Source organism: Geobacillus sp. DSP4a, assembly GCF_013096875.1.
GTDB lineage: Bacteria > Bacillota > Bacilli > Bacillales > Anoxybacillaceae > Geobacillus > Geobacillus thermophilus.
This window is the reverse complement of record NZ_SDLD01000019.1, coordinates 1-55,937: the sequence shown is the minus strand read 5'-3', so window position 1 is coordinate 55,937 and position 55,937 is coordinate 1. Positions and strand designations below refer to the sequence as shown.

57 protein-coding genes, 2 pseudogenes and 1 riboswitch (1 of these 60 running past the window's edge) are annotated in these 55,937 nt (G+C 53.8%); of the genes and pseudogenes, 31 read left to right on the top strand and 28 right to left on the bottom strand.

Annotated elements, in window-relative coordinates; all coding sequences use genetic code 11:
• Window positions 1-440, top strand: partial view of a precorrin-2 dehydrogenase/sirohydrochlorin ferrochelatase family protein gene (locus ETC02_RS08570; protein WP_033009570.1) — the 3' portion only. The gene continues 202 nt to the left of window position 1, outside the view; the window shows 440 of its 642 coding nt (coding positions 203-642); its start codon lies off the left edge, out of view; the stop codon is at window positions 438-440.
• 155 nt (window positions 441-595) lie between these two features.
• Here ETC02_RS08570 and bshB2 read toward each other — a convergent pair whose 3' ends face one another.
• Window positions 596-1,249, bottom strand: a complete 654-nt coding sequence (gene bshB2 / locus ETC02_RS08565) for a bacillithiol biosynthesis deacetylase BshB2 (RefSeq protein ID WP_033009572.1) — start codon at window positions 1,247-1,249, stop codon at window positions 596-598.
• A 13-nt stretch (window positions 1,250-1,262) separates the two neighbouring features.
• Window positions 1,263-1,610, bottom strand: coding sequence for a YojF family protein (locus tag ETC02_RS08560; RefSeq protein ID WP_025949074.1), 348 nt, complete (start codon window positions 1,608-1,610; stop codon window positions 1,263-1,265).
• A gap of 163 nt (window positions 1,611-1,773) precedes the next feature.
• Here ETC02_RS08560 and ETC02_RS08555 point away from each other — a divergent pair, with 163 nt between their 5' ends.
• Entirely contained in the window at window positions 1,774-2,544 is a 771-nt protein-coding gene (locus tag ETC02_RS08555; RefSeq protein WP_044743039.1) for an arginase family protein, read from the top strand.
• Between the two features lie 99 nt (window positions 2,545-2,643).
• Here the strand turns inward: ETC02_RS08555 and ETC02_RS08550 are convergent, their stop codons facing one another.
• From ETC02_RS08550 to ETC02_RS08515, 8 genes are all read right to left on the bottom strand, one after another.
• Window positions 2,644-2,928 carry an acylphosphatase gene (locus tag ETC02_RS08550; RefSeq protein WP_033009595.1) on the bottom strand — a complete coding sequence of 95 codons (285 nt, stop codon included), beginning with the start codon at window positions 2,926-2,928 and terminating at the stop codon, window positions 2,644-2,646.
• Window positions 2,929-2,992: 64 nt separating this feature from the next.
• Window positions 2,993-3,739, bottom strand: a complete 747-nt coding sequence (locus tag ETC02_RS08545) for a sirohydrochlorin chelatase (RefSeq protein ID WP_171698213.1) — start codon at window positions 3,737-3,739, stop codon at window positions 2,993-2,995.
• A 10-nt stretch (window positions 3,740-3,749) separates the two neighbouring features.
• The gene (gene cobA, locus ETC02_RS08540; RefSeq protein ID WP_171698212.1) at window positions 3,750-4,526 is read right to left on the bottom strand and encodes a uroporphyrinogen-III C-methyltransferase; all 777 of its coding nucleotides are present in this window, start codon (window positions 4,524-4,526) and stop codon (window positions 3,750-3,752) included.
• 416 nt (window positions 4,527-4,942) lie between these two features.
• Window positions 4,943-5,554: an adenylyl-sulfate kinase gene (cysC, locus tag ETC02_RS08535; protein WP_033009577.1), complete on the bottom strand. Its 612-nt coding sequence runs from the start codon at window positions 5,552-5,554 to the stop codon at window positions 4,943-4,945.
• Window positions 5,555-5,566: 12 nt separating this feature from the next.
• Complete coding sequence (sat, locus tag ETC02_RS08530) at window positions 5,567-6,727, bottom strand: sulfate adenylyltransferase (RefSeq protein WP_033009578.1); 1,161 nt, start codon at window positions 6,725-6,727, stop codon at window positions 5,567-5,569.
• Window positions 6,728-6,758: 31 nt separating this feature from the next.
• Window positions 6,759-7,832 carry a sulfate permease gene (locus ETC02_RS08525; RefSeq protein ID WP_050368202.1) on the bottom strand — a complete coding sequence of 358 codons (1,074 nt, stop codon included), beginning with the start codon at window positions 7,830-7,832 and terminating at the stop codon, window positions 6,759-6,761.
• A gap of 15 nt (window positions 7,833-7,847) precedes the next feature.
• Window positions 7,848-8,555: a phosphoadenylyl-sulfate reductase gene (locus ETC02_RS08520; protein WP_050368756.1), complete on the bottom strand. Its 708-nt coding sequence runs from the start codon at window positions 8,553-8,555 to the stop codon at window positions 7,848-7,850.
• A gap of 121 nt (window positions 8,556-8,676) precedes the next feature.
• Window positions 8,677-8,783: riboswitch (SAM riboswitch) on the bottom strand.
• Window positions 8,784-8,910: 127 nt separating this feature from the next.
• Window positions 8,911-9,135 carry a DUF1128 domain-containing protein gene (locus tag ETC02_RS08515; RefSeq protein ID WP_033013939.1) on the bottom strand — a complete coding sequence of 75 codons (225 nt, stop codon included), beginning with the start codon at window positions 9,133-9,135 and terminating at the stop codon, window positions 8,911-8,913.
• A 203-nt stretch (window positions 9,136-9,338) separates the two neighbouring features.
• On the opposite strand from ETC02_RS08515, the gene ETC02_RS08510 reads away from it, so the two are divergent.
• Complete coding sequence (locus ETC02_RS08510; protein ID WP_033009583.1) at window positions 9,339-9,827, top strand: low molecular weight protein-tyrosine-phosphatase; 489 nt, start codon at window positions 9,339-9,341, stop codon at window positions 9,825-9,827.
• Window positions 9,828-9,866: 39 nt separating this feature from the next.
• Window positions 9,867-10,688 (top strand): YihY/virulence factor BrkB family protein, encoded by an 822-nt coding sequence (locus tag ETC02_RS08505; RefSeq protein WP_216367760.1) that lies wholly within the window; start codon window positions 9,867-9,869, stop codon window positions 10,686-10,688.
• A 229-nt stretch (window positions 10,689-10,917) separates the two neighbouring features.
• Here ETC02_RS08505 and ETC02_RS08500 read toward each other — a convergent pair whose 3' ends face one another.
• A complete protein-coding gene (locus ETC02_RS08500; RefSeq protein ID WP_033008327.1) occupies window positions 10,918-11,064 on the bottom strand; it encodes a BH0509 family protein in 147 nt (48 codons plus the stop codon).
• Between the two features lie 119 nt (window positions 11,065-11,183).
• Entirely contained in the window at window positions 11,184-12,317 is a 1,134-nt protein-coding gene (locus ETC02_RS08495) for an MFS transporter (RefSeq protein ID WP_033008300.1), read from the bottom strand.
• Between the two features lie 150 nt (window positions 12,318-12,467).
• Between ETC02_RS08495 and cax the strand changes: the two genes are divergently transcribed.
• Together cax and ETC02_RS08485 are read left to right on the top strand one after the other, a co-directional pair.
• Window positions 12,468-13,520 carry a calcium/proton exchanger gene (gene cax, locus ETC02_RS08490; RefSeq protein ID WP_033013951.1) on the top strand — a complete coding sequence of 351 codons (1,053 nt, stop codon included), beginning with the start codon at window positions 12,468-12,470 and terminating at the stop codon, window positions 13,518-13,520.
• Between the two features lie 140 nt (window positions 13,521-13,660).
• Window positions 13,661-14,449: a YfkD famly protein gene (locus ETC02_RS08485; RefSeq protein WP_047817777.1), complete on the top strand. Its 789-nt coding sequence runs from the start codon at window positions 13,661-13,663 to the stop codon at window positions 14,447-14,449.
• 90 nt (window positions 14,450-14,539) lie between these two features.
• Here the strand turns inward: ETC02_RS08485 and yfkAB are convergent, their stop codons facing one another.
• Window positions 14,540-15,664 (bottom strand): radical SAM/CxCxxxxC motif protein YfkAB, encoded by a 1,125-nt coding sequence (gene yfkAB, locus ETC02_RS08480; protein WP_033008306.1) that lies wholly within the window; start codon window positions 15,662-15,664, stop codon window positions 14,540-14,542.
• A gap of 231 nt (window positions 15,665-15,895) precedes the next feature.
• Here yfkAB and ETC02_RS08475 point away from each other — a divergent pair, with 231 nt between their 5' ends.
• The 7 genes and pseudogenes from ETC02_RS08475 to ETC02_RS08445 all read left to right on the top strand — a co-directional run.
• Entirely contained in the window at window positions 15,896-17,443 is a 1,548-nt protein-coding gene (locus ETC02_RS08475) for a fumarate hydratase (protein ID WP_050368203.1), read from the top strand.
• Between the two features lie 142 nt (window positions 17,444-17,585).
• Window positions 17,586-18,377: a delta-lactam-biosynthetic de-N-acetylase gene (pdaA, locus tag ETC02_RS08470; RefSeq protein ID WP_050368757.1), complete on the top strand. Its 792-nt coding sequence runs from the start codon at window positions 17,586-17,588 to the stop codon at window positions 18,375-18,377.
• A gap of 178 nt (window positions 18,378-18,555) precedes the next feature.
• Window positions 18,556-19,422 carry a DNA-3-methyladenine glycosylase family protein gene (locus ETC02_RS08465; protein ID WP_171698214.1) on the top strand — a complete coding sequence of 289 codons (867 nt, stop codon included), beginning with the start codon at window positions 18,556-18,558 and terminating at the stop codon, window positions 19,420-19,422.
• Window positions 19,419-20,822, top strand: coding sequence for a 23S rRNA (uracil(1939)-C(5))-methyltransferase RlmD (gene rlmD / locus ETC02_RS08460; protein ID WP_171698211.1), 1,404 nt, complete (start codon window positions 19,419-19,421; stop codon window positions 20,820-20,822). The genes ETC02_RS08465 and rlmD overlap by 4 nt, the downstream gene beginning before the upstream one ends.
• 435 nt (window positions 20,823-21,257) lie before the next feature.
• The gene (locus ETC02_RS08455; protein ID WP_371810162.1) at window positions 21,258-22,298 is read left to right on the top strand and encodes a M14 family zinc carboxypeptidase; all 1,041 of its coding nucleotides are present in this window, start codon (window positions 21,258-21,260) and stop codon (window positions 22,296-22,298) included.
• Window positions 22,299-22,791: 493 nt separating this feature from the next.
• Window positions 22,792-23,148, top strand: coding sequence for a lmo0954 family membrane protein (locus ETC02_RS08450; protein ID WP_171698209.1), 357 nt, complete (start codon window positions 22,792-22,794; stop codon window positions 23,146-23,148).
• A 28-nt stretch (window positions 23,149-23,176) separates the two neighbouring features.
• Window positions 23,177-23,437: pseudogene (locus ETC02_RS08445) on the top strand (PspA/IM30 family protein); the annotation flags it as partial.
• Window positions 23,438-23,607: 170 nt separating this feature from the next.
• On the opposite strand, the gene ETC02_RS08440 reads toward ETC02_RS08445, so the two are convergent.
• Window positions 23,608-24,075, bottom strand: coding sequence for a hypothetical protein (locus ETC02_RS08440; protein WP_050368217.1), 468 nt, complete (start codon window positions 24,073-24,075; stop codon window positions 23,608-23,610).
• Between the two features lie 187 nt (window positions 24,076-24,262).
• On the opposite strand from ETC02_RS08440, the gene ETC02_RS08435 reads away from it, so the two are divergent.
• The 7 genes from ETC02_RS08435 to ETC02_RS08405 all read left to right on the top strand — a co-directional run bounded on the left by ETC02_RS08435 (window position 24,263) and on the right by ETC02_RS08405 (window position 35,197).
• A complete protein-coding gene (locus ETC02_RS08435; RefSeq protein ID WP_050368218.1) occupies window positions 24,263-25,720 on the top strand; it encodes a protein adenylyltransferase SelO in 1,458 nt (485 codons plus the stop codon).
• A gap of 519 nt (window positions 25,721-26,239) precedes the next feature.
• Window positions 26,240-27,955: a putative bifunctional diguanylate cyclase/phosphodiesterase gene (locus ETC02_RS08430; RefSeq protein WP_063211288.1), complete on the top strand. Its 1,716-nt coding sequence runs from the start codon at window positions 26,240-26,242 to the stop codon at window positions 27,953-27,955.
• Between the two features lie 83 nt (window positions 27,956-28,038).
• Window positions 28,039-29,745 (top strand): ABC-ATPase domain-containing protein, encoded by a 1,707-nt coding sequence (locus tag ETC02_RS08425; protein ID WP_171698208.1) that lies wholly within the window; start codon window positions 28,039-28,041, stop codon window positions 29,743-29,745.
• Between the two features lie 158 nt (window positions 29,746-29,903).
• On the top strand, window positions 29,904-30,272 hold the full coding sequence (locus ETC02_RS08420; protein WP_044742064.1) for a Na-translocating system protein MpsC family protein: 369 nt from the start codon (window positions 29,904-29,906) through the stop codon (window positions 30,270-30,272).
• Window positions 30,273-30,609: 337 nt separating this feature from the next.
• Window positions 30,610-32,112 carry an NADH dehydrogenase subunit 5 gene (locus tag ETC02_RS08415; RefSeq protein WP_050368759.1) on the top strand — a complete coding sequence of 501 codons (1,503 nt, stop codon included), beginning with the start codon at window positions 30,610-30,612 and terminating at the stop codon, window positions 32,110-32,112.
• Window positions 32,105-34,729 (top strand): DUF2309 domain-containing protein, encoded by a 2,625-nt coding sequence (locus ETC02_RS08410; protein WP_050368222.1) that lies wholly within the window; start codon window positions 32,105-32,107, stop codon window positions 34,727-34,729. Before ETC02_RS08415 ends, ETC02_RS08410 begins: the two co-directional genes overlap by 8 nt.
• Window positions 34,730-34,879: 150 nt before the next feature.
• The gene (locus ETC02_RS08405) at window positions 34,880-35,197 is read left to right on the top strand and encodes a DUF3870 domain-containing protein (RefSeq protein WP_050368223.1); all 318 of its coding nucleotides are present in this window, start codon (window positions 34,880-34,882) and stop codon (window positions 35,195-35,197) included.
• Window positions 35,198-35,282: 85 nt separating this feature from the next.
• Here the strand turns inward: ETC02_RS08405 and ETC02_RS08400 are convergent, their stop codons facing one another.
• The 3 genes from ETC02_RS08400 to ETC02_RS08390 all read right to left on the bottom strand — a co-directional run bounded on the left by ETC02_RS08400 (window position 35,283) and on the right by ETC02_RS08390 (window position 40,108).
• Window positions 35,283-36,482: an acyl-CoA dehydrogenase family protein gene (locus tag ETC02_RS08400; RefSeq protein ID WP_033009908.1), complete on the bottom strand. Its 1,200-nt coding sequence runs from the start codon at window positions 36,480-36,482 to the stop codon at window positions 35,283-35,285.
• Window positions 36,483-36,593: 111 nt separating this feature from the next.
• Entirely contained in the window at window positions 36,594-37,775 is a 1,182-nt protein-coding gene (locus ETC02_RS08395; RefSeq protein ID WP_015373961.1) for a CaiB/BaiF CoA transferase family protein, read from the bottom strand.
• Window positions 37,776-38,095: 320 nt separating this feature from the next.
• Window positions 38,096-40,108 (bottom strand): penicillin-binding transpeptidase domain-containing protein, encoded by a 2,013-nt coding sequence (locus ETC02_RS08390; protein ID WP_015373962.1) that lies wholly within the window; start codon window positions 40,106-40,108, stop codon window positions 38,096-38,098.
• Between the two features lie 178 nt (window positions 40,109-40,286).
• On the opposite strand from ETC02_RS08390, the gene ETC02_RS08385 reads away from it, so the two are divergent.
• Window positions 40,287-41,117: a glycosyltransferase family 8 protein gene (locus ETC02_RS08385; protein WP_050368224.1), complete on the top strand. Its 831-nt coding sequence runs from the start codon at window positions 40,287-40,289 to the stop codon at window positions 41,115-41,117.
• A 53-nt stretch (window positions 41,118-41,170) separates the two neighbouring features.
• Here the strand turns inward: ETC02_RS08385 and ETC02_RS08380 are convergent, their stop codons facing one another.
• The 4 genes from ETC02_RS08380 to ETC02_RS08365 form a co-directional block, all read right to left on the bottom strand.
• Entirely contained in the window at window positions 41,171-41,356 is a 186-nt protein-coding gene (locus ETC02_RS08380) for a YfhD family protein (protein ID WP_033009876.1), read from the bottom strand.
• An 89-nt stretch (window positions 41,357-41,445) separates the two neighbouring features.
• Window positions 41,446-41,574, bottom strand: a complete 129-nt coding sequence (locus tag ETC02_RS08375; RefSeq protein ID WP_078172606.1) for a YfhE family protein — start codon at window positions 41,572-41,574, stop codon at window positions 41,446-41,448.
• A gap of 131 nt (window positions 41,575-41,705) precedes the next feature.
• Window positions 41,706-42,260: a GNAT family N-acetyltransferase gene (locus ETC02_RS08370; RefSeq protein WP_050368226.1), complete on the bottom strand. Its 555-nt coding sequence runs from the start codon at window positions 42,258-42,260 to the stop codon at window positions 41,706-41,708.
• Window positions 42,261-42,529: 269 nt separating this feature from the next.
• Entirely contained in the window at window positions 42,530-43,423 is an 894-nt protein-coding gene (locus ETC02_RS08365) for a TIGR01777 family oxidoreductase (RefSeq protein WP_063211286.1), read from the bottom strand.
• Between the two features lie 93 nt (window positions 43,424-43,516).
• Here ETC02_RS08365 and recX point away from each other — a divergent pair, with 93 nt between their 5' ends.
• Together recX and ETC02_RS08355 are read left to right on the top strand one after the other, a co-directional pair.
• The gene (gene recX / locus ETC02_RS08360) at window positions 43,517-44,344 is read left to right on the top strand and encodes a recombination regulator RecX (protein ID WP_033009880.1); all 828 of its coding nucleotides are present in this window, start codon (window positions 43,517-43,519) and stop codon (window positions 44,342-44,344) included.
• Window positions 44,345-44,346: 2 nt separating this feature from the next.
• Entirely contained in the window at window positions 44,347-44,685 is a 339-nt protein-coding gene (locus ETC02_RS08355) for a YfhH family protein (protein WP_033009882.1), read from the top strand.
• A gap of 80 nt (window positions 44,686-44,765) precedes the next feature.
• On the opposite strand, the gene ETC02_RS08350 is transcribed toward ETC02_RS08355, so the two are convergent.
• The 5 genes from ETC02_RS08350 to fdhF form a co-directional block, all read right to left on the bottom strand.
• A complete protein-coding gene (locus tag ETC02_RS08350; RefSeq protein WP_171698207.1) occupies window positions 44,766-44,927 on the bottom strand; it encodes a YpzG family protein in 162 nt (53 codons plus the stop codon).
• Between the two features lie 71 nt (window positions 44,928-44,998).
• Complete coding sequence (locus tag ETC02_RS17710; protein ID WP_033009883.1) at window positions 44,999-45,160, bottom strand: small, acid-soluble spore protein K; 162 nt, start codon at window positions 45,158-45,160, stop codon at window positions 44,999-45,001.
• 116 nt (window positions 45,161-45,276) lie between these two features.
• Window positions 45,277-46,257, bottom strand: a complete 981-nt coding sequence (locus tag ETC02_RS08340; RefSeq protein WP_050368228.1) for a metal-dependent hydrolase — start codon at window positions 46,255-46,257, stop codon at window positions 45,277-45,279.
• A 248-nt stretch (window positions 46,258-46,505) separates the two neighbouring features.
• Window positions 46,506-46,994 (bottom strand): helical membrane plugin domain-containing protein, encoded by a 489-nt coding sequence (locus ETC02_RS08335; RefSeq protein ID WP_050368229.1) that lies wholly within the window; start codon window positions 46,992-46,994, stop codon window positions 46,506-46,508.
• Window positions 46,987-49,950, bottom strand: coding sequence for a formate dehydrogenase subunit alpha (gene fdhF / locus ETC02_RS08330; RefSeq protein ID WP_033009886.1), 2,964 nt, complete (start codon window positions 49,948-49,950; stop codon window positions 46,987-46,989). Before fdhF ends, ETC02_RS08335 begins: the two co-directional genes overlap by 8 nt.
• Window positions 49,951-50,212: 262 nt before the next feature.
• Between fdhF and ETC02_RS08325 the strand changes: the two genes are divergently transcribed.
• From ETC02_RS08325 to mutY, 4 genes and pseudogenes are all read left to right on the top strand, one after another.
• Window positions 50,213-50,560, top strand: a complete 348-nt coding sequence (locus ETC02_RS08325; protein ID WP_050368760.1) for a Na-translocating system protein MpsC family protein — start codon at window positions 50,213-50,215, stop codon at window positions 50,558-50,560.
• 261 nt (window positions 50,561-50,821) lie between these two features.
• Complete coding sequence (fdhD, locus tag ETC02_RS08320; protein WP_050368230.1) at window positions 50,822-51,613, top strand: formate dehydrogenase accessory sulfurtransferase FdhD; 792 nt, start codon at window positions 50,822-50,824, stop codon at window positions 51,611-51,613.
• 16 nt (window positions 51,614-51,629) lie between these two features.
• Window positions 51,630-52,079: pseudogene (locus tag ETC02_RS08315) on the top strand (MFS transporter); the annotation flags it as partial.
• 146 nt (window positions 52,080-52,225) lie between these two features.
• Window positions 52,226-53,326: an A/G-specific adenine glycosylase gene (gene mutY, locus ETC02_RS08310; RefSeq protein ID WP_050368761.1), complete on the top strand. Its 1,101-nt coding sequence runs from the start codon at window positions 52,226-52,228 to the stop codon at window positions 53,324-53,326.
• Here mutY and ETC02_RS08305 read toward each other — a convergent pair.
• The gene (locus ETC02_RS08305) at window positions 53,323-53,547 is read right to left on the bottom strand and encodes a hypothetical protein (RefSeq protein WP_033016704.1); all 225 of its coding nucleotides are present in this window, start codon (window positions 53,545-53,547) and stop codon (window positions 53,323-53,325) included. The genes mutY and ETC02_RS08305 overlap by 4 nt on opposite strands.
• A 59-nt stretch (window positions 53,548-53,606) precedes the next feature.
• Here ETC02_RS08305 and fabL point away from each other — a divergent pair, with 59 nt between their 5' ends.
• From fabL to ntdP, 4 genes are all read left to right on the top strand, one after another.
• On the top strand, window positions 53,607-54,356 hold the full coding sequence (gene fabL / locus ETC02_RS08300) for an enoyl-[acyl-carrier-protein] reductase FabL (protein ID WP_050368231.1): 750 nt from the start codon (window positions 53,607-53,609) through the stop codon (window positions 54,354-54,356).
• Window positions 54,357-54,414: 58 nt separating this feature from the next.
• On the top strand, window positions 54,415-54,606 hold the full coding sequence (locus tag ETC02_RS08295) for a gamma-type small acid-soluble spore protein (protein ID WP_050368232.1): 192 nt from the start codon (window positions 54,415-54,417) through the stop codon (window positions 54,604-54,606).
• 236 nt (window positions 54,607-54,842) lie between these two features.
• Window positions 54,843-55,046, top strand: a complete 204-nt coding sequence (locus ETC02_RS08290) for a YgaB family protein (protein ID WP_232722201.1) — start codon at window positions 54,843-54,845, stop codon at window positions 55,044-55,046.
• Between the two features lie 118 nt (window positions 55,047-55,164).
• A complete protein-coding gene (gene ntdP, locus ETC02_RS08285; protein WP_050368233.1) occupies window positions 55,165-55,698 on the top strand; it encodes a nucleoside tri-diphosphate phosphatase in 534 nt (177 codons plus the stop codon).
• On the opposite strand, the gene ETC02_RS17485 is transcribed toward ntdP, so the two are convergent.
• The coding region (locus ETC02_RS17485; RefSeq protein WP_216367753.1) for a hypothetical protein at window positions 55,686-55,937 on the bottom strand (252 nt) is incomplete at its 5' end. The genes ntdP and ETC02_RS17485 overlap by 13 nt on opposite strands.

Sequence of the window (55,937 nt, the reverse complement as noted above, 5' to 3'; positions counted from 1 at the left end):
ACTTGGCAGGAGCGTTTCTTGTCATTGCGGCGACAAACGACCGGAATGTGAACGAAGCGGTGGCGCAAGCAGCAGCGCCCGGCCAACTCGTAAATGTCGTGGATGACCCGAAACGGTGTGATTTTCACGTTCCCGCTGTCATCCGCCGCGGTCCGCTCACCATTGCCGTGTCGACCGGGGGGGCAAGTCCGGCGCTTGCCCGCCGCATCCGCCGCGAGCTTGAGGAGAAGTATGGCGAAGAGTATGGGCCGTATCTTGAGTTTTTGCGGCAGGCCCGCGATATCATTTTGCGTGAGGTGGCGGACGATGCCGCACGAAAGCGGCTGTTTCGGGCGCTCGCTGCTGAGTCTTTCCGGCAGCGGGGCCGATGGGATGAAGAGTTGGCCCAGCTATTGGTGAACGAAAAAGAACGAAACGGGGAAAGAGGGAAAGAGCCATGAACATTCCGATGTATATTGTCGATGCGTTCACTGACCGGCCGTTTGCCGGCAACCCGGCGGCTGTCTGCTTGTTGCCGCTTGGCGGGGTTTCGGTGAACGCGGAAACAAGGTGTCCTCATCGGGATGGACACCTTGTTCAAGGAGGGTTAGGCAGGTCAATCATCCCAACGGTACGTCCAAAACCGCTCCGTTTTGAGCCAGGCAAGCGCATCCCCGCGCTTGGAGGCTGCCTGCATCAGCCCTTCGGTTTGCGAACGGTGGGCGCGGATGGCGGCCAGCTTCGTCTCGATCACCGGGCTGACATCGCGGATGACGTCTGGCTGGCCAAGATCTTGTTCACAGTTTTTCGCAAACGCCACACAATGGACGGTCGGCCGTTCTTCTTTCGGCCAGCGCGTCAAGGCGCTGATGACTGCAGCGCCGCATGCATCGTGGTCAGGGTGAACGCTGTAGCCGGGGTAAAACGTGATGACGAGCGACGGGTTTGTTTCTGCCACGATGGCGGCAATCCGGTCAGCGAGTTCGTTTTCATCCTCAAATTCGACCGTTTTGTCGCGATACCCGAGCAGGCGCAAATCGCGAATGCCGAGAACGCGGCACGCTTCTTCCAGCTCCTGCTTGCGGATGAGCGGAAGCGTTTCGCGGTTGGCAAACGGGGGCACGCCCATGTTTCGCCCCATTTCCCCAAGGGTCAGGCAGGCGTACGTCACCGGTGTGCCGCTTTGCACATGCTGGGCGATGGTGCCCGAAACGCCAAACGCCTCATCATCCGGGTGGGGAAACACAACAAGTACGTGTCGTTCCTTCATCGCAAGCCCCTCCTTATGCGAACGGCGTGTCGCTCAGCTCAAGAGCGACAGCCAGTTTCCCTTCGTAATCGTGTCCGGCCAACAACAATTGTCCTTCGTTCGTCCATTCCCAATGGGTCAGCCCTTCGGCGTACACCCAGCCGATTTGAAGCTTCAGCCCGACGCGATACGGCCCCGGGCCGGTGATTTTGCCGCGGGTGAAGCGGATGCGGGCGTTGCGGATGTAAGCGCCGGCGGAAAAGAATCGTTCGTTATGATGAGAGGCGTACGCCCCGTTCGTCGTTTCCAAATGGATGTATACGTCGCGATTGGCGAAGCGATCCAACGCCTCTTGAACAGCGGCGGCGTCAATCGGCTGCACGCGGGGTCCCTCCTTTAGCTGTTTTCTATTATTGTACATGACCAAGGCATAGGAACGGAAATATTTCGTCTTTCATTGTATAATGAAGAACGGACACATCTTGGACTCATCCGCACCTGAGAGGCGTTGAACAACGATTCAGCGAAAGGAAAGGTGAGGAGAAATGGGGTTTCAAGGCAATGGTGTCACGATGCTCAATTTTGACGGCACTTACCGGCCGCAAAAGCGATTGTTCCGCTTTCCGCACGAATGGATCGATCTGTCGGATGTGCCGGAGACGAATTTGTATTGCAGCGGGGAGGCTCTCGCCGAAATCGAACGGCGGCTGCGCCGTCGGCGGATGCGCGGAGCGGTTTTAATCGGGAACGGCAACTTCCATTATGTAAGCTATTTGCTCATAAAGGAGATGAAAGAGCCGTTTACGCTCGTCTTGTTTGACCATCATACCGATGCCGAAGGGGGGAGCGACCGCCTCATTTCATGCGGCTCGTGGGTCGCTTACGCACTCGGACATCCGCAGCTGCAAAAAGTCATCATTGTTGGTCCGTCATGTTCTCCAAGCCATCTTCGTTTATCTCCAAAGATTACAGTTCTTCCTTTCGATGATCACGATGAATGGCCGACGGCGCTTTTGGACGCTATTCCGACCGGGAGCGTCTATATCAGCATTGATAAAGATGCGCTGCGCCGCGAAGACGCCGTGACGAACTGGGATCAGGGGATGATGCCGCTTTCCCGGCTGCTCGCTTGTTTGCGCCTTCTGCTATTCTATAAAAAAGTGCTCGGCGTGGACATATGCGGGGAGTACCCGCAAGCGGCTGTCGATGTATTCCATCCGTTTTGCCGTGAAGCGCAGCAAAAAAATGAGCGTGCGAATACGGCCATTTTGGAGACGTGTTTTCAATATGCGGCGCCGCATTTGCGGCCGGCTTAAGCAGGACGGATGGTGATCCCGCTTTTTCATTGGTGGAAAGAGCGCTTGGCGGCAGACGGACAACGTCTGCGCTGGGAATAGATCCAAGCGGTGCAACAGTCAAATGCCGCTTCCGTACACAATGCGGAACTTAGTTTCGTCAGGGCGGACGGGGCGCGGCTCAACGTGCATGCGGGAAACTTTGGCAAACATCGTGCCGGCTTCAATCGTATCCAAAAACAGTTGGAGCGCGCTTTCATGCCCTTGGGCTTCCATTTCCACCGTCCCGTCATCGTTGTTTTTCACCCAGCCGGTCAGCTGGCGTTTGAGCGCTTCGTGTTGGACGAAATAGCGAAACCCGACGCCTTGCACGCGCCCTTCGACCATGACATGAACCCGTTTCATCATGATGAAGCCCTCCTTCGCTGCGGTCGCTTCCATCATACCATGAAAAAAGGAGCTTGTCTGCTCAAGCTCCTTTTTTCGCTGCCGACAGCGCCTGCACTTGTTGGTGAATGAGCGTTACAAGCCGCGGATGATACCCTAAGTACGAGCATAAATGCCACTGTTGATGGGAAACAGGCAGCGCCTGCAGCTTCCGTTCGACTGTTTTCATTAAAACGCCGGTAAACAGTAAATACGGCACGATAAAGACGCGCCGGTATATGGATGCCTGCGCCCGCTTGAACCCTTCGTCAAGCGTCGGGCGGATGGCGGCGAGAAAACAAACGTCAACGTGCGGCACGCTCGTTTTTTCTTGCAAGCGCCGGGCGATGGCGGCGATGTCGCGCTTCGTATCCGGGTCACTGCTGCCGCGGCCAATCAGCAGAACCATTGATTCATGATCAAGCGGCGCCGGCTGCTCGCCGATGCGGTCGATGATGATGTCAATCATTGCATCGTGGACGCCAAACGGCGCTCCGCAGACGATCTCCAAAGACGGATGGCGCTGTTTCGCTGCTTTAAGCGCAGCCGGAATGTCCTGTTTGGCATGTCCGGCGGATAGAAGCAGCAACGGGATGACGATCACACGGGTTGCCCCTTGGGCGGCGCAACGGTCAACGCCGGTCGCAATATCCGGCTCAGCCAGCTCAACGAAGCACAGTTCTTGAATCGGGATGTCGATGGCCGCCTTGCATTGTTCAACGAAGCGGGCTGCTTCTCGGCGCGCAGCCGGAACCCGGCTGCCGTGGCTGACGTACAAAATGGCTTCCATCGCCATTGCCTCACGAGGTGGCGCCGGCGGCTGCCGATGATGACAGCAACCGCTCAAACCATTGAATGTTGGCGCGCAGCCGGACGACATCCCCGATGATGACCATGCTTGGATTTTCGATGCGTTCTTTGGCGGCAATAGCGGCGATTGTCGCCAGCGTGCCGGTGACCGTGCGCTGGATGGGGGTCGTTCCCCACTGAATGATCGCCGTCGGCGTATCCGGCGCCTTGCCGTATTTAATCAGCTGGCCGCAAATGTATGGCAAATTGTGGACGCCCATGTAAATGGCGATCGTATCAATGCCTTTGGCGAGGCTTTCCCACTTAATGTCTTCGCGGGTTCCGTCGCGGCGATGCCCCGTGACAAAGGCGACGCTGGAGCTGAACTCGCGATGGGTGACAGGAATACCGGCGTAAGCGGCCGCCGCGATGGCCGATGTGACGCCAGGGACGATCTCAAACTCGATCCCGTGCTGAACGAGCGCTTCCGCCTCTTCACCGCCGCGCCCGAACACAAACGGATCGCCGCCTTTTAAACGGACAACTGTTTTTCCTTTTTTTGCATGCAGAACGAGTGAACGGTTGATCGTTTCCTGCTGCATAGCATGGTAGCCGGGCAGCTTGCCGCAAAAAATGAGTTCAGCGTCTGGCTTGGCATACGCCAGCAAGTCTTCATTAATGAGGCGGTCGTACAAAATGACGTCGGCTTGTTGAATGCATTTCAACCCTTTGACGGTAATGAGTTCCGGATCGCCGGGGCCGGCCCCGACCAAATATACTTTCCCCATCGTTGTTTCAGCCCTTTCTGTCGTGATCCCGTCAGCTGCCGGCAGCAGCGCAAACGTTCCGTTGACGGGCGTGTTGATTAACCATTAAAAACCAGTTGATATCGCTCTATTCCTAGCTTTTCTGCCGTAGTCGGCAAGCAGTTCGCTTGCCGTGCCGACTGGGCATGCGTACAGCATGCCCTCCTCGAACAATGAACGCTTTGCAGGCAAATGACATTTGCCCGCCGGCGTTCTTGTTCGTGGGAAGAGGCAGAAAAGCTTGTGTTCAGCCATATGATTCTGTGTTTTTAAGTAAAGTAATGGATAATCAACACTCGTGTTCCGTTGAATTTCATTGTAAACGGCCTGGCCGTGGCATGAAAACGACTTTGTAAAATCGTCTCCCACTCTTTTTTCGAGTGGGAGACACGGTATCGTTAATGGGTTTCCGATGCGGGGATGAATCCGCGCTCCCGCAAATACGCGAGCACTTGCTCGACACATTCGTCCACCGAATAACGATGCGTTTCGATGGTCAGCTCCGGCGCTTCCGGCGCTTCATACGGCGAATCGATGCCGGTGAATTCGCGGATTTCCCCGCGGCGCGCTTTTTGATACAGCCCCTTTGGATCGCGCTTCTCGCACTCCTCAATCGGGCAGTTGACATATATCTCAATGAATTCGTCTTCCTCGACTAAGCGGCGAACGAGCGCCCGGTCTTCGGCAAACGGCGAAATGAATGCCGTTAACACGAACTGGCCGCTGTCGACAAACAGTTTGGCGACTTCGCCGATGCGGCGGATGTTTTCTGTCCGATCGGCGGCGGAAAAGCCGAGGTCTTTATTGAGCCCGTGGCGGATATTGTCGCCATCGAGAACGTAATTTTGAATGCCAAGCTCAAACAGCCGTCTGGAGACGGCGTTCGCCACCGTCGATTTGCCGGATCCGGACAGGCCGGTGAACCAAAGGACGGCGCTATGATGGCCGTTGCGTTGGCGGCGATCTTCTTTTGTCACCGATGTATGATGCCAAACGATATTCGTGCTCATCTCGCTCCTCCTTTAGCGTGTCGACGGGGTGACCGTTTCGCGTTCTTGCAGCCCTTTGATCAAAACGGCGGCCACTTCCGGACGGCTGAATGTGCTCGGCGGCACTTGGCCGTTGCGCAACATTTCACGGACTTTCGTGCCAGAAAGGACAACGTGATATTGCGCGTCGTGCGGGCATGTTTTCGTCGATGCCATGCCTTCGCATTTCGTGCAATAAAAGCTATGTTCGAAAAAGAGCGGTGTAATGCCTAGCTCTTCGGCCGTAAAGTTCGAGAAGATTTTTTGCGCATCATACGTGCCGTAATAGTTGCCGACGCCCGCATGGTCGCGGCCGACGATGAAGTGCGTGCAGCCGAAGTTTTTCCGCACCATGGCATGGAAAATCGCTTCGCGCGGACCGGCATAGCGCATCGCAGCTTGGAAGACGCCCAAGAAAACGCGGTCTTTCGGATAATAGTTTTCCAGCAGCACTTGATAGCTTTCCATCCGGATGTCGGCCGGAATATCGTCCGCTTTCGTTTCGCCGACGAGCGGGTTTAAAAACAAGCCGTCCACGATTTCAAGCGCGCATTTTTGAATGTATTCATGGGCGCGGTGAACCGGGTTGCGCGTTTGGAAGCCGACGACGGTATTCCAGCCGAGTTCGGCAAACCGCTTCCGCGTTTCGGCCGGATCGAAATAAAACGGAGCAAACTGGCCTTTGTCGGTCCGTTTGACGAGCGTAACCGCTCCGCCGACGTACACATCTGGTTTTTCAAACAGCTTGCGCACGCCCGGGTGAGCGAGTTCATCGGTTTTATAGACGAGCTTGGCTTCTTTCGTTTTATCCGGGCGGTAAATATCGGCGATTTCAATGACGCCGTAGACGTCGCCGCCATAAACGAGTTTCGCTTTGTCGCCGACAGCGAGTTCACTCGCTTTTTCTTCCGTCACCGCCAGCGTGATCGGAATGCTCCAGACAGTGCCATCAGCGAGGCGCATCGTTTCTACGACCGCATCGTAATCGGCTTTCGTTAAAAACCCGGTGAGCGGGCTGTAGGCGCCTGTGCCGATCAGCTCAAGGTCGCTTAGTTCGGCTTTGGACAGCTCGATCGTTTTCGTTGCTTCATCGATTGGGTAATCCGGATTCCAACGGTTGATCAATGTGCCGCCATGCGGAATGCTCAAACTCATGTTCATAACCTCCTAGATTGATAGATGTTCATTAAATGCCGCCGCCATGTTCATGAAGCGAACGCTCTTCTTCGGCGACTGTTTTTTTTAAGCTGATGACGCCAAGCGTCGCCAGGCAGACGCTGAAGATGGCAATCACCGTGTAAACATCGCTGTCAAGCAACAGTTTCACAAGGCTGTACGAAATGACAAGGGAAAATATTGGCGAAACAAACCACACTTTCAACAGTTGCACGACAATCCGCTTTTGCCAAATCGACATCCCGCTTTTCGCCGTGCCGATGCCGATGATCGCCGATGTCGTAATCTGCGTAAGCGGAACAGGCAAACCAAACAGCGACGAAATGATGACGAGCACGGCTCCCGTGCCGGAAATGGCGCTTCCTTCAAACGGGGAGAAGTTTGTAATTTTCTTTCCGTTTGTTTCTAACACGCGATGCCCAAGCAACAGGGCGCCGGCAGCGACAAACAAGCCGCCTAGGATCGTCGCGGGCCCGACCGCCATCAGCCCGGCGCCGACAAGCGGCCCGACAGCGTTCGCGACGTTGTTCATGCCGGCGGAGAACGCCTCGAAAAAGCCAGTGACAATGAGCAAGGCCATAAACGTTTTTTGCCAGCGGCCTTGCTCAAGCTGCGGATATTTTCGCTTGAGCGCCAAAAACCATTTGCCGACAGCCAGCGTAAACGAAAAGGCGACGATCGGGATCACGATCCATACCGACACGATAAACAGCAGCTTATGAAAGTACACCGCCTGATAGGCGATGCCAACGCCGACGACTGATCCGACGGTGATCTCGCTCGTCGAGAGCGGAATGCCCATGATGTTCGCCGCAAAAAGCGAAATGGCCGCCGCCGTTAAAATGATGACAACGATTTTGACGGTGAGGATCGAAGACGGAATAATGCCCGAGCCGATCGTTTTCACTACTTCTCCGCCGCCGAGGCTGCCAAGAAACACGCCGATGCCGCAAAGAAGGAGGGCGACCGATTTTCGGGGAATGGCGCCCGACCCGTACGCGACGCCCATCGAGGCGGCCGCGCCGCTCGCCCCGATGTTCATGGCGAAGAAAAAGGACACAATAAAGGCAATGGCAAGGAGCATATCGTTGTTCTCCCCTTATGTGAGATGGAGCCCGCACTCCGTTTTCCCCTGGCCGGCCCAGCGCCCGGAGCGCAAATCGTTCGGATCCGATGCCGGCGCTGTGCACGGGGCGCAGCCGATGCTCGGGTAGCCCCGGTCATGGAGCACGTTGTACGGAAGACCGTGTTTATATACGTAATTCCAAACGTCTTTCCACGTCCAATGAATGAGCGGGCACACTTTAATGGAGCGGAATTTGTCGTCTTTATTGATGTACTCGACATGGCGCCGCGTCGGCGACTGTTCGCGGCGCAAGCCGGAAATCCAGGCGGTGACTCCGGTCAAGACTTCCCGCAGCGGAATGACTTTGCGCAACTCACAGCATTTGTTCGGATCGCGTTTCCATAGTTCATCGCCGAACTGTGCAGCCTGCTCCTCCAGCGTCAAGTGCGGCTGTTTCATCACGATGCGGAGCGACGGGTATTTTTCCTGTACGTTCGCGATCGTATCGTACGTCTCTGGAAAATGCAGGCCGGTATCCAAAAAGACGATTTCCGCATCCGGCTTGACTTGGGAAATCAAATCAATGAGCACAATCCCTTCAATGCCGAAACTGCACGCATAGACAATGTCATCGCCGTATTCGCGATACGCCCAAGCAAGGACGTCAAGCGCCCCTTTCGTTTCATTATCGGACGGAAAAGACGGTTTTTCGGCCGTTTCCCATTGGTCATATGTGAGCATCGTTTCCCCCTCCTTAAAAATAAAGAAAATCAACATAATTAGTCGGATATTCATCCGGCAACGGGCAGCCTGGCGATAAAAACGCCCCTTCCATTTCGGAAAGAGCGGAAGAACGAGGGACGCCTTATCTTCCAAAATGGATCCCATTTTGCTGGAATTAGCACCTTGCCAAACGCGGCAGGTTGCCGGAGTTCATCGGGCCAGTCCCTCCCCCGCTCTTGATAAGCGTATGTAATTTAATTGATTAAAATTTTAACACAATTGGCGCTAATGTCAATCCTAGTTTTTCGATAGGAATTTTTTTATATACATAGGCAGCTTCGCGATGCTTCCATCCGGTGACGGAAGGAGAGGATTACCGCTTGCGCAGGCTTCCGAGCTCCTCAACAATGGCCTGTATTTCGCTTGGACTGAACGTTTCACGCTTCATGACCATGTCGTAAATGTCTTTCAGTTCGTCATACCATGCCTCGGAAAAATGGGCCGGCTTAATCGCATCAAAATTGAGCACTTTTAATTTTTTCTTCAGCTGTTCAACGATATATTCGACGTTTTCTGCGGACGGTTTCGATAAATCCATGGTTTCGCTCCTTTCGTGGCAGGTTATCATGTATTGTACCACACCGGCGGTGAAAAAGGGGAGAGGCAATATAGTCCGCGCCAGCGTTAGGTGGTAAAATATAGGTGCATGTGCACGAGCTGCTAGAAAGCGGCTATCAAGCGCTTGGATGAAAAGGGAAAACTAATGCCAAGAAAACGGGATGGAAAGGAGTGGCTGCTTCGATGGTCAAAGTGTTGTTTGTTTGCCTCGGCAACATTTGCCGTTCGCCGATGGCGGAAGCGGTATTCCGTCATTTGGTGAACGAACGGGGGCTTGACGGACAGATTGTCGTTGATTCAGCGGGAACGGGCAGCTGGCATGTCGGGGAGCCGCCGCATGAGGGGACAAGGCGGATTTTGAGTGAAAACGACATTGACTATTCCGGCATCCGCGCCCGGCAAGTCGGGCGCCGCGACTTGGAGGAATTTGATTACATCATCGCCATGGACGCCGCCAATTTGAGCGATTTGCGCCGGCTCGCCGGGCCGAATTCGCCGGCGGTGATCGCCCGGCTGCTTGATTTTGTCCCGGATCGGGAAAAAGACGATGTGCCGGATCCGTATTATACCGGGAATTTTGCCGAAGTGTACCGCCTGATTCGCTCCGGCTGCGAGCATTTGCTTGACGCGATCGTCCGCGATCATCGGCTGGCCCCTAGGGAAAGAAAATGATGAAAAAACGGAAAAGGAGGGCGACCCGTGTTGGTGGATATGACGTTCATCCGCGAGTTGGCCCGGCGCTTTACGGAGGATGAAGTTCCGCGGCTGTCGGCGGAATTGGCGTATTACTTTCTGTTGTCGTTGTTCCCGTTTTTATTGTTTTTAATGACGCTGCTGGCTTACTTGCCGATCCCGCACGAAGATGTGCTTATGCTTGTGCGGCAGTATGCGCCGAAAGAAGCGCTTCATCTGATCGAGACGAATGTCCACCGTCTGATGGATGAGCAAAACGGAAAGCTGCTGTCGTTAAGCATTATCGGCGCCATTTGGTCGGCATCGAACGGCATGAGCGCCATTATGCGGGCGTTCAACCGCGCATATGACGTACAAGAGGACCGTCCGTTTTGGGTTGTGCGGGGCCTGTCGATTGTGCTGACGCTCGGGATGATCGCGGTCATTATCGTTATGCTTGTATTGCCGGTATTCGGGCGGATGATCGGGTTGTTTTTGTTTTCCACCCTCGGGTTGTCGCAGCCGTTTTTGACGATATGGAACACATTTCGCTGGGTGACGAGCGCGATCATCTTGTTTGTTGTTTTTACCACCCTTTATTATTTTGCCCCGAACAAACAGCTGCGTTGCGTCAATGTCGTGCGCGGCGCTTTGTTCGCCACCGCCGGCTGGATTGCGACATCATGGGCGTTTGCCTATTATGTCAACCATTTTGCTGACTATACAGCCATGTACGGAAGTCTCGGCGGGATGATTGTGCTGATGATTTGGTTTTATTTATCGGGCATGATTCTCGTGTTAGGCGGAGAAATGAACGCCATTTTCGATTGTGAACATGAAGGAAGAAAGCGGCTCCGTTGATGTGCATAAATGCTTCGCAAACCGGATAACGTAACGATGCGGGGGATTTTGATACAGGGGGGATTGCGATGACGAAGCACACGAAAAAAGACGGGGGTACGAAGCAAAAAGGGAAAAACAGGCCGAAACATAAAACGAGCGGCAGCGCCAACGGCCAAAACGGCTATCATTAGAAAAGGTGTCCCAATGCGGGACACCTTTTTCGCTGGGGCGGTCAGCGAACGGCGCTTTACTCCACAATTTCTTCATGATGGTGGTAATACCGCTCGTAAATGTACTCGATCTCGGCGTCAGTCATGCAGGCGAGCTCTTCCCGCGACAACCCCCGCACTTTTTCGATAAACTCGATCATGTTTTTCCGTTCTGCTCTGCTCATCATCGCCACTCCTTTTTCTGTTTTAAAACAGTAACTTGTTATCTTGGTTTTATTATATAACAGAGGGAACAAAATGGTCAATGATTTTTTCAAAAAAAAACAAAAAAATAAAAAAGCGGTCAAGCCGCTTTTTCCTGTTCCCGCCGTCCGGCAAGACAGACGGCGGGGATGAGAAGAACAGCGCTGACCGCCAGAAAAAAGGCGTTCGTTGCCGTATCGACGGCGCTTCCGGCAAGGGGCGGGCCCACCATGCTGCCAAGGCTGTACAGCATTCCGCACAACAAGTTGCCGGCCGGGAGGAGCGCTTTCGGCAACAAGTCGGTCATATAGGCAATGCCGAGGGAGAAAAGGGAGCCAGTAAACATGCCGGCGGCAAACAGACAGGCAGCGAGCCCGACAGTGGACGCGCCGACCGTGAGCGCGGCCAAAAAACAGCTGGCGCCGGCCAGCAAGGCGCAAGTGATGACGGTCCGCCGCCCGAACCGGTCGCTGAGCGCCCCGAGCGGGAGCTGAAAGACGATGCCGCCCAACGAGAAAAACGGCAAAATGAAGGCGATTTGTTCGGCGCCCATCTGCTTGCGCAAGGCATACAGCGGGAAAACGGAATGAATGGACGCTTCCAAAAAGCCGTAGGCAAGCGGAAGCAACAGCGCTGGCCATGCATGTTTCCATGCACCGACCCATCGGCCGGCGGCTGAGGAAGAGCGTTCAAACGGCTTCGGTTTTTCCTTTGGCAGCCAAAAGACGGCCACCCACCCGGCGAAACTGAGGAGAGCGGCCAAATAAAACGGCCACGCTTCGTTGATCGAGGCGAGTGAAGCGAGCAATGGACCGACCGTAAAACCAAGGCCGAACGCCAAACCATACAGCGACAGACGCCGACCACGCTTAGCCGGCGGCGAAAGGTCGGTGATCCATGTCTGCGTCGCGAAATGAAGCATATGGTCGCCGACGCCGATCAAAAAGCGGAGAGCCAGCCAAACAAAAAATGAAGAAAAAAGTGGAAAAAGAGTAAGCGAACATATTACAATAGAACCGCCGAGGAGAATGATGGGCCGATAGCCATACTTTCCCAATGGCCGCTCCAGAAACGGCGAAATGGCCAGCACGCCGATATATAGCGCAGCAGCATGCACCCCGTTGACGGACGAAGGGACGCCATGTTCATCAAGCAGCATGGCTAACAGCGGAAGCAACATTCCTTGGGACAAGCCAGAGATGGCCACGACCGCAGTTAAAATGGCGAAACGCATCGTCACATCCTCACTTCTTGAAATTGGCCAGCCCGCGAACAAACGGAATCCGGCTTTTCACGGCGGAACGGCTGGCCCGTATTCATCGTACATACAAGCGACGATCAACGCAACGAAAAAATTTTGACGAGAAATGTGGAAGAAACACAAATGAACAGGTTGTTTGCCTGGATGGCATGGATCGGCGTGCCGGTGTCAGTAATCGGCGGCTTTCTTCACTGGCCGACCGTCTTGATGTTTGGGCTGTATTGTTTGACGATCATTGCGCTCGCCAGCTATATGGGGCGGGCGACAGAGAGTTTGGCCATCGTCGCCGGACCGCGCATCGGCGGTCTGTTAAACGCCACCTTTGGCAATGCGGTCGAGTTGATCATCTCGATTTTTGCCTTGCAAGCCGGACTCGTGGATGTCGTGCTCGCCTCCTTGACCGGCTCGGTGCTGGGAAATTTGCTGTTGGTTGCCGGGTTATCGTTTTTTGTCGGCGGTTTGAAATATAAACGGCAAGAATTCAATATTTATGACGCCCGCCATAACGCCGGGCTGCTGACGTTTGCCATTTTCGTCGCGTTTGTCATTCCGGAAGTGTTTACAATGCAAATGGACGGCGGCGAACGGCTTGCGTTGAGCGTCGGCATTTCGATTATTATGATTTTGCTTTACATCGCTGCCCTTTACTTCCGGCTTGTCACCCACCGCGGCGTATACCAGCATAAATCGGACGAAGCGGAAGAACATGAGGAGCCGGAATGGGGAAAAGGAAAAGCGACCGCCATTTTGGCACTGGCTACGCTCGCGGTTGCCTACTTGTCAGAGCGGCTCGTCCATACGTTCGAAACCGTGGCGGAGTCGTTTGGCTGGAGCGAGCTGTTTATCGGGATCATCATCGTCGCCATCGTCGGCAATGCGGCGGAGCATGCTTCGGCTGTCATGATGGCATACAAAAATAAAATGAACGTCGCCGTCGAGATCGCCGTCGGCTCGACCTTGCAAATCGCCATGTTCGTCGCGCCGGTGCTTGTGCTCGTTTCGCTTTTGTTTCCGGAAAAAATGCCGCTTGTCTTTTCACTTCCCGAACTCGTCGCGATGGCCGCTTCGGTGCTCTTGATGATCGTATTGTCCAACGACGGCGATACGAACTGGTTTGAAGGGGCGACGCTGCTGGCGGCCTATATCATTATGGGCATTGGTTTTTATTTGCTTTGACGGATTCACCCGGGCGGTTGGCGCTCGGGTTTTTTGACAGAGGTGCGGCGCCGGGACGGAAGAAATTTTCACTGTCACGGATAAACGGTGCGTTTTGACGGAAAATAACAGTGAATATGAGATAGAAAGGAGCGAATGCGATGAAAAAATGGGCGGTTTCGCTGTTTGCGAGCGCACTGCTTCTGTATGCGGCAGCGTTCCCGGCATTGGCGGCTTCCGGAAAGCCGGCGCCCGGTGCGGTGATCGATATCTCGAAAGAGAACACATACCCGAATCCAACGCAAGACTTGCCGCATCTAGAGCCAAGCTCGTTTACGAAACAGCTGCTGAAATCGGCCAATGTGAACATTGAGAATCCTGAATTGGTTCATCTCTTTAATGAATCTTCGGCAACGAACGCGCCGTGGGCCATCGGCTACCGGGCGACGATTTATTTAGGCCAATGGCCGCTCAACTACCAATCGCTCGAAACATCAACAAATTGGGAGTATCAAAAGGTCAATACGAATTTTCTCGACAACCGCGGCGGCGACACAGCACAAAAACTGTATTACAAACAGGAAATGCAAAAATACGTCCGTGGCGGCTTGACGGTGAAAGTGCCGAATGAAGACGCCGTCAAACGGATGATGTTGAACAAGGCCATGGAAAAAACAAATTTACCGCTCGCTTTCAGCACCGTTGTCGGTCTTGGCACGAAAAAGGATCAGCCGTACAACGTGCCGGCGAAAAAAATGGGCTATTTGTATGCGTATGCTCCGGCTGTGAATGAAAAAGGGAAAGTGACGTACGGGGAAGTGTATATCGTCTTGAAAGGAAACAAAAAGAAAATCGTCGTCAAAAACGTGACGACAAGAGGGGTCGGGGCATGGATTCCGGTGCAAGACCGGCTGTATATGTCCTATGTCGTCAGCGAGCAGCCGCGATAAAAGAGTCGGGCCCAAAAAGCAGGCGCGTTTTGGGCCTCCTCTTTTTTATGCGCATGGCCGATGATGCGCTTGCCTCTGCGGCGTTGCTGTTTATCGGGCGATGCGCGCCGCCCGTTTTGTAAAATCGACGCCGCGGTAATACGTCTGCTTGACGAGCACATTGGGCCCTAAGCAGCGCGCGGCCGGGCAGTGGCAAAGAAGTTCATTGGCGATTTTCGAGCGCCGCCATCGGTTATACACATCCGGCAATGAATCGCGGACGATGTTGCCAAGCGGCGGTTCATCGCCGAAATCGGTGACGATGACATCGCCGGTGAAAATGTTGACATTAAGCCGCGAACGGCCGTCAGGGTCGTTGCGGACGGTGACGTTTTTGCTTTCATACAGCCGCTTTAATAGGCGAAGATCGTCTTCATTGTCGCTGCACGGGTAAAATGGCAGCGTGCCAAACAACATCCAGACGTTTTCATCGCGAATGTCAAGCAAATGGTGGATCGCCGCGCGCAGCTCATCGAGACTTAGCGTCTCTAAGGCGCTGGCAAAATCGCTTGGGTACATCGGGTGAATTTCATGGCGCCGGCAGCCCATTTCCTCAACGACTTGGCGATGGATCGTTTCCAAATGGCGGACGGTCCGTTTGTTTAACATCGTTTCCGCCGATACCATCACGCCGGCATTGGCCAGCGCTTTTGCATTGTCAAGCATGCGCTGGAAGTATTTCTCGCGTTGGGCGCGCGTCGGTTTCCGCTCCATCATAGCGAATCCACCGTCGATGAAATCGTCGATTGTCCCCCAGTTGTGGGAGATATGGAGCACATCCAAATACGGAATCACTTTTTCGTAGCGGGACAAGTCAAGCGTCAAATTCGAATTCAGTTGCGTTCGCACCCCGCGCTCATGTGCATAGCGGAGAAGCGGAACGACGTATTGTTCAACCGATTTTAATGACAGCATCGGCTCGCCGCCGGTGATGCTTAATGAGCGTAAATGCGGAATTTCTTCAAGCCGGCGGAGCAACAACTCAAGCGGCAGCGCCTCGGGATCTTTCGCTGTCAACGTATAGCCGACGGCGCAATGTTCACAGCGCATATTGCAAAGCGTCGTTGTCGTAAACTCGACGTTCGTCAGTTCCAACTTTCCATACTCTTCTAGATCAACGTACGCCTCCCACGGATCGTACGCCGGCGTAATGGCCGGCATGGCGGATGAACGCATCGCTTTCTCCTCTCTCTATAAAAAAGTTCCATCGTTCATTATTAGCCGCCTTAGCAGCCCTTGTCAATCGTTTTAGCTGTTTTGCCTCTACCCCATTCGTATGATGAGAAAGGAGCCATCATGAGATGGAAAAGAAAGATTTTTTACACAACAGCGAGAAACGGAGTATAATAGAAAAAGATAAGGACAACTGCCTATGCACGATGAACAGGGGAAGGGGCGTTTAGACAAATGGAAAAGTTCCAGCAAAGCATGTACGACTTGATCGTCGAGACGTCGACGAAGCTGCCGAAGGACGTCCGTCGAGCGATCGCTCGGGCGAAAGCGCGCGAAAACGCCGGCACGCGGGCGGCGATGGCATTGGATACAATCGTTGGCAACATTCAAATGGCGGACGAAAACGTATCGCCGATTTGCCAAGATACGGGCTTGCCGACGTTTAAAATCAAAGTGCCGGTCGGCGTCAACCAAATCGAAATGAAAAAAGCGATCCGGGCTGCCATTGTCGAAGCGACGAAAAATGGCAAACTGCGCCCGAACTCGGTCGATTCGCTCACCGGCAAAAACAGCGGCGATAACTTAGGGGAAGGCGTGCCGGTCATTAAATTTGAACAGTGGGAAAACGATTACATTGACGTTCGCCTTATTTTAAAAGGCGGCGGCTGTGAAAACAAAAACATCCAATACAGCCTGCCGTGTGAACTCGAAGGGCTCGGCCGCGCCGGCCGCGATTTGGACGGCATCCGCAAATGCATTTTGCATGCGGTGTATCAGGCGCAAGGGCAAGGGTGCAGCGCCGGCTTCATCGGCGTCGGCATCGGCGGCGACCGCTCATCCGGCTATGAGCTCGCCAAAGAACAGCTGTTCCGTCCGGTTGATGACGTCAACCCGATTGAAGAATTGCGCCAGCTGGAAGAATACATTATGGAAAACGCCAACAAGCTCGGCATCGGCACGATGGGCTTTGGCGGCGAATCGACGCTGCTTGGCTGTAAAATCGGCGTCATGCATCGCATCCCGGCGAGCTTCTTCGTCTCCGTCGCCTACAACTGCTGGGCGTTCCGGCGCATGGGCGTGAAAATCGATCCGGAAACCGGTGAGATCATCGAATGGCTGTACCAAGACGGCGAAGACGTCGATTTTGCAAAAGAGTTGGAAAAAGCGGAAGCGGCCGCGGCGCTTGAACAAGGAGAGGCGCGCGTCATCGATCTCGTTCCGCCGCTGTCGGAAGAACAAGTGCGGAAGCTCCGCGTCGGCGACGTCGTCCGCATCAGCGGCGTCATTTACACCGGCCGCGACGCCATTCATAAATATTTGATGGATCACGATGCCCCCGTCGATTTGAACGGGCAAATCATTTACCATTGCGGCCCGGTCATGCTAAAAGACGAAGACGGCCGCTGGCACGCCAAAGCCGCCGGCCCGACGACCAGCATCCGCGAAGAGCCGTATCAAGGCGACATTATGAAAAAATTCGGCGTCCGCGCTGTCATCGGCAAAGGCGGCATGGGTGCGAAAACATTGCAAGCGCTCAAAGAGCACGGCGGCGTGTACTTAAACGCCATCGGCGGCGCCGCGCAATATTATGCCGATTGCATCAAATCCGTGGAAGGCGTTGATTTGTTGGAGTTTGGCATCCCCGAAGCGATGTGGCATTTGCGCGTCGAAAACTTCACCGCCGTCGTTACGATGGACTCGCACGGCAACAGCTTGCATGAAGATGTAGAAAAATCATCGTTGGAAAAACTGGCCCAATTCAAAGAACCGGTGTTCAAATAAACGTGAAGAAACGATTGGCAGCGTGACTCCCCAAAAGCATCCGCTTTTGGGGTCTTTTTTTGCAAAAAATGGCGTGCGTAAAGCAGCTGAGGGCGAAAACAATAAAAAAGAGGAAAAGACGGCGGCCAAGGAGGAACCAGGCATGAGATGGCTTATTTCTCTCGTTTTAGCGATTGCGCTTTTTCCCGCTTCTGCGTTTGCCGCAAGCAATCAAGCGATCCATTGGGGATTCAAGCGGAGCGAAAACCACGAGCCCCCGTCGGCGGGAAAAGAGCTCGATGAGCTGCTTGCCAAATATGACGCGTTTTATTTAGGCGATACGAGTGAAAAAACGATTTACTTGACGTTTGACAACGGCTATGAAAACGGCTATACGGCGCAAATTTTGGACATCTTGAAAGAAAAACATGTGCCGGCCGCCTTTTTTGTCACCGGCCATTATTTGCAAACCGCGCCTGATTTAGTGAAACGAATGGCTGCCGAAGGACATATCATCGGCAACCATTCGTGGCACCATCCCGATTTAACGACCGCCAGCGATGAGCGGGTGCGCGAAGAGTTGGAAAAAGTCAAGGAAAAGACAGAAGAGTTGACCGGACAAAAAGGGATGATGTACCTTCGCCCGCCGCGCGGCATTTTCAGCGAACGGACGTTATCTCTCGCCCGCGAGCTCGGCTATTACCACGTCTTTTGGTCGCTGGCGTTCGTCGACTGGCAAACCGACCGCCAGCGCGGCTGGCAATATGCCTATGACCAAATCATGAAACAAATTCACCCAGGCGCGATTTTGTTGCTGCACTCCGTATCGAAAGACAACGCCGACGCGCTGCCGAAGGTGATCGACGACTTGCGCAAACAAGGGTATACGTTTGCCAGCTTAGATGAATTGATGGCGAAAAAGATGGGACTCCATCCGTGGCTGTTTCGCCCATAAGCCGCTTTCATCACTTGAGCACAAAAGCGGTACGAAACGTTGTGTGTTGGACCATTCGAAAACCCGCCTCGTTCTGTCAACCGAACCATATGCCGCTGCCTCGTCCTGCCAACAAGTTGGTTCGACGGGGCGTTTTTCGTTATAATAGGGGCACGGACAAATGAGAAAGGTGAGAACGATGTGGAAACGAACGATCACTGTGCCGGCGCCGTATGATTTCGCCCACGCGCTTGAACGGCTTGCATTGGATCCGCTCCTGGCGGTCGATTTAGAGCGGCGGCGCATCACCGTGCCGCTTCATCTCGATGGTTTAAAGGTGCCGGTCGTGATTGAAAGCATCGGCACAAAAGACGATCCTCGCTTTGTCGTCTCGGCGCCGCATCCCAAGCGGCAGGAAGACATCATCGAGCGCGTCTCTCATTTATTTCAATGGCGGACGCCGCTCGGGCCCATTTACGAGCATTTCCGCCGCACTGACCTGGCGCCGCTGTTTGCCGAGTATGAAGGAATGCCGCTTGTGCTCGATTTTGACTTGTATTTTTGCCTAATGAAATGTTTGATCCACCAGCAACTTCATCTCAAAGTGGGCTATCGACTTACAGAACGGTTTGTCAAAACGTTCGGTGAGGAACGGGACGGCGTTTGGTTTTACCCGCGCCCAGAAGATATCGCCGCCCGTTCGTATGATGACTTGCGCGCCTTACAGCTGAGCGGGCGGAAAGCGGAATATATCGTCGATGTGTCGCGTCTCATCGCTGACGGAAAGCTGCGGCTTGATGAACTTAAGCAGATGGAAGACGGCGAGGTGATGGAGCGGCTGACGGCCGTGCGCGGCATCGGCCCGTGGACGGTGCAAAACTTCCTTCTCTTTGGCCTCGGCCGCCCAAACGTGTTTCCGCCGGCGGATATCGGCTTGCAGCGGGCGGTTGAAAAACAATTCGGGCTCCAAAAGCGGCCGACCGCAAAAGAGATGGCGGCGCTCGGCGAGCGGTGGAAGCCGTACGCCAGCTATGCGGCGCTTTATTTATGGCGAAGCATTGAATGAGAGGGACCGATATGGCAAAGCAACAAACGAACATCAAAATCAAAAAAGGCGACCAATTTCCCGTGACGATTCAACGGATCGGCATTAACGGCGAAGGGGTCGGCTATTTCCAAAAACAAGTCGTCTTCGTCCCCGGCGCGTTGCCGGGGGAAGAAGTCGTCGTCGAAGCGACGAACATTCACCCAACCTACGCCGAGGCGAAAATCAAACGAATCCGCAAGCGTTCACCCAGCCGGGTGGCGCCGCCATGCCCGCTCTATGATCAGTGCGGCGGCTGCCAGCTCCAGCACCTATCGTACGAAGCGCAGCTTGAAGCCAAACGCGACATTGTCATCCAAGCATTGCGCCGCCACGCCCGCCGCCTCGATGTCGACAAGCTCGACATCCGCCCGACGATCGGCATGGATGACCCGTGGCAATACCGAAACAAAAGCCAATTTCAAGTCGGGGTGAAAAAAGGGAAGGTGCTCGCCGGGCTGTACGGCCTCAACTCCCACCGGCTCGTCGACCTATCGGAATGCCGCATCCAGCATCCGCAAACGACGCGCGTGACGAACATCGTGAAGACGATTTTGCAAGACTTGCGCATCCCGATTTACAACGAGCGGACGAGAACGGGCGTCGTGCGGACGATCGTCGTCCGCGTCGGCTTCCATACGGGCGACATCCAGCTTGTGCTGGTGACGGCGACAAAAGACATCCCGCGCCAACAGTTGCTCATTGACGAAATTCGCCGCCGCCTTCCGGAAGTGAAATCAATCGTGCAAAACATCAACGGCGAAAAAACCTCGCTCATTTTCGGCGACGAGACAGAAGTGCTAGCAGGAGATGAATACATTCAAGAAACGCTCGGCGATTTGTCATTTGAGCTCTCCGCGCGCGCCTTTTTCCAGCTTAATCCCATCCAAACGGTGAAATTGTACGATGAAGTGAAAAAGGCATCCGCTCTCACCGGAACAGAGAGGATCGTTGATGCCTATTGCGGCGTCGGCACGATCGGGCTGTGGCTCGCCCGCGATGCGAAAGAAGTGCGCGGCATGGACACGATCCCCGAAGCGATTGAAGACGCCAAGAAAAACGCGGACAAACATGGCTTTACGAACACGCACTATGTCGTCGGCAAAGCCGAATATTGGCTGCCCAAATGGGTGAACGAAGGCTGGAAGCCGGACGTCATCATCGTCGACCCGCCCCGCGTCGGCTGCGGCCGGGCGCTGCTTGAAACGATCCTCCGCGTCCGCCCGAAAACGGTCGTCTACGTCTCGTGCAACCCATCGAGCCTCGCCCGCGACCTCGACGCCTTGGCGGCACAATACCGCGTCGACTACATCCAGCCGGTCGACATGTTTCCGCACACGGCGCACGTTGAGGCGGTGGCGAAGCTGGTGTTGGAAATGTAAACATGAAGTAAACTTGTTCCGCTCCTTAGGAATGATTCACAGCAGACAAGAAAGTCATATATTTTTTGAACCGATTGAAACTGATGGCTTATTGTAAAAAACGCACGTAGCAAAGCGCCTTTTCCTGTCAAGGAAAGGCGTTTTTTCTGTTTGCTGGTGGGAAAGGCGGAGGTTTGCCGCATATTGTAGGTGAAAGGGAAAGAAAGGTTGAATCCGACGGCGTGCTTAACATATAGGAGAGCTCACTTCTAGATAAAGGGAATAGGCTCTTTGTATGGCTGGATTCTTCCGAGTCTTCATACTGATCCAAGGAGGATAGCTCGTTTATCCTATCTTTTTTGTTGATATTAGTTATAAATTCCTGTTTTATCCATAGACGAAAGGAAAATGAAAAAAATTTAGAATAAAATGAGTAAATGATAAGGAGGGTGAGCAATAAAGAAAAAATTACTCATGTTGACCGTTGCTGGGGGCCTTCTGGCGAGCAGTGCCGCTATCCAGTTGCCGTTTGTAGAGGCGGTCGGCAATGGGCCGAATTATGGAGGGCATGAAACGGTTAGAACCGCTATACTCCACACTTATGAAGAGATGGTTGCCTTCTTAAAGGAGCAGGACGCTAAACAAGAACAGATGGAATTAGAAGTGATTGGGCAATCCATCAAAGGAAGAGACCTATATCTCGTCAAGTACATCAAAAACCCGGATCATCCGACCATTTTATTTTTGACTCAACAGCATGGCAATGAGCAATTGACGACAGAAGGAGCTCTGGAGTTTATTAAACATCTTGGGACAAGGAAAATGAAAGACGTCTTGAACCATGTCAATGTACTAATCGTGCCGATGCTAAACCCGGACGGGGCGATGGGGGATGTTGATTTTCCGCTCGATGATTATATCGCAAGCGGAGACCGCCATTTGACGAGGTATAATGCCGTTGGCGCTGATTTGAATCGCGATCATGTAAATAAACAATATCCGGAGACAAAGGCGCTACATAACAACGTGCTCCGCAAATATCACATCGATTATATGATCGACTTGCACCATCAAGGGGCAAACAGTGAACGGGACGGCAAGTTAGTATCCGGCTCTATTCTTTATCCAACTTCTCCTAATGCAGATGAAGAAGTTGTTTACCGTTCCAAACAATTAGGGGCTGTAATTTTTGATGCCATCGAGCCGACAGGATGGGGGCATCTTGGAAAATATGTTGGCGGCTCATCAGAGGCCATTGGCCGAAATGGCATTGCAGTTGAATATGGAATTTCGACATTGCTATTTGAGATGCGTGGGATGTCAGACCATTACATTGGTAGCTATGTTATTGGACAAAAAAGCAACGGTTATTTAATTCGACAAACGGTTGTCGCTTTGGATGCGGCAGTTAGGGCAATCGCTGACGGCTCGATTCATGAAAAAGATGTTTCTTTTTGGGACACCCTGCCTTATCAAGAGCGGAGATCTGAACAGTAGACTAGCGGTTATAACGCCGTTTTACGAAGTGTTTAAATCCATGGTCGACCGCGCCATTCGTGGGATTGATCCGGCGCTAGATGACGCCATTCCGGAAACTGACAATCCGATTAGCAGTCCGACGACAAGAGATGATGGACATTTTTATTTTGTATTCCGAATGAATAAATGATTTGGTCAAACTGACAGTCATTTTCCTGATGATTGTCAGTTTTTTTATCAATGTTACCAACTTTCCATGACAATTCTACGTTGGTGAGTGGTGATTTTCATGCCCGGGTCGAGGGCAAAACGGAGCCCATGGATCTTTCTGTGAACATGCGTCGCCTTGATCCATCATTTTCGTGTCGGAGTGGGGAAGGCTTGCTCATGAATGTTTTTACAACCTTATCAAACAAAAAATACGCCTCGAGTTGTAGCCAAAATATATCTTCGGAACATGATGGAAGGAAGGGAATGTGCGGTACGATAGAAAGCGAAGGGAGGCGAAAGGATGGCAAAAAAGATTGGACTGTTCGTTGCCGGCGCGGTGGCGCTGCTTGTTTTGCTGTTTCATCTCGGCCCGCTTGTCGGGCTGGCAATCACGCTGGCGGTGCTGTACTATGCGTTCAAGAAATGGTTGAAAGCCCCGTCGACATTCGGGAAGGTGGTGTGGGCGCTCATTGGCTGTGCGGCGTTGGTGGCCAGCGCTTGGAATGTGCCGGCGCTTATCGCGCTTGTCGCGGCGTATGTGCTGTATGTTGTGTATCGGAAATGGAACGGAGTGAAAGATGAGCGCATCGTTCCAGAAGCAGACGACCCGTTTGTCAACTTTGAAAAACAATGGGCGGAGCTGCAGAAGCATTATTAATAAATGATGGAAAGGGAGCGGATCAACGGTGAGTGTATTCTCTCGCTTGAAAACGATCATTGAAGCCGATCTTCATGAATGGCTTGACGAAAAAGAAAAGAAAAATCCGATTGCGCTTCTCAATCACTATTTGCGCCAATGTGAACAAGAAGTCGAGCGGGTGCGGCAGCTGCTTGAGCGCCAGTATGCGCTGAAAGAGCAATTTGCCCGCGAACATCGCGAAGCCGAACAGATGGCGGAAAAACGAAGCAAGCAGGCGGAGGTGGCGGCGCAAGCGCGGTGCATGGAGAATGTGCGAGGTCGAACGCGATTCATTTTTGGATCAGGAATAGCTGCTCTGTGAACGTGAAAACCGCTCCGTTTGCTCGGCGTAAAGCGAAGGCCAAGAAGAATGATAAAACGGGAGCGGTTTTCGTTTGCGGTGGATCGGGACATTTGGGTTGATCGGCGAAAGAGGAGTTACGCTTGCTTGGCCAATTGGCGAAGTTTTCGGTCGTGATGGAGCACTTTCGTTGTCAACACTTCGACCGAGGTTTGTGTGTCTGTCAGTTCTTCTTCTAAGCGGTCGATTCGCTCATTCAGTTGTTGGTTTATCTGATGCATTTCTTCGCGAAGGGCGTCGATTTTGGCCTCAAGCCGAGTTTCAACAGCGTGGATTTCCGACCGCAGCTGCTGCCCCATTTCTTGCATCTCGCTGCGGAGTTGTTGCCCCATTTCTTGCATCTCATTGCGCAGCTGTTGTCCCATTTCCTGCATCTCGCCGCGGAGTCGTTGCTCCATTGTTTGCATTTCATGGTGAAGTCGCTGTTCCATCGTTTGCATTTCATGATGCAGTCGTTGCTCCATTTCCTGCATTTTCGAGCCGATTTTGTCAGAATGCTGTTCGAGCGCGTGGAGCACGGCTTGAATGATCGTGTTCTCTTCCATTTGTTTCACCTCCTTAGGGCCATTATAGGAGAAACGGAACGGGAAGGAAAGAGAAAAGATGGTGGTTTTCGTCGAAGGAAGGCAAGCGGTTTTGGTTGAAGACAGCACGTTTTCGATTTATGATGCCGGCTGTCTTGCTGTACAATAAAACGTAAAAGAACAGGCGTTGGCCGCAAAGGAGATGACGATGTTGGACGCAGGATGGAAGTTCGACAACAGTTATGCAAGGCTGCCGGAGCGCTTTTTCAGCCGTGTTCTCCCCACGCCGGTGCGCGCGCCGAAGCTCGCGGTGTTGAATCGTCCGCTGGCCGCGGAGCTTGGGTTGAATGAGGAAGCGTTGCGAAGCGAAGAGGGAGTGGCGGTGTTCGCCGGAAACCAAATTCCGAACGGGGCGGAGCCGCTGGCGCAGGCGTATGCGGGGCATCAGTTCGGGTACTTTACGATGCTTGGCGATGGACGGGCGGTGCTGCTTGGCGAGCACATCACGCCAAGCGGGGAGCGGGTGGACATTCAGCTGAAAGGTTCGGGACGGACGCCGTATTCGCGCGGCGGCGACGGACGGGCGGCGCTTGGGCCGATGCTGCGGGAGTACATCGTGAGCGAGGCGATGCACGCGCTTGGCATCCCGACGACGCGAAGTCTGGCGGTCGTCACAACGGGAGAGACGATTGTGAGGGAGACGGAATTGCCTGGGGCGGTGTTGGCCCGCGTCGCCTCAAGTCATTTGCGCGTCGGGACGTTCCAATACGCGGCGCAATGGGGGACGAAAGAAGAGCTGCGCGCGTTGGCTGACTACGCGCTCTGGCGCCATTTACCCGGTTTTGAGGAAGCTGAGAACCGCTATTTGTTTTTGCTTGAACAAGTGATCGAACGGCAAGCGGCATTGATCGCGAAATGGCAGCTCGTTGGTTTCGTCCACGGGGTGATGAACACCGACAATATGACGATCAGCGGGGAAACGATCGACTACGGGCCGTGTGCATTCATGGATACGTATGACCCCGCGACGGTGTTCAGCTCGATTGATACGCAAGGACGGTATGCATACGGAAACCAGCCGTATATCGGGGGCTGGAATTTGGTAAGGTTTGCGGAAAGCTTGTTGCCGCTGTTCGATGCCGATGAAGACAAAGCGATTGCGCTTGCTCAAGAGGCGCTTGATGAGTATCCGAAGCAGTACCATCGCCATTGGCTTTCCGGAATGCGGGCGAAGCTCGGCCTTGCCGAGGAGCAGGAAGGGGATCAGGAGCTGATTGCGGATTTATTGCGGCTGATGGAACAATACCGCGCTGATTATACGAACACGTTCCGGGCGTTGACGTTAGGTGAGTATACGGGAATGGCGCTCTTTGACGCTTCGGAGTTCCGCGAGTGGCATGAGCGCTGGCAAACAAGGCTCAGCCAAGAATCGGCGTCAAGGGAAGAAGCGTATGAGCGGATGCGCCGCCATAATCCGGCTGTCATTCCGCGCAACCATCGGGTTGAAGAGGCGTTGGCCGCCGCGGTCGATGACGGCGATTACAGCGTGATGAATCGTCTCCTTCAAGCTCTTTCCGACCCGTACGCCTACTCGCGGGAGCAAGAGAAATACGCGGAACTGCCGCCGCCGTCCGACCGCCCGTATCGGACGTTTTGCGGGACGTGATGAAGGAGGGCTTTACGGCCATACCCGTCAAGTTAGCGGTATAAAATTTTTTAGGATGATACGCATGTTCGAAAAATCAATCAAAGGATGAAGAGAAAACCAAATGCTGGGCATGCCAAATAACCCTCAAGAAGAGGGTTGTTTGGCATTTATATCCATAACCCACACTACCATATCCCCAAAAAAATAATCCTTTCCAACGCTGATTTTCGTTAGAAAGGATACCATGTTTTTGGCGCTGAAAAAAGATCAAATTCTTAACTTGATGGCTATGGTTAGCCGCCCTCTCCTACTCGATGGATGTCTGCCTTTGATGATGTTGCCTATTCCCCAGTGCACAATCGAATCCTTTCTGTGCGGCATCGCGTCAGCGATTGGAAAGCAATGTTTTCAAACAGAAGCGTTTCATTCAACACAATTTAGGACGATGACGTATTTCAGCGCTATGCCATTGAAATGGTCATACGTTATCATTAAAATTTGGAGCATAAGAATTCAAAGTACAATGAGGTGAATGGTATGCCTTCTCTTCCGGAAGAGTTGAAAGATCTAGAATCCAAACTGCAACATACATTAAGAAAATTAGAGTCAATTCAAAAAGCGTTGGATGAATCGACGATTGTTGTGATTACCGACCAGACGGGAAAAATTACATATGTGAATGAGGCTTTCTGCCGCATCTCACAATATAGCCGTGAGGAACTGATTGGAAACACCCATCGCATTGTCAATTCGGGATACCATAGCCGAGAATTTTTTAAACATATGTGGAAAACCATCGGGACAGGGAAGATATGGAGGGGAGAGATCAAAAATAAAGCGAAAGACGGGAGTTACTACTGGGTTCAGTCTACCATTGTCCCCTTTTTGGATGAACGAGGAAAGCCGTATCAATACGTGTCGATTCGAACGGATATTACCCGTTTGAAACAGTATGAAGAGCAAATCAAATATATGGCCAACCATGATGATTTGACGGGCCTTCCCAATCGCCGTTTTTTAAGAGAGCAGTTTTCTAAATTGCTGAAAGAGACGAAAGAGGAGGAACGACTGCTGGCCGTTTATTTTATTGATTTAGCGCGGTTTAAAAACATTAATGATTCATTGGGGCATTCGGTGGGAGACGAAGTGTTGAAACAAATGGCTGATCGTTTTCAAACAGTATTAGATCAAAAGCTGTTTTTGACTCGCGTGGGCGGTGATGAGTTTGTCGCTGTGGCGCCGCGGGTGAATTATCAGTCTATCCTTGCGTATGTGCGGACAATCCAACAAATGTTGGCCCGACCATTGGAGATTGAAGGAAGAGAGTTTATTCTCTCCGCCAATATCGGAATCAGCGTTTTTCCTTTTGATGGAGAAGATTTAAACACGTTGCTCGGCAATGCGGACATGGCCCTGTATCATGCGAAAGAGGAAGGAAAATTTTATCAATTTTATCATCGAACGATCAATCAGCGCTTAATTAGGGAAACGATATTAGAAAGCCATTTGCATCGTGCTATCGAAAGAGATGAATTTATTCTGTATTATCAGCCGCAGTACGATTTGTTCACTGGGGAACTGATTCGCCTAGAAGCGCTGATTCGTTGGTATAATTCAGAGCTTGGATGGATCCGCCCGGATCAGTTTATTCCTTTAGCTGAAAAAATAGGATTGATGCCAAAACTCGATGAGTGGGTGCTGTCTACGGCATGCCGGCACAGGAAAATGTGGAAACAAAGAGGGGGGGTCGAAGCGGATTTATCCATCAACCTGTCTGCTTCCCATTTCCAAATACCAGGCATGGCTAAACGGCTCCTTTCCATTATTGAAAGCAATGGAGATGATCCATGTCGATGGGAATTTGAAGTGACTGAACATATTATGATGCAAGATAGTGCGGTCGTGTACGAAAACATAAGCCAGTTAAAAGAGGCAGGCGTTAAACTGGCGATTGATGATTTTGGCGTAGGATATAGTTCATTAGGATATATAAAGAAGTTAAAAGTGGACCGTTTAAAAATCGATCGTTCGTTTATCAAAAACTTACCGCAATCCGCTGATGACCAAGCCATTGTGGCTGCTGTGATCACGATGGCTCATCAATTGTCGATCGATGTCGTTGCAGAAGGAATTGAAAATGAGAAGCAAATTCAAATATTAAAGGAAATGGGGTGCAACGGAGGGCAAGGGTATTTTTGGAGGCAACCTGTGTCGGAAACGGAGATTGGATCGTTGTTGCAATGCAATGAGTGAACAGTTCAAAATGGCAATATAGGTTGTCTTGCCATACTCGGGTATGTTGAGGAAACGAATGAAGAGGAAAAGGAGCTGGTTTCATGGAAACGCTCAGACAACGGCTGCGATCCATTGATCAAAAGGGATATAAAGCGTATAAAACGATCGAAGGGACGTATTCGTTTCCACTGTTTACGCTCGCGATTGACCACGTGCAAGGCGATCCGTTCGCTGAGCCGTCCAAGGTCCGCGTGATCATACCGCGGGCGAAAACGGCGTTGGCAGCGGAGTGGATGAATACGAAACCGCGCCGCATCCGCTGTGAAGATGTGCTGGCGCGCCGCGTCCATCGTGAATTGCGGCAATGGCCGCTGCGGGCGCGCGGATCGGGAAAAAGCGGGCTCGTCTTGATCGATGCCCCAGAGCAGAAGGTGCTCGAGCGGACAGCAGTGCAAGTGACGGACGAGACGGTCACTGTCTGTTTGTCGGTCGGGTTGCCGGCGAACGGGCGGCGCATTTTGGCGAAAGAAGCCGAGGCCATCTTTTTCGAGCAAATTCCATCCGTCATCGAGCGGGCGGTGTACGGCCTTCGGGAGGAGGATATTCGTGCGGCAGTCGAGCTTGCCGATCAGCAGCACGCCATTCGCCGCTATTTGCGTGAACACGGATTGGTGGCGTTTGTCGCGAACGGTGCGGTTTTGCCGCGGGAGAGCGGAGTGAGCGACAAGCCGCTGCAACGTGGAGCGGTGCCGTTTCAAAGCCCGCCGGAGCTGGAGATCGCGATCCCCGTTCCGCATCGCGCTGAACCGATCAAAGGCATGGGCATCCGCAAAGGGATTACGCTGATTGTCGGCGGCGGCTACCACGGCAAATCGACGCTGCTGCAGGCGCTGGAGCACGGCGTGTATGATCATGTCGCCGGCGACGGGCGGGAGTTTGTCATCACAGACAGCGGGGCGGTGAAAATTCGCGCCGAAGACGGCCGGAGCGTCGCCAGTGTTGACATTTCCCCGCTCATTGGCACGCTGCCGTATGGAAAAGAGACGAAACAGTTTTCGACGGAAAACGCGAGCGGCAGCACCTCACAGGCCGCGAGCATGATCGAAATGATTGAAGCGGGGGCATCGGCGTTTTTGATTGATGAAGATACGAGCGCGACGAATTTGCTCATCCGAGATGGACGCATGCAGGCGCTCGTGGCGAAAGATGCCGAACCTATCACGCCGTATATCGACAAGGCGCGTCAACTATTTCGCGATTACGGCATTTCGACCGTTCTTGTCGTCGGCGGATTGGGGGATTACTTGGATATCGCGGATTGCGTGATCAAAATGGAGCAGTACGTCCCGTTTGATGTGACGGCAGAGGCAAAACAAATCGCCTTGCAGATGCCGTCGGGACGGAAAGCGGAAGGCGGCGAGTCGTTCGGCTGCATTCATGAGCGCATTCCGCTGCCTGGGAGTTTAAACAGCCAAAAAGGAAAAAAAGAAAAAGCGGTCGCGCGCGGACGGCACGTCATTCAGTACGGGCAAACCGATCTATTGCTTTATGCGCTTGAGCAGCTGGTCGATGACAGCCAAACGCGGGCGATTGTCGCGGCGCTGCTGTATATGGAACGAAAAGGATGGTTCGACGGAAAGAAAACCGTCCGCCAACTGCTCGATGCGATCGAAGAACAATGGGATCGCCAAGGCTTGGGCTCCGTTTCGTTCCGAAAAGGGCATCCGGGTGAACTTGCCCGCCCGCGCCGATTCGAGCTGGCGGCGGCGCTCAATCGGCTGCGGACGCTCCGTTGCCGCCAACGCTGAACCATTGCGGGCGGAAGCGGATTGAACCTGATTTCGCTTTTCGTTTCCGTTGATTTTGTCTAGCGTCCCCTTTCGATTATCGTTATAATTATGTTTATCAGTTCAATGAAACGGCTGGCGGCGGGGAGGCCGCGGTTTGGCTGAAGGGGGATCGAGGCATGGGCAAATCAAAAGGTTCGATTGAATCGGAAATCAGCAAAGCATTGACAAAATGGGAAAAAGATTTTCTTGGCCGCGGTTCGGTATCGGTGAAAACCGATATTTTGCGCGACATGATCATCGTTTCCTTGCACGGCATTTTGACGCCCGCCGAGTACGCGCTTTGCGAATCAAAAGAAGGAATGTTATCGGTGAAGCGGTCGCGGACGAGTTTAGTGGAGTCTGGAGTCGATGACTTGAAAGAAATGATTTTTGAAATCACCGGCGAGAAGGTGAAGAGCTTCCATACGGATTTAAGCACCCGAACGGGCGAGCGGGTGATCGTCTTTAAGCTGTTCAACGATTTAGAAAAGCAGCTTGCAAAATAAATTCATGGATGAAATGTTGACAAAGTTGTTGTATAATTAAAACAACTTTTGTATAGTGAATATAGAATCAAATGGAAACGATAAGGTCGGGAGTCCTTCAAAAAACCTACATAAACGTCGTTTAGGTTCGTTGAAGGGAAACCGACGGATGCCTGCCTCACTACGATAAGGAACGGGAGATCTTCAAACAATCGCCTCACGATTGGTTGAAGGTAAACCGGCTATGGGCAATCTATAGGCAATGGTGCGGCCTTTTTGGTCGCGTTGCCTGATTGACATAGCCGGTTTTTTCTTTTTTCTCCCGAACGAAGACAAAGGACGAGGGGAGGAGAATGTGATGGCAGCACAATGGTTCATATGGGGATGGCTCGCCGCAGTGGCCATCGTTTTCATCAGCGCAGCCGCATGGCTGCATCCGCGCATGCCGGAGCGGTATGTGCATGTGCACGTCTGGCTGTTGCTTCTTCCGGGAGCGGCGGCTGCCGCCGGATGGATCGGCGCCGGCAACGCAGAGGCCGGGCCGTGGCGGTTTGATGCGGTCAGTTGGTTGGTGGCCGTCTATATTTCACTTCTCAGTTGGGCGATTCAACGGTTTGCCGTTCGCTATTTGCATGGCGACCGCGCTTACCGGCGCTATTTTTCCTTGTTGACGTGGACGGTGTCGGCCGCTTCTCTGACATGGGCAAGCGGCGACATGCGCCTCGTTGCCGTCTGCTGGGGGCTTCCATTGATGGGCCTTGTGGCGTTAACGGCATTGAAAAAAGAATGGAGGCCGGCGCAGTTTGTCGCCCGGCAAATGGCGGTCGTGTTCAGCCTGAGTTGGCTGGCCGTCGTCATCGCTGCCGTCTGGCTCGGAACGGCGGCCGGCGAATGGCAGCTTGCTTCTGCGCTGTCGGCGGAGCTCCTTGCCCGCCTAGACGCCTGGGAGAAGGCGGTGATGAACGGACTGCTTATTTTGGCCGCCATTATCCCAGCTGGACAATGGCCGTTCCATCGTTGGCTGATGGAATCGGCGGTGACGCCGACGCCGGTGTCGGCGGTGATGCATGCGGGGCTCGTCAATGCCGGCGGGCTGTTGCTTTGGCGCTTTTCCCCGCTCTTTAGCGGGACGGGGGCGCATATCGCATTGTTTGTGATCTCCTTTTGCTCGATTTTGATTGGTATGGGCATTAGTTTGGTGCAGGCGGACTATAAACGCCAGCTGGTCGCGTCCACGATGGCGCAAATGGGAGTTATGCTTGTGCAATGCGCCCTCGGCGCCTACGGGGCGGCGGTCGTGCATTTGGTGCTGCACGGGCTGTTTAAAGCGACGCTTTTTCTGCAGTCCGGTTCGGTTGTTCCGAGGATCGGCCGGCCGGGATTCCAACGAGGAAGCGGGTCATGGCAGGGAGGTCTTCTCCTTGGCGTGCTGCTTGGGGTGTCTTTTTGGTTCGCTTCCCCGAATGAACAGGCCCGCCTGCTGAGCGCGCTTTTGCTTGGGGCCTCGGCGGCGGTCGCTTGGGGACGGCTGGCCGATTTCCGCGAAGGCCGCTGGATGGGCCTGGCGGCGGTGGCTGTGTTGGCGTTTGGTTCGGAAACGGTGCGCCATCAGTTTTTGACGCTGCTCGGCCAGGGGGAAGCGACGGTTTTTGTGCCGCCTGCCGCGTTTGAATGGACAGTAGGCGTCTTGTTTGCGATGGCGGCATTGACCGCTGCCTGGCTGGCAAACCGGCGCACATCGGCGCTTGCCGTTCGGGTGTATATGCATCTCGTTCATCTCGGGGAGCCGCGCCCAGCGGCTATGGAGGCGCATCCCCGTTATTTGGCATCCTATCTGAAGGAGGGAATGGCTCATGAGTAAAAGTGCAATGCCGCTTGAACGGCTAACGGGGGAATCGAAGCCCACCGGCGCAGAAGCCCGCCCGCTTGCTATGCTTGTCAGCGAAGCGACAAAGGCGGTTGCGCCGCTTTGGCCGATTTCCGCCTTTATCGCCCGCCATCCGTGGATGGGGCTTGAAGAGCAGACGTTTGCCGACGCAGCCGACCGCCTGCAGCAGGCGCATGGAATTGATTTGTATCCGCCGATGGCGGTTTTCCATGCGGCGATGGCAAAAGGGGAGATTGACCTTGTATTCGTCGAGCGGCGGCTGCAGCGTTGGCTTGACAACAAGCCGCTCCCGGTGCGGCGCCAAGAAGCAGAGCGAATGTGCCGCGCCCTCCTTTGGAATGAGACGGTGCCCAACGAGGCGCTTCGTCTGCCGGAACTGGCGGAGCTGGCGCATGCGGCGGCATGGCGTCCGGCGGCTGTTCGGACGGCGGGCGCCGCGTTGCACGGCGTAAGCCAACGCCTTGACCAACAAACCGTCAAATGGTGCAAACTGTTTTATGGTTCGAACACGGCGCCATGGGCGCTTCCACATCGTGAGCTGGGGTTTTACGGAGCATGGCGCCGGCTCATCGCCGCCGACCCGGCGCTCTCGAAAGAGGAACGGAAGCGGCTTGCCGATTGGCCGCACGACGGGGAAGAGGCGCTGCGTCAAGCGTTGATGAAGCTTGGCGTACAGGAGGAAGAGACCGCCGCTTACTTGGAGGCGCATTTGTTGGCGTTGCCCGGCTGGGCTGGCATGGTTGTATGGCAGTCGCGCCGGACGGGCGACGAATTGCGGGGATTGATTGACTATTTGGCGGTCCGTCTGTCGCTTGAATGGACGCTTGTGGCGCCATATTTGCCGCTTGAACGGGAGGATCATGCGGACATCGGCGCTGCTCTTTCACTGTTGGCCGCTTGGCTGCATTGGGGAGGGATGACGCTGGAAGACTGGCGGAACCTGTCCGGCAAAGAGCAGCGCGCCCGGTTGGCGTTTATCGATCGGTTTTGGCGAATTGACCGGTGTCATCTTTGGCTTGAAGCGTGGGAAGATACGTATGAAGCGAAATTGAAAGAAGCGGTATTGGCGCATCAGCCGATGGATGAGACGAAGAAGGCGGCAGCGCAGCTATTGTTTTGCATCGACGTCCGTTCCGAGCCGTTCCGCCGCCATTTGGAAGCGGCCGGACCGTTTGAAACGTATGGCTGCGCCGGCTTTTTCGGCTTGCCGATTCAAACGCGCGCACTTGACAGCGATGACGCTCACCCGTCATGCCCGGCGATCGTCGCGCCGCAGCATGAAATCAACGAAACCGCCGCTTTGGAAGCGGCGCGTCCGTACCGTCGCCGGCGCGATGCATTCCGCTTTGTCGGCCAGACGTTTAAAAAGATCAAACAGCATATGTTGGCCGGCTTATTGCTTCCGGAAATGAGCGGACCATGGCTCGGCCTTCATACCTTCGCCCGCAGCGCCGCGCCGGCTTGGGCTGGCCGGGTCGTCCGCCAGGCGGAAGCGGCAGCCGAACATAAGCCGAAGACGGACTTGTCGCTCCACCGCCATGGAAAGGATGAATCGTCTGGACTGCCGATCGGCTTTACAACCGAGGAACAAGTGCAATACGTGAAGCAGCTGCTCGTCAACATTGGCTTGACGTCTTCGTTCGCTCCGCTTGTGGTTGTTTGCGGCCATGAAAGCGAGACGGCCAACAACCCGTACGCTTCGGCGCTCGATTGCGGGGCGTGCGGCGGTGCGGCCGGGGCGTTCAACGCCCGCGTATTCGCCGCGTTGGCCAACTTGCCGGAAGTGCGCGCTGGACTGGCGGCTGAAGGGATCAACATTCCGGATGAAACGGTGTTTGTCGCTGCGGAACATATTACGACCGTCGATGAAGTCCGCTGGCTTGATGTGCCGCCGTTGCCCGCAGCGGCTGAGGCGGCGTTTCGACAGCTGAAGCAGGCGCTTGGCGAAGCGAGCCGCCGTGCGAACGCTGAGCGGATGGCAAAGCTCCCCCATGTCGGACAGACGCCGCGCGATCCGGTGGCGGAAGCGCAACGGCGCGCCGTTGATTGGAGCGAGATCCGTCCAGAATGGGGATTGGCCCGGAACGCTGCGTTCTTGATCGGCCGCCGCAAGTTGACAAAAGGAAAGGACTTAAACGGCCGGGTGTTTTTGCATAGCTACGATTGGCGCGAAGATCCGACCGGTGAGGCGCTCGCCGGCATTATCGCCGGGCCGGCGACCGTCGGACAATGGATTAACTTGCAATATTACGCTTCAACAGTCGCACCGCACTACTACGGGAGCGGCGATAAAACGACCCAGACGGTGACCGGCGGCATCGGCGTCATGCAAGGGAACGGGAGCGACTTGTTAGCCGGCTTGCCATGGCAGTCGGTCGCCGCGTCCGATCGCGAACTGTTTCATGCTCCGCTTCGGTTGCTTGTCATCATCGAAGCGCCGTCCTATTATATCGAGCAGCTGCTCGACAGAAATGAAGAGTTTCGTCGCAAAGTGCAAAACGGTTGGCTCCGTCTCGCCTCGATTGACCCAGACAGCGGGGCGTGGGTGAACTGGGAGGCAGGCCGTCTTGCATCAAGGCAGAAGCGCTAAAAAGCAACGATTTGCCGCTTGCCGAGTTTGCTTGGCGGGCGGCTTTTTTTGCTGCCTGCCAAACGAGGCAGGGAAAATGGATGTACGCCGCGAAACAAGATAATAGTTGGTATAACAGCAACAAGAAAGACGAGGAAAGAGGGAAAGCGGATGAAAACGCAGTTTATCGCCGGCCATGCGCGGCTGCCGGCCGGAATGGCGGCCAAAAGCCTTTACGATACGCTGACGATTACGGCGGAAATTGATAAAAAGTACGGGGTGATCGTGGAGGCATCATGCACACTGGCTACTGAACATGGGCGCGATTACGTGGCCCGGCTGCTTCGCGGCCATTCGCTGCGCGATGGCATCGACGGTCTGCTCGCCGAGCTTGACGAAGGGTATTTAGGGAAAGCCCATTCTGCTCTGTGCGCGGCGCTGAAAGATTTGTACAAACAATATTGCAAAATGGAGGAGAAAGGGCCATAAGCCGCTGCCCCCTCATCGGTTGATGGGGGGCAGCGGCGTTTTGGTGCGGGTCAGCGGTTTGGCCCCCCATGATTTCGTTCGTGATTCAGTTTTCAGCTGGCCGCCATGCCGGCAGCGTTTTGCGCAACGGTTTGTCTTGGCGGTAACCGAGCACATATTCGGCCTGCATGATCGTATGAATTTCCCGTGTTCCTTCGTAAATGACCGGCGCTTTCGAATTGCGCAAGTAGCGCTCGACCGGATATTCGTTCGAGTAGCCGTAGGCGCCGTGGATTTGGACCGCATCGTCAGCCGCTTTGTTGGCGTAATCGCAGGCGATCCATTTGGCGAGCGATGTTTCCCGCGTGCAGCGGCGGCCTTCGTTTTTCAAAAAGCCGACTTTGTACACGAGCAGGCGGCTGATTTGCAGGCCGGCTTCCATACGGGCGATCATTTGCTGGACGAGCTGATGGCGGCCGATTTCTTTGCCGAACGTTTTTCGTTCATGGCAGTATTTGACGCTGGCTTCCAAGCACGCCATAATGAGGCCGACGGCGCCGGCGGCGACGGTGAAACGGCCGTTGTCAAGCGCGGACATGGCGATTTTGAATCCTTCGCCTTCTTCCCCGAGCAAGTTTTCTTTCGGGACGCGGACGTTGTCGAAAAACAGCTCGCCAGTGTTTCCGGAACGAATGCCAAGCTTCCCTTTGATCGGGCGCGACGAAAAGCCGGGCATCGTCCGTTCGACGATAAAGGCGGAAATACCGCGATGTTTTTTCGATTTGTCCGTATAGGCGAACACAAGGAAGTGGTCAGCGATATCAGAGAGGGAAATCCACGTTTTTTGTCCGTTTAAAATATAGTCATCGCCATCGCGGACAGCGGTCGTCTGGATCGAAGCGACGTCCGAGCCGGCGTTTGGTTCAGTGAGGCCGAACGCGCCGATTTTTTCCCCGCGGGCTTGCGGGATAAGGTATTTTTGTTTTTGTTCCTCAGTTCCCCATTGCAAAAGAGTGAGGCTATTAAGCCCGGTGTGGACCGACACGGCGGTGCGAAACGCCGTATCGCCGCGCTCAAGCTCTTCGCAGACGATGGCGAGCGAGTTGTAGTCCATGCCCATGCCGCCGTATTCTTCCGGGATGCACACTCCCATTAAATTGAGCTCGGCGAGCCGTTTGAAAATGTTGCGGTCAAATTCGCCGCGTTCGTCCCATTCTTTGATATACGGCATGATCTCTTTGTCGACGAATTTGCGCACCGTTTGCCGGAGCATTTCTTGTTCCGGTGTAAAGTCGAAGTTCATCATCGTTTCCATCCCCCTATGCATCCGTTGTTGTGTAAAGGCGGTTGCCATTGCATGCCAGTGCACTGGCGGGCGTTCAGCCGGCCGTTTCCAGAAACTTTGTCTTCGCGTTGGTTATGGCGATTCGTTATCGTTGCCTTCGGCTTCTGGATCGTTTTGCCACCTGGTTTCGGCTTCGTTGTTATGTTCGCCGGCGAGCGGCGGCGGCAGCCGGTAGGAGACCGGTGTCCCAGACAGCTTGAGCGGGCTGGCGACAAGTTTCAGCGGACCGACGGTTGGGTGGTGCATGGTGACCGTCATATGACGCGCGTCGGTTTGCGGATGGCGAAACAGTTCGTCCATCGTTTGCACCGGGCCGCACGGGATCCCTTTTTCAGCGAGAAGGCGCTGCCATTCGGCGCGCGTCCGCCGCTTGATTTCTTCATTCAGCCGCCGGTTTAGTTCGTCCCGATGGGCGACGCGGCCTGGGTTTGTCTGAAAACGCGGGTCAGACCCGATCGAGCGGTCGGACAATAGCGAGCAAAGCGCCTGAAATTGCCGGTCATTGCCGACGGCGATGACGATCGGACCGTCGCTTGCCTCGTACGTTGAATACGGAACGATGTTCGGATGCTCATTGCCAAGCGGCTGCGGAATGTCACCTGACATTAAGTAGTTCGCCGCCACATTCACCAATGCACTGACAGCGCAGTCAAAGAGCGATAAATCAATTTTTTGTCCGCGCCCCGTTTTTTCACGAGCCAAAAGCGCCGCTTCGACGGCGATGGCCGCATACAACCCTGTAAACACGTCGGTGACGGCCACTCCCACTTTGAGCGGGCCGGTGTCCGCGGTGCCGTTGATGCTCATCCAGCCGCTCATCGCCTGAATGATGTAGTCGTAGCCGGGAAGCGAAGCGAGCGGACCGGTTTCGCCGAACCCGGTGATCGAGCAGTAGATGAGGCGCGGGTTGAGGCGGGACAGCGCTTCATAGTCAAGCCCCCATTTGTCCATCGTCCCGGTTTTGAAATTGTGGATGACGACATCGGCTGTCTCCGCCAGACGGCGAACGGTTTCCCGCCCTTGTTCTGTTTTTAGATCGACGGTTACACTTCGCTTGTTGCGGTTGACGGCCGTGTAGTAGGCGCTCATCCCATTTTGGAACGGCGGCCCCCAAAACCGGGTGTCGTCCGACCCGCCCGGCGCTTCGATTTTGATGACATCGGCCCCTAAATCGCCTAAAATCATCGTCGCATACGGGCCCGCCAATACGCGCGACAAGTCAAGGACGCGCACGCCATCAAGCGCTCCCGCCATTCGTTTCCCCCCTTTCCTGACATGCAAAAAGCCGGTTCCCAGGCAAGGTAAAGACAGGAACCGGCTTGAACGGACTGAGAAGGCATTCCGGCGCGGAAATGCCGTCAGGCCGCACAGTTCTTTTTCAATAATATGGAAGGCAAACATAGCGATGAATGCTGCCGTGACGGGTAGCGAAGTCAATGAACAGTGATGCCAGCCGTCTGATCTGCCGGGCGGTGAAGCGGGCAGGAGACGACTCGATACATTTATTATAAAATATTGTTTGATAATTGTAAATAATCTAACTTGTATAAAAAACATCCGCCAGCCTTAATCGGCTAGCGGAGGGAAGTAAAGATGCGCTTCGCTGCGTTGACGGCGTAGCGGCTGCCGCCGTCGTTTTCCACCCCTTCGATCAACAGGGCAAGCAACAGATCACGGCGGTCGGCCGGGTAGGCAACGAACAAACCATTTTCCTTTCCTTGTGTTCCTTTTTCCTGCTTCAGCTCGGCGGTCCCGGTTTTGCCGGCAAGCGGAATAGATTTGATGTAAGCATCATGAGCCGTTCCGTTCGGATCAGCGACAACACGGACTAAATCGCCGGCGACGATGGCGGCTGTCTGGCTGGAGATGACGCCTTGTTTCCAGACGGTTTTCGGTTGGCCTTTTTCGAGCACCGGTTGAAGCAAATCACCTCCCGTTACAAACGGGGTGTAGGCAGCGGCAAGGTGAAGAATGCTCATTTGCATTTCCCCTTGTCCATAGGCAGTATCGGCCAGTTGTGGTCCCGTTTTCAAGCTCCCGCTATTGGAAAAACGCGACGCCGGAATTGGGTACGGAAATGGTGGCTTTTCTCCAAACCCGAATGAGCGAAGGCCGGACTCCATCCGTTCCGGGCCGAGCTCGAGGCCGGCCATGGCAAAGTAGATATTATCAGAGTAAACAAGGGCTTTGGTCAGGTCGACGCGCTCCGGTCCATCGTGGACGCGGGTGATGAAATAGTTGCCCCATGAACGATCCGGCTGCCAACGTCGGCCGTGAATCGTTTTTGTTTCTTTTGGCGTGATGGCGCCTTGTTCAAGAGCGATGGCGGCAATAATTGGTTTGATGGCTGATCCCGGTGCATAGGTCGCAGCAAAGCGGTTAACGAGCGGGCGGAGCGGGTCATTTTGCCATTTTGCGTATTCCGATGATGAAAGGCCGAGCACGAACCGGTTTGGATCAAACGACGGGGAACTGACAAGTGCCAAAATTTCTCCCGTTTGCGGATGGATGGCCGCCGCTGTGCCGGCGCGACCTTTCATTTCGCGGTAAATGGCCTGCTGGACTTTGGCGTCAATCGTTACCGCAATCGTTTCGCCGTCTCTCGGCTTTGTTTCTGCGATGGTCACGGTCGATCCGTCCGCTTTTTCGATATAAAGGCGGGCTCCGTCATGGGCGCGCAGTCGCCCTTCCCAAAGCTCCTCAAGACCGCGTTTCCCAATCCGGGAGGTTGGTGAGTAGCCTTCATCTTTCTTTGCCTCCCATTCTTCTTTCGTGATCGTGCCCACATACCCGACTAAATGAGCGGCTGCTGCGCCAAGCGGATATTCCCGTTCGGGCGTTTCTTTAACGGCGACGGCTTGGATGCGGCGAGCTTCCTCAACCCGCTTATCAGTTTTCGACACCTTTTGAATCGGTACGAAATAATCGGGACGCACCCAAGGCGCGTTTAGCTTTTCTGTAATTATTTCGGGCGAAACGCCAAGCAGCGAGGCAAGCTTCTGTTTGATGGTTTCCGCATTGTCGCCCATTTGCCCTGGAATTACTCCGATCTCATATGCCGTACCGTTCATGGCAAGCGGCTGGCCGTTGCGGTCGATAATTTCTCCCCGTTTTCCCGGCGTGATGTTCAGCCGCACTTTGTCATTGGGGCCAAGCTGTGGGAAAATATAAGACGGATCCCACTTTATGCGCCATTGTTCTTTGTCATTGGATTGTTCTTTGACAAGCTTTGCCTCGTGGCGAAACTGCACGGGCCCGGCAACTGTGTCCATTTTTACGGAAAACGGCAAGGAGATTTCCGTTTTGTCACCGTCTTTTTTATCAGTTTGAACAGGGACTGGGGCAACGGATAAGTGAGACACCTGGATGTCGCCGTAAATTTTTTTATAGCGGTCAACAAATTGCTCTTTGCCGACTGTTTTTTTCGTTTCTTCTGAGAGCATGTCGTACATTTTCGCAAATTGCTGTTTCGTCCAGTAGGAGGTGTACGTTTTTAATGCATCGTGCGGCGATGGCGGTTTGCTGCAGGAGAAAAGTGTGATTGCTAAAAACGAAATGAGAGCCAACACCCAACGAACATTCCCCATATGTTTCCAATCCCCCTTTTTCTGTTCTCTTTCCACTATATCATGGACAGGAAATATGATCCAACGAAAAGGATGATAGGAAAACATTGCTGTCCAAGGCCAAAAGGGGGCAACATTTGCCTGCGTTCAGATATAATTAGAGAAAGGGGAAACGATGACGCAAAGGAAGTGATGATGCATGTTCCGCATTTTAGTGACGGCAGACGCCAATTATCTTCCACCGCTGAAAGTGCTTATGTATTCGTTATTTTGCAATAACCGGCGCCCGTTTACATTTTATTTGCTTTATTCGCGCATTGCGGAGGAGGAGATCCGGGCGCTTAGTGATTTCGTTCGCAAGCAAGGGCATGAACTGGTGCCAATTTATGTCGACCCGCAGCTGTTTCATGATGCTCCGGTGTTTCGCCACTATACGGCTGAGATGTACTACCGGCTGGCGGCGCATTTGTTTCTTCCGCCCGATGTCGACCGGGTGCTGTACTTAGATCCGGACATTGTCGCCATCAATCCGATCGATGAGCTGTATGAGATGGACTTTGAGGGGAACTGGTTTATCGCCGCCGAGCATACGCATTCGACCAAAGTGGCCAATTTGCTCAACAAACTTCGCTTGAAAACGCCGAACGCGAAAGGCTATTTCAACACGGGCGTCATGATGATGAACATCGCGGCGATGCGCGAACACGTCCGGCTCGCGGACATTTACCAGTTTATCCGCGACAACCGGTTTAAGCTTGTCCTTCCTGACCAAGATGTGCTCAACGGGCTGTATTGGGACAAAATCAAACCGGTCGATGGCTACCGTTACAACTATGATGCCCGTTATTACGATTTTTTGCAGCTGTTGCCCAACCCAAAACATAATTTGGCGTGGATCGAGGAAAACACCGTCTTTATTCATTATTGCGGCAAAGAAAAACCGTGGAAAGACAATTACAAAGGGGAGCTCGGCCTCTTTTACAGGCGATACAGCCAAGTGCTCGAACCGGAGGGGGAGGCGGCGACATAACGGTGCGGTCTGCACAGGAAAGAGGTGTCCCATTGAAAGGACACCTCTTTCCGTTACCGTTTGCGCTCTTGCCGGCGGATGCCAGCAGCGGCCGCGCGCGCCTGCGCCTCGAGGTCTTCATGGTCGGCAAATTCCGCCGAATATTCGACGTCAATGCCGTCAGATTTCAATTGTTTGGGAACCTGCGGCAAAGTTGCCTTGTTTTTGTCGCGCGTCCGTTGTCCGCGAGATCGGCCCATCGTCCATGCCCCCTATAAAGAAGTGTGAATCGTACGATTCATTCATTAGCATGGCATGGACGGCGCCGCCATATAAATAGCAATCATTTCTAATGGCGCGCTTTTTTGGCAGTGTAACCGCCCGCTTGGTCCGCCATTTTAAAATCGCGGGCATAGCTTACTTCTTGGGCGCTTGTCAACGTATGCTTCACTTTTTCACGTTTTCGTTTTTCCGCCATCGCTCGTTCCCTCGCTTTGCATGATATGCCTTTAGTTCCATTTTGGACGAGGCCAGCCGTTTTTATGCATAAATAAAAGAGGATGTCCGAACGGACAGCCTCTTTTTCGATCGTCATGCGTCCTTCCGCGCTTACGCTTCTTTTCGTTGTTCCTTTTCCAGCGTAAAGGAGGGATGGCGCATCGTATAAAGCGTGTAGTTGTCTTTTGTAATTTCGTACAAATTGTATACATCCGCGCCGATTTGCTCGAGCAGCGCCCGCCGCGTTTCGTTGGCCGGCGTGACGTACGGCAGTTTTTCCGCCGCTTTGATCGAGCGAACATTGACTTTGCGGATGCGCAAAAATACTGTTTCGATGGAAAGCTCATAAAACAGTTCGTGGAAAAACGTTTCCTTGGCGCGCTGATTGTAGCCGCGCCCGTGGTACGGTTTGCCAAGCCACGTTCCTAAAAAGCCGGCGCCGTCTTGAATGTCAAAGAGGCTGATCGTGCCGATCGGGTTTCCCCATTCGTCCAAAATCGTGCGCGAAATGAGCTCGCCTCGTTCTTCCGCCTCCATGAGCTGTTTCGTCATGAATAAAAACTCTTCGTACGAGCCGGCTTTTTGGCGCACGAAAGGGAAGACGTCCGGATGCACCATCAGCTCGTACAGCGCATGGCAGTCTTGCAGCTCGCGTTTTTTCAACATGGCCAATCCCTCCTTTGGATGCCGAGGGCAGCCTCCTAGCGGGAAACCACCCTCGAAATTTTTTTATAAAAACATCGTTAAAAAAATTTCGGGGTGGGAATCGAACCCACTAGAACCAGCGCGAGCGCTGGTGGCGCACCATTTGCCTTCCCCTTATTCCTGTCCGTATGCGGTTATGAACAACAACTGCCCTGAAGTCTTCTTTATCATACACGATTAGATGAAAAAAGGGAATTGCTTTTTTGTTAATTTTTTTTGGATATTTTTTGTCAGCCTTGCGGCAAAAACAAATCCGTGAGACAATCTTCTAACGTTGGAAACGAAAAGCGGAACCCAGCTTGCAGCAGCTTTTCCGGAATGACGCGTTGCCCTTCGGCAACAAGCATGCTCATTTCGCCGAGGACAAGGCGAAGTGCCCAGGCGGGAACCGGAAGCCAGTGCGGGCGGCGAAGCAGGCGGGAGACCGTACGACCGAACTCGTCCATTTGCACAGGATGGGGAGCGGTGAAGTTGACGGGACCCGACAGCTTATCATGTTCAACAATATAGGCGATTGCGCGGGTGACGTCCTTAAGATGAATCCATGACAGCCATTGCCGTCCGCTGCCGACCCGGCCGCCGATGAACAAACGGTAGGGCATGACCATCATCGGCAAGGCGCCGCCATGTCGGGCAAACACGACGCCAAAGCGAGCGTAGACGGTGCGGATGCCGAGTTGTTCGATGGGGCTCGCTGCTGCTTCCCACGCCTGAACGGTCTTGGCGAGAAAATCGCTGCCGTAATCGGCTGTTTGTTCCGTAAATGTCGCGGAGTCCGAAGTGCCGTAAATGCCGATGGCGCTGGCATTGATGAATAAGATAGGCCGTTCGGACAGCGAGCGAATGTAGTTCACCATTGCCTCCGTTGCCCGGAGGCGGCTGTTAACAATCACCTCTTTTTGCTTTGCCGTCCAACGTTTTCGATTGAGCGGCTCCCCGGCTAAATTAATGGCGACATCGACAACTTCAGGCTTTCGGTCGTTGTCGAAGGAAAGATAATGAATGTTGCCTTCGGAAGGTTTGGGAGAGCGGGTGAAAATGTAGATGTCATGTCCTTGATCGGAAAAATGGCGGGCGAGCGCCTGGCCGATCAGCCCGGTTCCGCCATTGATGGCGATGCGCATCTTGATTCCCCTTCCATTGGTTTATTTTATGACTTCGCTTTTGGTGTCAGAAGTTCCTGCTTATGATACCATAAAAGATAAGGGGGACAAACAATGGGAACGATTGCCGACATTGTCGCAACCGAACAAAATGCTGAACGATTTTGGATTGTCGTGCACCGTGACGGCGCACCGTCGTTGAGATTGACAGTTGATCAAGATGTATTGCTTCAATTCCGCTTGAAAAAAGGGCTGGAGATCAGCGACGACCTGCTTCAACATATTGTGTATGCCGATGAGGTGAAAAAGGCGTATCAACAGGCGCTTTACTTTTTGGCGCACCGGATGCGTTCGGAGCATGAGGTCGCCGCACACTTGCGAAAAAAAGGCGCTCCGGATTCGGTGATTGATGAAGTGCTCAAAAAACTTCGCGCTGAGCGGTATGTTGATGACGGGGCGTTTGCGGCCGCCTACGTGCGCACGCAAAAAAAGACGGCGGCGAAAGGGCCGCTTCTCATCCGCGCTGAACTGGAACGGCTCGGTGTTTTGGGCTGCTTGATCGAGCAGAGTTTGGCGGAGTATACGTTGGATGAACAGATGGCCATCGCCCGCTCGCTTTACGAAAAAGCGAAAAAACAGCGCCGGGCTGAATCGGCTCGCGCGTTTTTGGAACGGGTGCGGCAGCAGCTGATGCGCAAAGGGTTTCCGCATGAGGTGATTGCCGCCGTTTTGGCGGATGGCGGCGCTCATACTGAACAAGAAGAACGGGAGGCGCTCAGTGTTCAGGCGGAGAAAGCGCACCGCCGTTATGCGCACCACCCGCGGCCGCTTTATGAGCAAAAGATGCGCCAAGCCCTTTATCGGAAAGGGTTTTCACTCGACTTGATCGATGAATGGCTGCGCGGGCAAGGCAGCGGTGAAAACCAAAAAGGGGGATCGTGACCATGAGAGAGGACCAAAAACGGTATAGCGAGATGACGAAAGAGGAGTTGCAGCGGGAAATCGCCGTGTTGGCTGAGAAAGCGCGCAAGGCGGAGCAGATGGGCATGGTGAATGAATATGCTGTCTATGAGCGAAAAATGGCCATGGCGAAAGCGTATATGCTTAACCCTGCTGATTTTCCCCCGGGAGAGATTTATGAAATTGAAGGAGCACCTGGGGAATATTTCAAAGTTCGCTATTTAAAAGGAGTATTTGCCTGGGGCTGGCGGCTGAAAGGAAACGGGGAGGAAGAAGCGTTGCCGATTTCGCTGCTCCGCAAGCCGAATTTGCCCTCCTCATGACAGGCGGGCTCAGTTTGCAACCAGCCGGAAAGCGAGTCGAAAGAAAAAAACTTAGGGGGAACAACCCCTAAGTTTTTTCGCTACGACTGCTTGCGCGTCTGCCGCTCTAAAATGACGAGGTCGAGCGTTTGCTGCGTTTCACCGTTCACCTGCGAATGAGCGTGTTTCGGATTGGCCCACGGCTGCTGGAACGGATTCGAGTAAAAGTTGTCATAAAATTTTTTGCGCTGATGGTGACTCATGACCGTTCACCTCGCTGCTGAATGTGCCGGGGAGCAGGCGAATGTGTCCATGCTCCCCGGTTTTTCTCTCTTTAGAAGAAGTCGCTGCGCTTGCCTGAAGCGCGCATCCGCTCTTGTGGGTGAGTGTTGGTCGTCCCGTCAGCCCGCTTGGACGCGTATTCCGCTTTGGCGCGCGGCTCGCCTTCGAGCTTGTTGTTGTTTTGGTTCGGGAAGTTGCGCTCCTTATTTCGCACGGCCCATTCCCCCTTTTGAGGCGAGCTCGTGTTGGATGGCCAACACGTATTCTTATTATGAAACGAAGGGGGGCGCTTATGTGTGCAAATTGTTGGGATCAAAACAAGCCGCTCTGTCAGTTTGGCGCCACCTCGAGCTTTTTCCGCAGCCTTCCTTCGCTGAAAATCCAGCCCGTGTATGAGCTGACAATGTTGAGGTTGCGGTCTAGCTGAACGACGGCCACGAATGGATAGTATCCTTTGCTCCGGTAGCGCAAATCAGTAAAGCGCACTTCATAATAGTCGTCGTATTCGTTCATTTCCCAACGGTACACCGGGGAAAACGACAAAAAGGCGGCGGCGTTTTCATCGCGCTTGGCGGCGTTGATCACCGGGTGGTCGGGAAGCGGTCGTTTTTGGAAGCGGTCGAGGATGATGAGCTCGCCGTGTTTGACGCGGGCAACGTAAAATTCGTCGCAGGTTGAAATGGCTAAATGCCATTCGCGCGGCCGCCACGTCGGCACAGTAATGATGTCCGTCACTCCTTGTATAGAGGCGTGCACGAGCTGTTTAATGTTGGCTTGCTCGCGGAAGCGGAACATATAATACGCGGCCACGAGCGCATAAACGACGAGAAACGCATAACCGGGGTGGACGTTGAGAAACAGGGCGCCGACGCCGAGCAAATGAAGCGCAAAAATAACGGGATCAAACGTATGAACGACGCCAAGGGCGATCCATTTTTTTGTGAACGGGCGCAGCGCTTGCGTCCCGTAAGCGTTAAAAATATCGACAAACACGTGAAAGGCAACAGCCACAAACGTCCAAAGCCAAACGCGGAGCCAGTCCGTTTCCGGATAGACGGCGGCCATGATGCCGACGATCAACAGCGGCCAAATGACAACGGCGGGAATCGAATGGGTGATGCCGCGATGGTTGCGAATATATTTGGCGTTATTGCGCAACTTTAAAATCGTATCGATATCGGGTGCCTGTGATCCGGCGAGCGTGCCAATCAATACGGCATGGGATAAAAACGGGTCATGGGCAATGGCGGGGTCGAGCGATGCTAAGCTGCCGAGCGCCACTCCCATCAAAACATGTGTGCCTGTATCCAACGTGAAGGCGCCTCCTTTGTCAGCGTCGTTTGTTAGTATATCCCGCCCGGGGTCGGGCCAATAACCGTTCTCTTGTCCAGTTGGGGCAAACAACGGTATGGCTATTGTATCATACGACGCCGACAGCTGAGGAGGGGCGGAATCACTAAAATTCATTGCCGACGCAAGCCGGCAGCGGATGGTGTTTTGGCAAACAAAACAGCGCCCTGCTTTTGCACAGGACGCTGTTGGTTTTGGAAGAAGAGGTTTCATTTGTCAGCTCCAAGCCGCTGGCCAATCGCTTTAAGCGCGGACAGGAAAAAGCGAATGGCGCGGTTGACATCAGGATCGTTCAGCGCCTTCAACAGGTCAAACAGCCCGATCTTTTTCGTCTCAACAGCTGTCTGTTCGTACGCCTCCATGGCGCCTTCGGCGATATGCTCAAGCAATTTGGCCGTTTTTTCTGGATCGAGCGAAGAGGCGAGGCCAGCCAAGGCGAACGCGTGGTTGATCATCGTCGTCACCGGTTTTTGATTGAGTTGGCCGACCACGATTTTGGCCACCTTTTCGCGCGACTTTAACAAAGCGCTGGCTGCTTCAAGCAAGCCGCTTTCGTGGAGCTGTTCGATGATGTCCAATAGTTCGCGGACTGCTTCTTCGCTGTCGCCGACCGCTGCTTTTAGCTTTGCGAGCGCTTCGGACCGCTTTTCTTCTTCGTTCATCTGGCGTTTCTGAATCGTGGCAATCGGTTTAGCCACCGACTTTCACCCCTTTTTCCTCGTCTGTGAGCGGCACGTAGTCGCGGCGCTGCCATTTCCGCTCGACTTCAACGCCGTTTTGCGGATGGCGCTGTTTAAAGCGCGGATTCGTGCGCGGCAACGGCGTGTCTCCCGAGCGTTCGATCACTTCCATGCGCACCCGCGTTTGTTTGTAGGCCGGCGTATTCGTGCGATGGTCGGTTTGCGGTCCGGTCAAAATGTTAATCGCGCTCTCATTGGCCATTGAATGCATCGGCAAAAACAGCTCGTTGCCTCTGACCCGGTCGGTGACGAGCACGCGCACTTTGACGCGGCCGTACGGCGAGATGAGCCGAACGAGCGCCCCATCTTCAATGCCGCGTTCCTTGGCGAGTTCAGGGGATACTTCGACAAACACTTCTGGGAATTTATGCTCGATGCCTTTTGATTTGTACGTCAAGTTTCCTTCATGGAAGTGTTCAAGCAGTCGGCCATTGTTGACGAGCAAATCGTACTCTTCCGGATATTGCACCGGTTCGACCCAATCAGCCAGCGCAAAGCGGGCCTTGCCGTCCGGGAAATTGAACCGCTCTTTGTACAACAGCGGCGTATCGGCGCCATCATAGCTGCCCCAGCAAAGGCTGTTCCAGCCTTCGAGCCGGTCATAGTGCGCCTGCGAGTACAGCGGGGCGAGGCTGGCGATTTCATCCATAATTTCCTTCGGACCGGCGTAATGCCAATCGGCGCCAAGCCGTTTGGCGATTTCTTGAATGATCCACCAGTCCGGTTTTGAATCGCCGAGCGGTTCGAGCGCTTGATAAAACCGTTGGATGCGGCGCTCGGTATTCGTGAATGTTCCTTCTTTCTCCAAGTTCGGCGCCGCTGGCAAGATGACATCCGCAAATTGCGCTGTTTTGGATAAGAAAATGTCTTGGACGACGACAAAATCAAGTTTCGCCAACGTCTCTTGCACGTGGTTGGCGTTGCAGTCGACGAGCGCCATGTCTTCGCCGACGATGTACATCGCTTTCAGTTCGCCGCGCTCGGCCGCTTCGAGCATTTGGATGTTGTCAAGGCCTGGTTTCGCATCAATGCGGACGCCGTACGCTTTTTCAAATTTTGCTCGCGCCGCATCATCGGTCACATGTTGGTAGCCCGGTAGCCAAGCTGGAAGCGACCCCATGTCGCACGCCCCTTGGACGTTGTTATGACCGCGCAATGGGAACGCGCCCGCCCCTGGACGGCCATAGTTGCCGGTTGCCAAAAGCAAGTTGGAAATCGCCGCCGATGTGTCGCTGCCACCTGTGTTTTGCGTGACCCCCATGCCCCAGAGGACGCACGTGCCGTCCGCTTCATGGATCATTTCGGCGATGCGGATGAGATCGGCTTTGGCGACGCCGGTGACTTGTTCGGCATAATCAAGCGTATATTTTTCCAGCAATTGTTTAAACTCTTCAAAGAAATGGACGCGTTCGCGAATGAACGCCTCATCGTGCCAGCCTTGGTCGATGATGTATTTCGTCACGGCCATCAGCCATACTTGGTCGGTGCCTTGTTTGGGGCGGATGAACAAATCAGCCCGCTCGGCCATTTCATTGCGGCGCAAGTCCGCAACAATGAGTTTTTGCCCAAACAGTTTATGCGCCCGTTTGACGCGGGTGGCGATGACCGGGTGCCCTTCCGCCGGGTTGGCGCCGATGATGATGACTAGACCTGCAGAAGCGATGTCATGAATCGTGCCGGAGTCGCCGCCCATGCCGACCGTGCGGAACAGGCCGTCGGTTGCCGGCGATTGGCAGTAGCGCGAACAGTTGTCGACATTGTTCGTTTCAAATACTTGCCGCGCCAGTTTTTGCATTAAATAGTTTTCTTCGTTGGAAATTTTTGATGACGAAATAAACCCGATGGCGTTGCCGCCGTATTGCCGCTTGATCGCGCCCAATTTTTCGGCAACGAGGTCGAGCGCTTCGTCCCATGTCGACTCGACGAAGACGTCGCCTTTGCGGATGAGCGGTTTCGTCAGGCGCTCTTCGCTGTTGACGAAATCCCAGCCGAATTTCCCTTTGACGCATGTCGAAATGGCGTTGACCGGCGCTTCAGAAACCGGCTGGATTTTTAAAATTTTCCGCCCTTTCGTCCACACTTCAAACGAACAGCCGACACCGCAGAACGTGCAAACCGTTTTCGTCTTTTTGATCCGTTGTTCGCGCATGGCGGCTTCAATTTCGGAAACGGCGAAAATGGCGGTGTAATTCGGCTCCACTTCTTTGACGAAATCGATCATCGGATTGAGCACGTCTTTGTCCAGCCCCGTCATAAATCCGGCTTCGCCGAGCATCGATTTTTCCATTAAGGCGTTGCACGGACAGACGGTGACGCAATGCCCGCAGCTGACGCACGACGACTCGTTGATCGGCACGCCCCCGTCCCAGACGACGCGCGGCCGCTCGGCGCTCCAGTCAATGGACAGCGTCTCGTTCACTTGCAAGTTTTGGCACGCTTCTACGCATTGCCCGCAGGCGATGCATTGGTTCGGGTCGTAGCGGTAAAACGGATGCGACATGTCCACCTCGGACGGGTCGACTTTTGGCCGGTACGGATACGTTTGATGTTCAATTTGCATCATTTCCGCGGTGTTGTGGAGCTTGCAGTTGCCGTTGTTGTTGTCGCAAACCGTACAGTACAAGAGATGATTTTCCAACAGGCGGTCCATCGCTTCTTTTTGCGCTGCTTTTGCCCGCGGCGAGCCGAGTTCGACGGTCATGCCGTCCTCAACCGGCGTCGCACAGGCGCGCACGAGTTTTCCGTCCGCCTCCGCGATGCACGTGTCGCACGTTTGAATGGCGCCAAGCTCCGGCGTGTAACAAACTTGCGGATGCGGGATGCCGTGCTCATTGACGACTTCCAAAATGGTCATCCCTTCTTTGGCGCGGTACGGACGACCGTTAATGGTCACTGTCACGAGTTGCGCTTCCATCGATCGCTCCTCCTTCGCAAAATAAAAACCCCACCAGCGATGAGAATCGTGCTTCATCGTGGTGGAGTAGTTCTTTAGCATGGCGGTACTAAACAACCAATCCAGCGTCTGCTAGAATCGTAGAAAAATAACAAGGCGGCGTTCGGCCTTATTATTTTTCCACTGTGTATACGTTTGCTATGATTTATTATAGTATGGCCGGATGGAGAACACAATGGATTCGCAAGAAGTTTTTCAGGCGCTGGTGAAAGGAGGGAGGCAGATGTCAAAAAAGGAAGCCGCGTTTAATGATATTGTCCGTAAAGTGCGCAAACAGCTGTTTGGCAAAGGGCCCGAGCGGATCAAAACGTATTTTGTCGACAATTTGGCGATTACGATTTTGCACGGCAATTTGACGCCGACGGAGAAATTTATCGCCCGCACGCCGGAGGGACGGGAGATGGTGCATGCGGCGAGAACGAAAATGATCCAAGACGTGTACGCCCAACATGTGCCGGACGGCATGGAAGAGCTTTTCGGTTCGAAGCTTCTTTATTTGTTCAGTGATATTAAAGTGGAAGAGGATATGGCTGTTTCCGTTTTTGTATTTGAAAAACCGATTGAATTGTGACGATTTTGTGAACAAAAACAATTGTTTTTCGTTGCTGTTCGTGGTATGTTTATGAATAGTTAGCACGATGAAAATAGTAGAAGCCTCGCCGGCTAAACGGTTTTGCCGCTTGGCAGGCAGGTTTCGGAAACGGATGTGCGTTGGTTTCGCTGCAGAAGTGCTGGGCGCAAACTACCGCTGCTTTTCGCTGACAGGGGGCGAGTGTGTCCTCTTGTCCGGAAGGCGGCGGTTTTATTTTGCATGGAAAGGGGGAATGGCAAGGTGAGCGGGTTTGCGTCGAAACGGCGGCTGATCGTTCGATATGATGGCGGCCAGTTGGCTGAGGAGGAAGATGAGATTGCGCTTGAGTTTCCGTTGACGGTCATGGTCAATGGCGAGGAGTTCGCCACCATCGTTTGCACGCCGGCGCATCTAGATGAATTGGTAATCGGATTTTTAGCCTCGGAAGGAGTCATTCGGACGTGCAGTGACATCAAAGGGATGACCATTGATGGGGAGCGGGGCTTTGCTTATGTCGAACTCGCCGCGGGCGGATTGCCGGCCAAACAGTTTTATGCCAAGCGGTTCATCGGCTCTTGTTGCGGAAAAAGTCGGCAGTTTTATTTTTACAACGATGCGAAAACGGCGAAAACGATCGTCGGCGGCATCACGGTGAAGGCGGATGACTGCATTCGCCTCATGAAAGCGCTGCACGAGCGGTCGACGGACTTTGCGGCGACGGGCGGTCTTCACAACGCCGCGCTCGCCACACCGGATGAGATGGTCGTGATTCGCTCTGACATCGGGCGTCACAACGCGCTCGATAAGCTGTATGGCTATTGCCTGCGTCATCAAGTTGCGATGAAAGACAAGCTCATTGTATTCAGCGGCCGCGTTTCATCGGAAGTGCTGTTAAAGGCGGCGAAAATGGGAGTGAGCGTCCTGCTCTCAAAATCGGCGCCGACGACGCTGGCCTTGGATTTGGCGGATGAACTCGGCATAACCGTCGTTGGCTTTTTGCGCGGGCAGGCGTTTAACGTGTATACGCATGAGAGTCGGATCATCATCGGGTAAAAGGGGAGGAGAGGCTGTGAAAAACCGTTGGCTCATTGCGTTATCGGCTGTCGGCATTCATATTTCGATTGGGTCTGTTTATGCGTGGAGCAATTTCACCAATCCGTTAAAACAATTGTTTGGATGGTCGGACCAGGAAGTGGCGCTCACGTTCAGCATTGCCATCTTATTTTTAGGTTTGTCGGCTGCGTTCCTTGGCCATTTTGTGGAAAAACACGGGCCGCGGAAATCCGGGCTATTGGCGGCCGTCTTCTTTGGCCTCGGGGTGACGGGGGCTGGTTTGGCCGTGGCGCTTGGTTCGAAATACTTGCTGTATTTGTTTTACGGGGTGTTGGGAGGAATTGGGCTTGGCGTCGGATACATTGCGCCGGTGTCGACGCTTGTGAAATGGTTCCCGGACCGGCGCGGGTTGGCTACAGGGCTGGCGATTATGGGGTTCGGGTTTGCTGCGGCGATTGCGCGCCCAGCATGAACAAATCGCCTATGTTTCGGCGGCTAAGGAAAGTTGAGAACGATTTCCTTCCGTTTCCCCTCGGCGTGCGGCAAGCCACGCCGAGGGCTTTTTGATATAATGGGATGGACAATAGGCATCATGGGGGAAGAATAGTGAAAATCACAACGTGGACTAAGCGGTTTCCGGCGCGCGAGTTTCAGCGCGATTTGCTTGACTGGTTCGCCCGGGAGCGCCGCGACTTGCCGTGGCGAAAAGACCGAGACCCATACAAAGTATGGGTGTCGGAAGTGATGCTGCAGCAGACGCGCGTCGAGACGGTGATCCCGTATTTTGAAAAGTTTATGGAACAGTTTCCGACGCTAGAGGCGCTCGCCGAGGCTGAAGAAGACGAGGTGCTGAAGGCGTGGGAAGGGCTTGGCTACTACTCGCGCGTCCGCCATTTGCACGCGGCGGTCAAGGAAGTAAAGGAACGGTACGGCGGGCAGGTGCCGGACGATCCGGAGCAGTTTTCGAAGCTAAAAGGAGTCGGTCCGTACACAGTCGGGGCGGTGTTGAGCCTTGCCTACGGCGTGCCGGAACCGGCGGTGGACGGCAATGTCATGCGTGTGTTGTCGCGCTTGTTTTTCGTGACGGATGATATTGCGAAACCATCGACGCGAAAACGGTTTGAACAAATCGTCCGCGAGATTATGGCGTACGAAAACCCGGGAGCGTTTAACGAGGCGCTGATTGAGCTTGGCGCTCTTGTTTGCACGCCGCGCCGCCCATCATGCCTTCTTTGTCCCGTGCAAGCCTACTGTCAAGCGTTCGCCGAAGGGGTGCCGGAAGAGCTGCCGGTGAAAACGAAAAAAACAGCGGTCAAACAAGTGGCGCTCGCAGTAGCGGTGCTGGCCGATGATGAAGGACGCATTCTCATCCGCAAGCGCAGCAACACCGGCTTGTTGGCGAATTTATGGGAATTCCCGGGCTGTGAAACAGGCGGGGAAGAAGGGAAAGAGAAGCTCGGACAAATGTTGCATGAGCGGTACGGTTTGCAAATCGAGCTGGCCGAGCCGTTTGCCTCGTTTGATCACGCGTTTTCCCATCTAGTTTGGCGGCTGACGGTGTATCGCGGGCGTCTAGTTGACGGCGGACCGGTGGAAGAGCCGCTCCGGCTCGTGCCAGGCGACGAGCTTGAGTCTTATGTGTTTCCGGTGTCACACCAGCGTATTTGGCGTGAGTACAAAGAACAGGCAGGCGAAGCGCGCCGCCTGCATTAGTCAGGCACTGTCATCGTGCCGTTTGTATACGTCGCTTCACGGCGCCCAAGGCCGCCGCGCGCTTCGATTTCTTCGAGAATTTCGCGGTAGATCGTTTGCCCTTCGGCGTTTAAATACGGAGCGATTTGCTGGAATGAATGGTGAAAATGAGCGAGTTCGTCGTCTGTCCATTCCGTTTTCGGGATCATGGACAATTCTGTCATATCGCGGCCAACGTACATAGGCTGCGCCTCCTTCGCGGTGGAATTCGGCTATATTATACGTAAAGGGGCGGAAAAACATGAGTGGAAAAGTAGCGGTCGTGACAGGAAGCAGCCGCGGCATCGGCAAAGCCATTGCGCTGCGGCTGGCGCAAGAAGGATATGATATCGTGGTCAATTATGCCCGCAGCAAAACCGCTGCTGAAGAAACGGCTCGTGAAATTGAAGCGCTCGGGAGAAAAGCGCTCGTCGTCAAAGCGAACGTTGGCGATGTCGAGAAAATCCGGGCGATGTTTGCCAAAATTGATGAAACGTTCGGACGGGTCGACGTGCTCGTGAACAACGCTGCCTCCGGCGTGCTGCGCCCGGCGCTGGAACTTGAGGAAACGCATTGGAACTGGACGATGAACATCAACAGCAAAGCGCTTCTCTTTTGCGCCCAAGAAGCGGCGAAACGGATGGAGCGGGTTGGCGGCGGGAAAATTGTGAGCATCAGCTCGCTTGGGTCGATCCGCTATTTGGAAAACTATACGGCGGTCGGCGTCTCGAAAGCCGCTCTGGAAGCGCTGACCCGCTACTTAGCTGTCGAGCTGGCGCCGAAAAACATCGCCGTCAACGCCGTTTCCGGCGGAGCAGTTGATACGGAGGCGTTGAAGCATTTTCCGAACCGCGACGAGCTGCTCGCCGATGCGGCGGCCAACACGCCAGCTGGGCGCCCAGTCAAACCGGACGATCTCGTCAACGCCGTTTTGTTTTTATTATCCGATGCCGCCGAGATGATTCGCGGGCAGACGATTATTGTTGATGGTGGAAGATCTTTGCTTTTGTAGTGTCCACGGATAAGTCCGTCACCTCCGGGGCATAGTAAAGCACGTGGAGGTGAGAACAATGGCCAAACAACCGAACAAAACAGCAGCTGGCACGAACATTCAAGAAGTAAGACAACAAAATGCCCAATCGGCTCAAGCTGCTCAAGCAGGCCAATTCGCAACGGAATTTGCGGCTGAGACGAATGTGCAACAAGTAAAACAACAAAATGCGCAAGCGGAAGCTCACAAAGCGCAAAATGTCAATCAATAACCAACGATCATCCATGGCTGACGCCTGGCGGTTGTGACGACGGCGTATGTTGCTACAAGAGCGCAGGCGATAGGCCGAAGATGGAAGGAAAAAGCAGGGGCAGCGCGCCCCTGCTTTTTTTGCGACAAAAACCGCCACTCTTTTGCAAGATTAGCGAAAGGGATTAACGGCTTAAGGAGCGAACTGTTTTGTTAAAGCCAGGAGGCAAAAGGGGAAGGGAGAATGGAGGAAGAATGATGGGGCATGGGTGGATGAATGCCGGGGACGAAGCGCTGTTTTTGCGGCATGAGATGGAACGTTGCGACCAGCTTGCTCGCGAGTTGGACGAGCTCGAACGCGAAGCGCCGACCTCCGCGCTTCGCGAGGAAGTGCGGCGAATGAAGCAGCAAGTCGAAGACATCCGCCGCGCATTTCTCGGACAGATGGCGTCCAGAGCCTAGACGGAGCGCGCCGCTTGGCCGTTCCGGCCTGGGCAAAGCGGCCCGCTTTTCTTTTCATTGCCAAAAGAACACGGTATAATACAGAAGAAAAGCTCCCGTCGGAAAGTAGGGAAGAATGATGCCAGCATATCCTCGGGAAGGGAAAATCATTCAAATCCATAGCTACAAACATAATGGGATGATTCACCGCATTTGGAACGAAACGATCGTGTTAAAAGGAACGCCATCGTATGTGATCGGCGGCAATAACAAAACACTCGTCATGGAAGCGGACGGCCGGACGTGGGTGACGCGCGAACCGGCGATTTGTTTTTTTCATGCTAAGCACTGGTTTAACATTATCGCCATGATCCGCGAGGACGGGGTGTATTATTACTGCAATTTAAGTTCACCGTTTGTTTGGGATGAGGAAGCGCTCAAATACATCGATTACGATTTAGACATTAAAGTGTTTCCGGACATGACGTATATGCTGCTCGATGAGGATGAGTACGAACGGCACCGCCGCGAGATGCACTATCCGGATGTGATTGACCGCATTTTAAAAGACAACGTCCATAAGCTTGTCGGCTGGATTCAAGAGCGAAAAGGGCCGTTTGCGCCCGAGTTTATCGACAAATGGTACGCGATGTTTCAAGCTTACCAAAAATAAATAGCGGCGTGAAAAAAGCCTGTTCGGCACCGCTGGCAGGTTTTTTCTGCTTTTTTGTCGAAAGAGGCGCGCATGAAGAGCTGATGGAAAAGGGAGGAAGCTATTATCATTTCCTGAATCCGTGACAAAACATCTTTACAATGGTCGCAAACCGTTGATACGATAAGGGAAAACGACGTTGACGATTCTTCATCAAGTAGGTGATATGATGAAAGATTTCCCGATTCGGTTTGTATTGA

What these genes read in the sequence shown, in the direction of transcription:
- bshB2 (WP_033009572.1), bottom strand. Translation starts at nt 1,249, where the DNA reads ATGAAGGAACGACACGTACTTGTTGTGTTTCCCCACCCGGATGATGAG.
- ETC02_RS08555 (WP_044743039.1), top strand. Translation starts at nt 1,774, where the DNA reads ATGGGGTTTCAAGGCAATGGTGTCACGATGCTCAATTTTGACGGCACT.
- ETC02_RS08550 (WP_033009595.1), bottom strand. Translation starts at nt 2,928, where the DNA reads ATGAAACGGGTTCATGTCATGGTCGAAGGGCGCGTGCAAGGCGTCGGG.
- ETC02_RS08545 (WP_171698213.1), bottom strand. Translation starts at nt 3,739, where the DNA reads ATGGAAGCCATTTTGTACGTCAGCCACGGCAGCCGGGTTCCGGCTGCG.
- cobA (WP_171698212.1), bottom strand. Translation starts at nt 4,526, where the DNA reads ATGGGGAAAGTATATTTGGTCGGGGCCGGCCCCGGCGATCCGGAACTC.
- cysC (WP_033009577.1), bottom strand. Translation starts at nt 5,554, where the DNA reads ATGAGCACGAATATCGTTTGGCATCATACATCGGTGACAAAAGAAGAT.
- sat (WP_033009578.1), bottom strand. Translation starts at nt 6,727, where the DNA reads ATGAGTTTGAGCATTCCGCATGGCGGCACATTGATCAACCGTTGGAAT.
- ETC02_RS08525 (WP_050368202.1), bottom strand. Translation starts at nt 7,832, where the DNA reads ATGCTCCTTGCCATTGCCTTTATTGTGTCCTTTTTCTTCGCCATGAAC.
- ETC02_RS08520 (WP_050368756.1), bottom strand. Translation starts at nt 8,555, where the DNA reads ATGCTCACATATGACCAATGGGAAACGGCCGAAAAACCGTCTTTTCCG.
- ETC02_RS08515 (WP_033013939.1), bottom strand. Translation starts at nt 9,135, where the DNA reads ATGGATTTATCGAAACCGTCCGCAGAAAACGTCGAATATATCGTTGAA.
- ETC02_RS08510 (WP_033009583.1), top strand. Translation starts at nt 9,339, where the DNA reads ATGGTCAAAGTGTTGTTTGTTTGCCTCGGCAACATTTGCCGTTCGCCG.
- ETC02_RS08505 (WP_216367760.1), top strand. Translation starts at nt 9,867, where the DNA reads ATGACGTTCATCCGCGAGTTGGCCCGGCGCTTTACGGAGGATGAAGTT.
- ETC02_RS08500 (WP_033008327.1), bottom strand. Translation starts at nt 11,064, where the DNA reads ATGAGCAGAGCAGAACGGAAAAACATGATCGAGTTTATCGAAAAAGTG.
- ETC02_RS08495 (WP_033008300.1), bottom strand. Translation starts at nt 12,317, where the DNA reads ATGCGTTTCGCCATTTTAACTGCGGTCGTGGCCATCTCTGGCTTGTCC.
- cax (WP_033013951.1), top strand. Translation starts at nt 12,468, where the DNA reads ATGAACAGGTTGTTTGCCTGGATGGCATGGATCGGCGTGCCGGTGTCA.
- ETC02_RS08485 (WP_047817777.1), top strand. Translation starts at nt 13,661, where the DNA reads ATGAAAAAATGGGCGGTTTCGCTGTTTGCGAGCGCACTGCTTCTGTAT.
- yfkAB (WP_033008306.1), bottom strand. Translation starts at nt 15,664, where the DNA reads ATGCGTTCATCCGCCATGCCGGCCATTACGCCGGCGTACGATCCGTGG.
- ETC02_RS08475 (WP_050368203.1), top strand. Translation starts at nt 15,896, where the DNA reads ATGGAAAAGTTCCAGCAAAGCATGTACGACTTGATCGTCGAGACGTCG.
- pdaA (WP_050368757.1), top strand. Translation starts at nt 17,586, where the DNA reads ATGAGATGGCTTATTTCTCTCGTTTTAGCGATTGCGCTTTTTCCCGCT.
- ETC02_RS08465 (WP_171698214.1), top strand. Translation starts at nt 18,556, where the DNA reads ATGTGGAAACGAACGATCACTGTGCCGGCGCCGTATGATTTCGCCCAC.
- rlmD (WP_171698211.1), top strand. Translation starts at nt 19,419, where the DNA reads ATGAGAGGGACCGATATGGCAAAGCAACAAACGAACATCAAAATCAAA.
- ETC02_RS08450 (WP_171698209.1), top strand. Translation starts at nt 22,792, where the DNA reads ATGGCAAAAAAGATTGGACTGTTCGTTGCCGGCGCGGTGGCGCTGCTT.
- ETC02_RS08440 (WP_050368217.1), bottom strand. Translation starts at nt 24,075, where the DNA reads ATGGAAGAGAACACGATCATTCAAGCCGTGCTCCACGCGCTCGAACAG.
- ETC02_RS08435 (WP_050368218.1), top strand. Translation starts at nt 24,263, where the DNA reads ATGTTGGACGCAGGATGGAAGTTCGACAACAGTTATGCAAGGCTGCCG.
- ETC02_RS08430 (WP_063211288.1), top strand. Translation starts at nt 26,240, where the DNA reads ATGCCTTCTCTTCCGGAAGAGTTGAAAGATCTAGAATCCAAACTGCAA.
- ETC02_RS08425 (WP_171698208.1), top strand. Translation starts at nt 28,039, where the DNA reads ATGGAAACGCTCAGACAACGGCTGCGATCCATTGATCAAAAGGGATAT.
- ETC02_RS08420 (WP_044742064.1), top strand. Translation starts at nt 29,904, where the DNA reads ATGGGCAAATCAAAAGGTTCGATTGAATCGGAAATCAGCAAAGCATTG.
- ETC02_RS08415 (WP_050368759.1), top strand. Translation starts at nt 30,610, where the DNA reads ATGGCAGCACAATGGTTCATATGGGGATGGCTCGCCGCAGTGGCCATC.
- ETC02_RS08410 (WP_050368222.1), top strand. Translation starts at nt 32,105, where the DNA reads ATGAGTAAAAGTGCAATGCCGCTTGAACGGCTAACGGGGGAATCGAAG.
- ETC02_RS08405 (WP_050368223.1), top strand. Translation starts at nt 34,880, where the DNA reads ATGAAAACGCAGTTTATCGCCGGCCATGCGCGGCTGCCGGCCGGAATG.
- ETC02_RS08400 (WP_033009908.1), bottom strand. Translation starts at nt 36,482, where the DNA reads ATGATGAACTTCGACTTTACACCGGAACAAGAAATGCTCCGGCAAACG.
- ETC02_RS08395 (WP_015373961.1), bottom strand. Translation starts at nt 37,775, where the DNA reads ATGGCGGGAGCGCTTGATGGCGTGCGCGTCCTTGACTTGTCGCGCGTA.
- ETC02_RS08390 (WP_015373962.1), bottom strand. Translation starts at nt 40,108, where the DNA reads ATGGGGAATGTTCGTTGGGTGTTGGCTCTCATTTCGTTTTTAGCAATC.
- ETC02_RS08385 (WP_050368224.1), top strand. Translation starts at nt 40,287, where the DNA reads ATGTTCCGCATTTTAGTGACGGCAGACGCCAATTATCTTCCACCGCTG.
- ETC02_RS08380 (WP_033009876.1), bottom strand. Translation starts at nt 41,356, where the DNA reads ATGGGCCGATCTCGCGGACAACGGACGCGCGACAAAAACAAGGCAACT.
- ETC02_RS08375 (WP_078172606.1), bottom strand. Translation starts at nt 41,574, where the DNA reads ATGGCGGAAAAACGAAAACGTGAAAAAGTGAAGCATACGTTGACAAGC.
- ETC02_RS08370 (WP_050368226.1), bottom strand. Translation starts at nt 42,260, where the DNA reads ATGTTGAAAAAACGCGAGCTGCAAGACTGCCATGCGCTGTACGAGCTG.
- ETC02_RS08365 (WP_063211286.1), bottom strand. Translation starts at nt 43,423, where the DNA reads ATGCGCATCGCCATCAATGGCGGAACCGGGCTGATCGGCCAGGCGCTC.
- recX (WP_033009880.1), top strand. Translation starts at nt 43,517, where the DNA reads ATGGGAACGATTGCCGACATTGTCGCAACCGAACAAAATGCTGAACGA.
- ETC02_RS08355 (WP_033009882.1), top strand. Translation starts at nt 44,347, where the DNA reads ATGAGAGAGGACCAAAAACGGTATAGCGAGATGACGAAAGAGGAGTTG.
- ETC02_RS08350 (WP_171698207.1), bottom strand. Translation starts at nt 44,927, where the DNA reads ATGAGTCACCATCAGCGCAAAAAATTTTATGACAACTTTTACTCGAAT.
- fdhF (WP_033009886.1), bottom strand. Translation starts at nt 49,950, where the DNA reads ATGGAAGCGCAACTCGTGACAGTGACCATTAACGGTCGTCCGTACCGC.
- ETC02_RS08325 (WP_050368760.1), top strand. Translation starts at nt 50,213, where the DNA reads ATGTCAAAAAAGGAAGCCGCGTTTAATGATATTGTCCGTAAAGTGCGC.
- ETC02_RS08305 (WP_033016704.1), bottom strand. Translation starts at nt 53,547, where the DNA reads ATGTACGTTGGCCGCGATATGACAGAATTGTCCATGATCCCGAAAACG.
- fabL (WP_050368231.1), top strand. Translation starts at nt 53,607, where the DNA reads ATGAGTGGAAAAGTAGCGGTCGTGACAGGAAGCAGCCGCGGCATCGGC.
- ETC02_RS08295 (WP_050368232.1), top strand. Translation starts at nt 54,415, where the DNA reads ATGGCCAAACAACCGAACAAAACAGCAGCTGGCACGAACATTCAAGAA.
- ETC02_RS08290 (WP_232722201.1), top strand. Translation starts at nt 54,843, where the DNA reads ATGGGGCATGGGTGGATGAATGCCGGGGACGAAGCGCTGTTTTTGCGG.
- ntdP (WP_050368233.1), top strand. Translation starts at nt 55,165, where the DNA reads ATGCCAGCATATCCTCGGGAAGGGAAAATCATTCAAATCCATAGCTAC.